This is a genomic window from Streptomyces sp. NPDC056628, assembly GCF_042792555.1.
In the GTDB taxonomy this organism is placed as follows: domain Bacteria; phylum Actinomycetota; class Actinomycetes; order Streptomycetales; family Streptomycetaceae; genus Streptomyces.
Genome location: NZ_JBHTWG010000028.1, coordinates 1 through 55,488, shown reverse-complemented (window position 1 = coordinate 55,488; position 55,488 = coordinate 1). Strand labels below are relative to the sequence as shown.

52 protein-coding genes and 7 pseudogenes (1 of these 59 only partly in view) are annotated in these 55,488 nt (G+C 70.3%); 24 read left to right on the top strand and 35 right to left on the bottom strand.

Annotated elements, in window-relative coordinates:
* On the top strand, positions 1-351 hold the 3' portion of the coding sequence (locus ACFRAC_RS27345; protein ID WP_382931630.1) for a PP2C family protein-serine/threonine phosphatase. The gene continues 891 nt to the left of window position 1, outside the view; the window shows 351 of its 1,242 coding nt (coding positions 892-1,242); its start codon lies beyond the left edge, outside the window; its stop codon occupies positions 349-351.
* 587 nt (positions 352-938) lie between these two features.
* Here the strand turns inward: ACFRAC_RS27345 and ACFRAC_RS27340 are convergent.
* Entirely contained in the window at positions 939-1,409 is a 471-nt protein-coding gene (locus ACFRAC_RS27340; protein ID WP_382931618.1) for a GreA/GreB family elongation factor, read from the bottom strand.
* Positions 1,410-1,522: 113 nt separating this feature from the next.
* Positions 1,523-3,163, bottom strand: coding sequence for a phosphoglucomutase (alpha-D-glucose-1,6-bisphosphate-dependent) (gene pgm, locus ACFRAC_RS27335; protein WP_382931607.1), 1,641 nt, complete (start codon positions 3,161-3,163; stop codon positions 1,523-1,525).
* A 113-nt stretch (positions 3,164-3,276) separates the two neighbouring features.
* Here pgm and ACFRAC_RS27330 point away from each other — a divergent pair, with 113 nt between their 5' ends.
* Positions 3,277-3,951, top strand: coding sequence for a class I SAM-dependent methyltransferase (locus tag ACFRAC_RS27330; protein WP_382931602.1), 675 nt, complete (start codon positions 3,277-3,279; stop codon positions 3,949-3,951).
* A gap of 114 nt (positions 3,952-4,065) precedes the next feature.
* Positions 4,066-6,213 (top strand): FG-GAP repeat domain-containing protein, encoded by a 2,148-nt coding sequence (locus tag ACFRAC_RS27325; protein ID WP_382931596.1) that lies wholly within the window; start codon positions 4,066-4,068, stop codon positions 6,211-6,213.
* Positions 6,214-6,273: 60 nt separating this feature from the next.
* Here ACFRAC_RS27325 and ACFRAC_RS27320 read toward each other — a convergent pair whose 3' ends face one another.
* On the bottom strand, positions 6,274-7,146 hold the full coding sequence (locus ACFRAC_RS27320; RefSeq protein WP_382931586.1) for a PhzF family phenazine biosynthesis protein: 873 nt from the start codon (positions 7,144-7,146) through the stop codon (positions 6,274-6,276).
* Positions 7,147-7,243: 97 nt separating this feature from the next.
* Between ACFRAC_RS27320 and ACFRAC_RS27315 the strand changes: the two genes are divergently transcribed.
* Positions 7,244-7,672 carry a VOC family protein gene (locus tag ACFRAC_RS27315; RefSeq protein ID WP_382931576.1) on the top strand — a complete coding sequence of 143 codons (429 nt, stop codon included), beginning with the start codon at positions 7,244-7,246 and terminating at the stop codon, positions 7,670-7,672.
* A gap of 15 nt (positions 7,673-7,687) precedes the next feature.
* On the opposite strand, the gene ACFRAC_RS27310 is transcribed toward ACFRAC_RS27315, so the two are convergent.
* Positions 7,688-8,899 carry a phosphatidylserine/phosphatidylglycerophosphate/cardiolipin synthase family protein gene (locus tag ACFRAC_RS27310; protein ID WP_382931571.1) on the bottom strand — a complete coding sequence of 404 codons (1,212 nt, stop codon included), beginning with the start codon at positions 8,897-8,899 and terminating at the stop codon, positions 7,688-7,690.
* Positions 8,900-9,020: 121 nt separating this feature from the next.
* A complete protein-coding gene (locus ACFRAC_RS27305; RefSeq protein ID WP_382931565.1) occupies positions 9,021-9,308 on the bottom strand; it encodes a DUF4190 domain-containing protein in 288 nt (95 codons plus the stop codon).
* A 244-nt stretch (positions 9,309-9,552) separates the two neighbouring features.
* Between ACFRAC_RS27305 and ACFRAC_RS27300 the strand changes: the two genes are divergently transcribed.
* Positions 9,553-10,281 (top strand): calcium-binding protein, encoded by a 729-nt coding sequence (locus ACFRAC_RS27300; RefSeq protein ID WP_382931559.1) that lies wholly within the window; start codon positions 9,553-9,555, stop codon positions 10,279-10,281.
* Positions 10,282-10,404: 123 nt separating this feature from the next.
* On the opposite strand, the pseudogene tnpA reads toward ACFRAC_RS27300, so the two are convergent.
* Positions 10,405-10,654 (bottom strand): annotated as a pseudogene (gene tnpA, locus ACFRAC_RS27295) (IS200/IS605 family transposase); the annotation flags it as partial.
* A gap of 33 nt (positions 10,655-10,687) precedes the next feature.
* On the opposite strand from tnpA, the gene ACFRAC_RS27290 reads away from it, so the two are divergent.
* Entirely contained in the window at positions 10,688-11,911 is a 1,224-nt protein-coding gene (locus ACFRAC_RS27290) for an RNA-guided endonuclease InsQ/TnpB family protein (RefSeq protein ID WP_382931922.1), read from the top strand.
* A gap of 61 nt (positions 11,912-11,972) precedes the next feature.
* A pseudogene (locus tag ACFRAC_RS27285) lies at positions 11,973-13,356 on the top strand (ABC transporter ATP-binding protein); the annotation flags it as partial.
* Positions 13,357-13,608: 252 nt separating this feature from the next.
* Here the strand turns inward: ACFRAC_RS27285 and ACFRAC_RS27280 are convergent.
* A complete protein-coding gene (locus ACFRAC_RS27280) occupies positions 13,609-13,980 on the bottom strand; it encodes a winged helix-turn-helix transcriptional regulator (RefSeq protein WP_382931552.1) in 372 nt (123 codons plus the stop codon).
* A 76-nt stretch (positions 13,981-14,056) separates the two neighbouring features.
* On the opposite strand from ACFRAC_RS27280, the gene ACFRAC_RS27275 reads away from it, so the two are divergent.
* Positions 14,057-14,467, top strand: a complete 411-nt coding sequence (locus ACFRAC_RS27275; protein ID WP_382931543.1) for a RidA family protein — start codon at positions 14,057-14,059, stop codon at positions 14,465-14,467.
* Positions 14,468-14,897: 430 nt separating this feature from the next.
* Here the strand turns inward: ACFRAC_RS27275 and ACFRAC_RS27270 are convergent, their stop codons facing one another.
* The 3 genes and pseudogenes from ACFRAC_RS27270 to ACFRAC_RS27260 form a co-directional block, all read right to left on the bottom strand.
* Positions 14,898-15,083: a hypothetical protein gene (locus tag ACFRAC_RS27270; protein WP_382931535.1), complete on the bottom strand. Its 186-nt coding sequence runs from the start codon at positions 15,081-15,083 to the stop codon at positions 14,898-14,900.
* A gap of 544 nt (positions 15,084-15,627) precedes the next feature.
* Positions 15,628-15,825, bottom strand: a complete 198-nt coding sequence (locus ACFRAC_RS27265; protein ID WP_382931527.1) for a hypothetical protein — start codon at positions 15,823-15,825, stop codon at positions 15,628-15,630.
* Between the two features lie 90 nt (positions 15,826-15,915).
* A pseudogene (locus tag ACFRAC_RS27260) lies at positions 15,916-16,067 on the bottom strand (PhzF family phenazine biosynthesis protein).
* Positions 16,068-16,435: 368 nt separating this feature from the next.
* Between ACFRAC_RS27260 and ACFRAC_RS27255 the strand changes: the two are divergent.
* Together ACFRAC_RS27255 and ACFRAC_RS27250 are read left to right on the top strand one after the other, a co-directional pair.
* Positions 16,436-17,659, top strand: a complete 1,224-nt coding sequence (locus ACFRAC_RS27255) for an MFS transporter (RefSeq protein ID WP_382931521.1) — start codon at positions 16,436-16,438, stop codon at positions 17,657-17,659.
* A 553-nt stretch (positions 17,660-18,212) separates the two neighbouring features.
* Positions 18,213-18,773, top strand: coding sequence for an NADPH-dependent FMN reductase (locus tag ACFRAC_RS27250; protein WP_382931514.1), 561 nt, complete (start codon positions 18,213-18,215; stop codon positions 18,771-18,773).
* A gap of 417 nt (positions 18,774-19,190) precedes the next feature.
* Here the strand turns inward: ACFRAC_RS27250 and secY are convergent, their stop codons facing one another.
* Complete coding sequence (secY, locus tag ACFRAC_RS27245) at positions 19,191-20,498, bottom strand: preprotein translocase subunit SecY (protein WP_382931506.1); 1,308 nt, start codon at positions 20,496-20,498, stop codon at positions 19,191-19,193.
* Positions 20,499-20,655: 157 nt separating this feature from the next.
* Positions 20,656-20,778: a hypothetical protein gene (locus ACFRAC_RS27240; RefSeq protein ID WP_382931499.1), complete on the bottom strand. Its 123-nt coding sequence runs from the start codon at positions 20,776-20,778 to the stop codon at positions 20,656-20,658.
* Between the two features lie 416 nt (positions 20,779-21,194).
* On the opposite strand from ACFRAC_RS27240, the gene ACFRAC_RS27235 reads away from it, so the two are divergent.
* From ACFRAC_RS27235 to ACFRAC_RS27220, 4 genes are all read left to right on the top strand, one after another.
* Positions 21,195-21,488 (top strand): TetR/AcrR family transcriptional regulator, encoded by a 294-nt coding sequence (locus ACFRAC_RS27235; protein WP_382931492.1) that lies wholly within the window; start codon positions 21,195-21,197, stop codon positions 21,486-21,488.
* Positions 21,460-21,732 carry a hypothetical protein gene (locus ACFRAC_RS27230; RefSeq protein ID WP_382931487.1) on the top strand — a complete coding sequence of 91 codons (273 nt, stop codon included), beginning with the start codon at positions 21,460-21,462 and terminating at the stop codon, positions 21,730-21,732. Before ACFRAC_RS27235 ends, ACFRAC_RS27230 begins: the two co-directional genes overlap by 29 nt.
* 893 nt (positions 21,733-22,625) lie before the next feature.
* Positions 22,626-23,204, top strand: a complete 579-nt coding sequence (locus ACFRAC_RS27225; RefSeq protein WP_382931480.1) for a TetR/AcrR family transcriptional regulator — start codon at positions 22,626-22,628, stop codon at positions 23,202-23,204.
* A 526-nt stretch (positions 23,205-23,730) separates the two neighbouring features.
* The gene (locus tag ACFRAC_RS27220) at positions 23,731-24,186 is read left to right on the top strand and encodes a MarR family winged helix-turn-helix transcriptional regulator (protein WP_382931474.1); all 456 of its coding nucleotides are present in this window, start codon (positions 23,731-23,733) and stop codon (positions 24,184-24,186) included.
* Between the two features lie 720 nt (positions 24,187-24,906).
* Here ACFRAC_RS27220 and ACFRAC_RS27215 read toward each other — a convergent pair.
* Positions 24,907-25,383 (bottom strand): MarR family winged helix-turn-helix transcriptional regulator, encoded by a 477-nt coding sequence (locus ACFRAC_RS27215; protein WP_382931467.1) that lies wholly within the window; start codon positions 25,381-25,383, stop codon positions 24,907-24,909.
* Between the two features lie 111 nt (positions 25,384-25,494).
* On the opposite strand from ACFRAC_RS27215, the gene ACFRAC_RS27210 reads away from it, so the two are divergent.
* Entirely contained in the window at positions 25,495-25,842 is a 348-nt protein-coding gene (locus ACFRAC_RS27210) for a MarR family winged helix-turn-helix transcriptional regulator (protein ID WP_382931462.1), read from the top strand.
* Positions 25,843-25,989: 147 nt separating this feature from the next.
* Here the strand turns inward: ACFRAC_RS27210 and ACFRAC_RS27205 are convergent, their stop codons facing one another.
* Together ACFRAC_RS27205 and ACFRAC_RS27200 are read right to left on the bottom strand one after the other, a co-directional pair.
* A complete protein-coding gene (locus ACFRAC_RS27205; protein WP_382931456.1) occupies positions 25,990-27,015 on the bottom strand; it encodes an alcohol dehydrogenase in 1,026 nt (341 codons plus the stop codon).
* 210 nt (positions 27,016-27,225) lie between these two features.
* Positions 27,226-27,828 (bottom strand): GPP34 family phosphoprotein, encoded by a 603-nt coding sequence (locus tag ACFRAC_RS27200; RefSeq protein ID WP_382931449.1) that lies wholly within the window; start codon positions 27,826-27,828, stop codon positions 27,226-27,228.
* A gap of 330 nt (positions 27,829-28,158) precedes the next feature.
* Between ACFRAC_RS27200 and ACFRAC_RS27195 the strand changes: the two are divergent.
* Positions 28,159-28,719, top strand: a pseudogene (locus ACFRAC_RS27195) (CGNR zinc finger domain-containing protein); the annotation flags it as partial.
* 169 nt (positions 28,720-28,888) lie between these two features.
* Here the strand turns inward: ACFRAC_RS27195 and ACFRAC_RS27190 are convergent.
* From ACFRAC_RS27190 to ACFRAC_RS27180, 3 genes are all read right to left on the bottom strand, one after another.
* A complete protein-coding gene (locus ACFRAC_RS27190) occupies positions 28,889-29,044 on the bottom strand; it encodes a hypothetical protein (protein ID WP_382931443.1) in 156 nt (51 codons plus the stop codon).
* A gap of 15 nt (positions 29,045-29,059) precedes the next feature.
* Positions 29,060-29,353 carry a muconolactone Delta-isomerase family protein gene (locus tag ACFRAC_RS27185; protein WP_382931438.1) on the bottom strand — a complete coding sequence of 98 codons (294 nt, stop codon included), beginning with the start codon at positions 29,351-29,353 and terminating at the stop codon, positions 29,060-29,062.
* 475 nt (positions 29,354-29,828) lie between these two features.
* Positions 29,829-30,344, bottom strand: a complete 516-nt coding sequence (locus tag ACFRAC_RS27180) for an NUDIX hydrolase (RefSeq protein WP_382931917.1) — start codon at positions 30,342-30,344, stop codon at positions 29,829-29,831.
* Between the two features lie 128 nt (positions 30,345-30,472).
* On the opposite strand from ACFRAC_RS27180, the gene ACFRAC_RS27175 reads away from it, so the two are divergent.
* Positions 30,473-33,166, top strand: coding sequence for a glycoside hydrolase family 97 catalytic domain-containing protein (locus ACFRAC_RS27175; RefSeq protein ID WP_382931429.1), 2,694 nt, complete (start codon positions 30,473-30,475; stop codon positions 33,164-33,166).
* A gap of 121 nt (positions 33,167-33,287) precedes the next feature.
* On the opposite strand, the gene mycP is transcribed toward ACFRAC_RS27175, so the two are convergent.
* A complete protein-coding gene (mycP, locus tag ACFRAC_RS27170; RefSeq protein ID WP_382931418.1) occupies positions 33,288-34,505 on the bottom strand; it encodes a type VII secretion-associated serine protease mycosin in 1,218 nt (405 codons plus the stop codon).
* Positions 34,506-34,751: 246 nt separating this feature from the next.
* A pseudogene (locus ACFRAC_RS27165) lies at positions 34,752-35,195 on the bottom strand (FadR/GntR family transcriptional regulator); the annotation flags it as partial.
* A 4-nt stretch (positions 35,196-35,199) separates the two neighbouring features.
* On the opposite strand from ACFRAC_RS27165, the pseudogene ACFRAC_RS27160 reads away from it, so the two are divergent.
* Both ACFRAC_RS27160 and ACFRAC_RS27155 read left to right on the top strand, forming a co-directional pair.
* Positions 35,200-36,069: pseudogene (locus tag ACFRAC_RS27160) on the top strand (substrate-binding domain-containing protein); the annotation flags it as partial.
* A 67-nt stretch (positions 36,070-36,136) separates the two neighbouring features.
* A complete protein-coding gene (locus ACFRAC_RS27155) occupies positions 36,137-36,685 on the top strand; it encodes a hypothetical protein (RefSeq protein WP_382931412.1) in 549 nt (182 codons plus the stop codon).
* 130 nt (positions 36,686-36,815) lie between these two features.
* Here the strand turns inward: ACFRAC_RS27155 and urtE are convergent, their stop codons facing one another.
* From urtE to urtA, 5 genes are all read right to left on the bottom strand, one after another.
* Entirely contained in the window at positions 36,816-37,517 is a 702-nt protein-coding gene (urtE, locus tag ACFRAC_RS27150) for an urea ABC transporter ATP-binding subunit UrtE (RefSeq protein ID WP_382931406.1), read from the bottom strand.
* Positions 37,514-38,305 (bottom strand): urea ABC transporter ATP-binding protein UrtD, encoded by a 792-nt coding sequence (urtD, locus tag ACFRAC_RS27145; RefSeq protein ID WP_382931399.1) that lies wholly within the window; start codon positions 38,303-38,305, stop codon positions 37,514-37,516. Before urtD ends, urtE begins: the two co-directional genes overlap by 4 nt.
* On the bottom strand, positions 38,302-39,426 hold the full coding sequence (urtC, locus tag ACFRAC_RS27140; protein ID WP_382931391.1) for an urea ABC transporter permease subunit UrtC: 1,125 nt from the start codon (positions 39,424-39,426) through the stop codon (positions 38,302-38,304). The genes urtD and urtC overlap by 4 nt, the downstream gene beginning before the upstream one ends.
* Positions 39,423-40,310 (bottom strand): urea ABC transporter permease subunit UrtB, encoded by an 888-nt coding sequence (urtB, locus tag ACFRAC_RS27135; RefSeq protein ID WP_382931380.1) that lies wholly within the window; start codon positions 40,308-40,310, stop codon positions 39,423-39,425. The genes urtC and urtB overlap by 4 nt, the downstream gene beginning before the upstream one ends.
* 94 nt (positions 40,311-40,404) lie before the next feature.
* On the bottom strand, positions 40,405-41,658 hold the full coding sequence (gene urtA, locus ACFRAC_RS27130) for an urea ABC transporter substrate-binding protein (protein ID WP_382931374.1): 1,254 nt from the start codon (positions 41,656-41,658) through the stop codon (positions 40,405-40,407).
* A 342-nt stretch (positions 41,659-42,000) separates the two neighbouring features.
* On the opposite strand from urtA, the gene ACFRAC_RS27125 reads away from it, so the two are divergent.
* Entirely contained in the window at positions 42,001-42,486 is a 486-nt protein-coding gene (locus ACFRAC_RS27125) for a MarR family winged helix-turn-helix transcriptional regulator (RefSeq protein ID WP_382931365.1), read from the top strand.
* Here the strand turns inward: ACFRAC_RS27125 and ACFRAC_RS27120 are convergent.
* The 5 genes from ACFRAC_RS27120 to ACFRAC_RS27100 all read right to left on the bottom strand — a co-directional run bounded on the left by ACFRAC_RS27120 (position 42,443) and on the right by ACFRAC_RS27100 (position 47,888).
* Positions 42,443-43,561, bottom strand: coding sequence for a substrate-binding domain-containing protein (locus ACFRAC_RS27120; protein ID WP_382931356.1), 1,119 nt, complete (start codon positions 43,559-43,561; stop codon positions 42,443-42,445). The genes ACFRAC_RS27125 and ACFRAC_RS27120 overlap by 44 nt on opposite strands.
* A 183-nt stretch (positions 43,562-43,744) precedes the next feature.
* Positions 43,745-44,509 (bottom strand): alpha/beta hydrolase, encoded by a 765-nt coding sequence (locus ACFRAC_RS27115; RefSeq protein ID WP_382931353.1) that lies wholly within the window; start codon positions 44,507-44,509, stop codon positions 43,745-43,747.
* Positions 44,510-44,734: 225 nt separating this feature from the next.
* On the bottom strand, positions 44,735-45,574 hold the full coding sequence (locus ACFRAC_RS27110) for a hypothetical protein (RefSeq protein WP_382931349.1): 840 nt from the start codon (positions 45,572-45,574) through the stop codon (positions 44,735-44,737).
* 326 nt (positions 45,575-45,900) lie between these two features.
* Complete coding sequence (locus ACFRAC_RS27105; RefSeq protein WP_382931343.1) at positions 45,901-47,007, bottom strand: PP2C family protein-serine/threonine phosphatase; 1,107 nt, start codon at positions 47,005-47,007, stop codon at positions 45,901-45,903.
* 554 nt (positions 47,008-47,561) lie between these two features.
* Positions 47,562-47,888: a hypothetical protein gene (locus ACFRAC_RS27100; protein ID WP_382931335.1), complete on the bottom strand. Its 327-nt coding sequence runs from the start codon at positions 47,886-47,888 to the stop codon at positions 47,562-47,564.
* Positions 47,889-48,350: 462 nt separating this feature from the next.
* On the opposite strand from ACFRAC_RS27100, the gene ACFRAC_RS27095 reads away from it, so the two are divergent.
* A complete protein-coding gene (locus ACFRAC_RS27095) occupies positions 48,351-48,584 on the top strand; it encodes a GntR family transcriptional regulator (protein WP_382931322.1) in 234 nt (77 codons plus the stop codon).
* A 75-nt stretch (positions 48,585-48,659) separates the two neighbouring features.
* Here ACFRAC_RS27095 and ACFRAC_RS27090 read toward each other — a convergent pair whose 3' ends face one another.
* Positions 48,660-48,962 carry a hypothetical protein gene (locus tag ACFRAC_RS27090; protein WP_382931910.1) on the bottom strand — a complete coding sequence of 101 codons (303 nt, stop codon included), beginning with the start codon at positions 48,960-48,962 and terminating at the stop codon, positions 48,660-48,662.
* Positions 48,963-49,467: 505 nt separating this feature from the next.
* The gene (locus ACFRAC_RS27085) at positions 49,468-49,932 is read right to left on the bottom strand and encodes a hypothetical protein (protein ID WP_382931306.1); all 465 of its coding nucleotides are present in this window, start codon (positions 49,930-49,932) and stop codon (positions 49,468-49,470) included.
* A gap of 536 nt (positions 49,933-50,468) precedes the next feature.
* On the opposite strand from ACFRAC_RS27085, the gene ACFRAC_RS27080 reads away from it, so the two are divergent.
* Positions 50,469-50,708 carry a hypothetical protein gene (locus ACFRAC_RS27080; protein WP_382931303.1) on the top strand — a complete coding sequence of 80 codons (240 nt, stop codon included), beginning with the start codon at positions 50,469-50,471 and terminating at the stop codon, positions 50,706-50,708.
* Positions 50,709-50,804: 96 nt separating this feature from the next.
* Here ACFRAC_RS27080 and ACFRAC_RS27075 read toward each other — a convergent pair whose 3' ends face one another.
* From ACFRAC_RS27075 to ACFRAC_RS27065, 3 genes are all read right to left on the bottom strand, one after another.
* Positions 50,805-51,263, bottom strand: a complete 459-nt coding sequence (locus ACFRAC_RS27075) for a pyridoxamine 5'-phosphate oxidase family protein (protein WP_382931298.1) — start codon at positions 51,261-51,263, stop codon at positions 50,805-50,807.
* A 79-nt stretch (positions 51,264-51,342) separates the two neighbouring features.
* Complete coding sequence (locus ACFRAC_RS27070) at positions 51,343-51,849, bottom strand: DUF3291 domain-containing protein (protein ID WP_382931294.1); 507 nt, start codon at positions 51,847-51,849, stop codon at positions 51,343-51,345.
* A gap of 101 nt (positions 51,850-51,950) precedes the next feature.
* Complete coding sequence (locus ACFRAC_RS27065; protein ID WP_382931288.1) at positions 51,951-52,517, bottom strand: dihydrofolate reductase family protein; 567 nt, start codon at positions 52,515-52,517, stop codon at positions 51,951-51,953.
* A 434-nt stretch (positions 52,518-52,951) separates the two neighbouring features.
* Between ACFRAC_RS27065 and ACFRAC_RS27060 the strand changes: the two are divergent.
* A pseudogene (locus ACFRAC_RS27060) lies at positions 52,952-53,871 on the top strand (NADP-dependent oxidoreductase).
* 241 nt (positions 53,872-54,112) lie between these two features.
* Entirely contained in the window at positions 54,113-55,348 is a 1,236-nt protein-coding gene (gene thrS / locus ACFRAC_RS27055) for a threonine--tRNA ligase (protein WP_382931282.1), read from the top strand.
* Positions 55,349-55,488: the final 140 nt, after the last annotated feature.

Genomic DNA, 55,488 nt, shown 5'->3' with positions numbered 1-55,488 from the left:
CTGATCATCTACAGCAACGCGGGGCATCCGCCGCCCGTCCTGCTCCACGCCGACGGCTCGTTCGAACTGCTGGACAAGGCGACCGACCCGCCCCTGGGCACCCGTGAGCACCATGTGCCCCGTCCCCAGGCCGGTGTTCCCTTCCAGCCGGGTGACACCCTCGTGCTCTACACCGACGGCCTCATCGAGCGGCGCGGGGAGGACATCGACGTCGGCCTGGCCCGGCTCACCAACGCCCTCGCCCAGGACGGCGCCCTCGTGCCCGAGGGGCTGGCCGACGCGCTGCTCGCCCGGCTCGACGTCGCGGGCGGCTCCTCCGACGACATCGCGCTGATCGTCGTCCGCCTCTGACGCCCCCGGCCGGCCCGGTGGGACTGGGGCGGCCCGCCGACGGGACGTGGCCGGAGCCAAGCCGTACAGCGGGCGACGGGGGCACGTTCGTGCCCGCCGGGGCTGCTGCCGGAACGGATCGATCCCACGACAGGAGAGTTCATGGGGAACTGTCCGCGCGGACGAGGCGGAGGAGGCGTGGCGGGTCGTCGAACCCGTGCTGTCCGCGGGTGCAAGGACCTGGTGCCGCTGGAGGAGTACCCGGCAGGCTCCGACGGGCCGCCCGCCCGGTGACACCGCGTGACGCCCGCCGCCCGTGCGTCGCGGTCATGGGACGTCCGGGACGGGCAGGTCCACGGTGGGCGCCGGTGACCCGCGGCTGCTCGCGGAGCGGATCATCGGACATCGCCGGCGGGCTCTTCAGGCCCGCCGGGCCGCTCGCCTCGCGACTGCGGACGCCGGAACGCCTGGAGCCCGACGAGGAGGGCGCACAGGTCGACGTGACGCACCCGCCCGAGCAGGTCGCCGCCACGGCGGCCCGGCTGCTCCGAGGGCAGGCCACGGCGGGTCAGCACACCTCAGGGGCGGGCCAGTTGGGGGCTGACCGGTCAGTCCGTCTGCCCCAGGGAGACCACGACCGCGCTCTGCGAGCCCCCCGGTGTGCGGTAGTGCACCGTGTCGCCGGGCTTGTGGCCCAGCAGGGCCCGGCCGAGTGGGCTGTCGACGGTGACCAGCGAACCGTCGGAGCCCACGGTCGTCTCCCCGACCTGGAACGTCTCCTGCGAGCCGTCGGCGAACCGCACGGTGACCGTGCTGCCCACACCCACGCGGTCGTCCTGCGGCGGGTCCGCCGTGCCGGTGGCGTCCAGCCGCGCCGTGAGGTCCGTGATCCTGGCGTCGATCCGGCGCAGGTCGTTGGCCCGCTGCAACTCGTCGGCCGCGTCGGCGAGGTCGCCGACCGAGGCGTCCGAGTCCCGCAGGGTCGAGGCGACGGTGTCGCGCTCCGTGCGCAGCCGCGACAGCTCCTGCTCCAGGGCCTGGCGAGCGGTGCTGCTGATCGGCGCGGGTTGGCTGGTCATGCCTGCTCCTGGGGACGGAGGCGATGTGTCCCCATTTTAGACACTTCGCCGGATCCTGACCCGTCCGAGCCCGCCCCCGCCGGAGCCCGCGCCGATGTGACAGCTTCCGCCCGTCAGGCGCCCAGCGCCGCGAGGACCACGGACTTGGCCTCCTCCTGGACACGCCGCAGGTGGTCCGGGCCCTGGAAGGACTCGGCATAGATCTTGTAGACGTCCTCGGTGCCCGACGGGCGGGCCGCGAACCAGGCGCTGTCGGTGGCGACCTTGATGCCGCCGAGGGGCGCCCCGTTGCCCGGGGCCTCGGTGAGCACCGCGGTGACCGGCTCGCCGGCGAGGGTGTCGGCGGTGACCTGCCGCGGCGACAACTTGGCGAGCAGCGCCTTCTCCTCGCGGGTGGCGGGCGCGTCGATCCGCGCGTAGGCGGGGGAGCCGAAGCGGTCGGTGAGCCCCGCGTAGTGCTCGGACGGCGTCCGGCCGGTGACGGCCGTGATCTCGGAGGCGAGCAGCGCCAGGATGATGCCGTCCTTGTCGGTGGTCCACACCGAGCCGTCCCGGCGCAGGAAGGACGCGCCCGCCGACTCCTCGCCGCCGAAGCCGAGCGAGCCGTCGGACAGGCCGTCGACGAACCACTTGAAACCGACCGGCACCTCGACGAGTTCGCGGCCGACGTCCGCCGCCACCCGGTCGATCATGCCGGACGACACGAGGGTCTTGCCGATCCCCGCGGCCGCCGGCCACTGCTCCCGGTGCGAGAAGAGATACGAAATCGCCACGGCCAGGTAGTGGTTGGGGTTCATCAGACCCCCGTCCGGGGTGACGATGCCGTGCCGGTCGGCGTCGGCGTCGTTGCCGGTGGCGATGTCGAACCGGTCGCGCCGCTCGATGAGCGAGGCCATCGCGTACGGCGAGGAGCAGTCCATGCGGATCTTGCCGTCCCAGTCCAGCGTCATGAAGCGCCAGGTGGGATCGGTGAGCGGGTTGACCACCGTGAGGTCGAGCCGGTGCTCCTCGGCGATACGGCCCCAGTAGGCGACGGACGCGCCGCCGAGCGGGTCGGCGCCGATGCGCACCCCGGCCGACCGGATCGCGTCCAGGTCCAGCACCTCGGGCAGGTCGGCGACGTACGCGCCGAGGAAGTCGTGGCGGCCGGTGCCGGGCGCGGTCAGGGCACGGCTGTAGGGGATGCGCCGTACGTCCTTCAGACCGCCCGCGATGATCTCGTTGGCGCGGTCCTGGATCCAGCGGGTCGCCTCGGAACCGGCCGGGCCGCCGCTGGGCGGGTTGTACTTGAAACCGCCGTCGGCGGGCGGGTTGTGCGAGGGCGTGACCACCACACCGTCGGCGAGCGCGGACGTACGGTTCCGGTTGTACGTGAGGATGGCGTGCGACACCGCCGGGGTCGGCGTGTACCCGTCGTTCTGGTCGATCAGGACGGTCACGTCGTTGGCGGCGAAGACCTCCAGCGCCGTGACCCGGGCCGGCTCGGACAGGGCGTGGGTGTCGGCGCCCAGGTACAGGGGGCCGTCGGTGCCCTGCGCGGTGCGGTATTCGCAGATGGCCTGGCTGGTCGCGGCGATGTGGTCGTCGTTGAAGGCCGCCGCGAGGGACGAGCCGCGGTGCCCGGAGGTGCCGAACGCCACCCGCTGCCCGGGCTCGGCCGGGTCGGGGCGCAGGGCGTAGTAGGCCGTCACCAGACGGGCCACATCGATCAGGTCCTCGGGTCCCGCGACCTGCCCCGCACGCGCGTCCTGCATATCCCGCTCCTTACGCACACGTCGTCCGATGGGTACGCCCCCATTGTCCCCCGCCCGTCGCGGTGGGACGCGCACCGGGCGCCCGTTGTGGCGTGTACCCGGCCGGTGCGACCATGCACTCCGGCGAGGAAGGGGACACCCGCGTGAGCCACGACGACCGACGGCCGCCCGCGGCGGTGCTGTTCGACGCGCTGGGCGCCGGCTACGAGAAGGCGTTCGCGCACGCCCCCGCGCACCTGGCCGCGCTGGAGTGGCTGACCGGGCGTCTGCCGCCGGACGGCGGGCGGGTCCTCGACGTGGGCAGCGGCACCGGACGGCCCACGGCGGCGGTGCTCGTGGCAGCGGGCCATTCGGTGCTCGGCGTCGACATCTCCCCGGTGATGGTGGATCTGGCCACCCGTCAGGTGCCCGGCGCCGAGTTCCGCTGCGCCGACATCCGCGACATCCCGCTGGACGACGGCTCCTTCGACGGGATGGGCGTGTTCTTCTCACTGCTCCAGATGCCCCGTGCCGACCAGGCGGCGCTGGTGCGGCGGCTGGCCTCGGCACTGAAGCCCGGCGGGCACCTGGTGCTGGCCACGGTGCCCGCCGACGTGGAGGACGTCGAGGTGGTCTTCATGGGCCGGGCGATCCGCGCGACCAGTTTCCCGGAGGAAGGGGTGCTCGCCTTGGTCCGGGACGCGGGGCTGACGTTGCTGTCCACGGAGAGCGCGCTCTTCACCCCCGACCACCCGGACGCCGGCCCGGAGCCGCACCTCTTCCTGCGCTGCCGCCGCGACACCGCCTAGGCCCAGGCGTCTCCGGGCGGGTGCGAGGTGATCTTGGCTGATATACGCTGCCCCCGTTCGAACAGTTCGGCGAATTCCTGCGTTGGGATTCGCCCTGCCCGGGGGGGCCTTCCCATGACGTCGCAGTCGCGCGTGGTGCTCGGCATCGCGCTCACACCTGTACTCACCCTGGCGGCCGTGACGCCGGCCACCGCTCAGCCCGCGGCAGCCGGCACCGGCTCCGCCACCACCGTCACCGTCGACCAACGCGCACCCGGCACCTGGGGCACCCGCACCCAGCTCGCCCCGAACCCCACGCCCGGCTCGGCCTCCGGCGGCCTCAACGCCCTGGTGTCGGCCGGGAACGGCACCCTGGTCGCCCTCACCGGTGACGGACTCTCCCGGTCCACCCGCGTCCGGCCCGCCGGAACCACCCGCTGGCTCGCACCACAGACATGGGGCGACGCCGGGGCCTACAACACCGAGCTGCTCGCCCTCGGCGACGGCTCGGTGCGCCTGGTCTGGCGGGCCGAGCGCGCCGACGACCACAACGACCACTGGCTCAGCATGGCCACCCTCGCCCCCGGCGCCACCGCGTTCTCCGCGCCCGAGTACATCGCCCCGGTCCCCGAGAAGGGCTACCACCACCTCGCCGCCGACCCCGACGGCCGCCTGATCGCCGTATGGACGGAATCCGGCGTGGTGAAGGCCGCCGAGAAGACGGGCCCGCAGGCCGCGTGGACCGCGCCGGCCGACCTCAACACGCAGCCGCCGTCCGGCAGCCGGGACATCGCCGCCATGGACCTGGCGGTCGACAAGAACGGCACCGCCCTGCTGGTCTGGCAGTGGCAGAAGGGAAAGGGCGTCGTCGCCCTGGAGAAGTCCCGTGGCGAGACCGCCTGGAAGACGGTCACCGGCTTCCCCGTCCCGGGCGTCGACCTGGCACGCCCGAAGGTGTTCGCCCGCCCCCAGGGCGGCTTCGACGTCTTCTACGACGACCAGGCGCACCTCGCGTACACGCGCCGCACCGCCGGTTCCACGACGTGGAGCGCCCCGCGCACCGCGGCCGCCACCGGCAGCACGTTCGGGATGACGGCCCCCGTCCACCTGCCGAACGGCGACCTCTTCGTCGCGGGTGCCCCCGGTTACGCCACCGGCCCCTGGTACGCGCTGCGTTCGGCGTCCACCGGCACCTGGCAGCCCTTCACCCAGGCGTTCTCCACGCACAAGAAGGTGCGCTCGGTCTCCGCCGCCGCCACCTCGGGCGGCACCGTCACGGTGACGTGGCGGGAGGGCTACTCCGGCGCGGAGTACACGATGGCCGCCGCCTTCAAGGGCGGCACCTGGTCCGCCGCGCACCGGCTCAGCGCCACCGGCGACGGGTTCGCGGGCGCGCCGTGGATCGCCGCCGACGCGCAGGGCCGCCCGGTCGCCGTATGGGACGAGTACAAGCCGTCCGCCACCGGCGCCACCGTCCTGGCCGGCGTCCAGCAGGCCACCACCACCGCCCGCGCGCTGCCCAAGTGGCGTGACTACACGGACGACGGCAAGGCCGACCTGTTCGGCCGCGGCAGCACCGGGGTCAGGGTGTACGCCGGTGGCGCCGCCGAACTCACCGCCGGCGAACGGGCGAGCGGCTGGCCGACCGGCACGCTCGTCCTGCCCTACGGCGACCTGGACGGCGACGGCTGCGACGACGTGTTCACCCGCAGCCCCGAGGGCGAGGCCCGGATCCGCGTCACGATCTGCGGCGGACAACCCGACCAGCAGACGTACGGCGTCAAGATCTCCTCGGACTGGAGCGGTTACGACACCGTCCTGTCACCCGGCGACCTGACCGGCGACGGGCGCCCCGACCTGCTCACCCGGTCCGCCGCCAGCGGGAAGCTCTACGTCTACGCGAACGACGGCGCGGGTGGATTCAAGGCCCGCGCTCTCGCCGGCTCCGGCTTCGGGACGTACACGAGGCTCATCGCCGCAGGGGACCTCGACCGCGACGGGCGCAGCGACCTGCTGGCGATCGACGCGTCCAACGAGCTCTGGCGCCTCAGGGGGACCGGCAGCGGCACCTTCACGCCGCGGGCGCTCGTCTTCAAGGACTGGGGCACGTCCTACAAGGACGTCGTCGGCGGCCTCGACCTGTCCGGCGACGGCCGGGCCGACCTGATCTCGCTCGACCAGCAGGGCCGCGCGTGGCTGAACAAGGGCGACGGAGGCGGTGGCTTCGCCGCCCGGACCCAGGTCGGCAAGAGCACGAACTGGTCGGGCGTGCGCATCTCCTGACGGGGCGTCGGCGGGCCGCATCGGCGGCAGGCGCCGCCCACCCGGCCCGCACCGCCCGGGTCAGCCGATCCGGGTCCCCGCGCCGCTCACCCGGACCCGCGGGTCACCCGCGCGCAGCGTCACCGTCAACTCGCCCGGACGGCCCATGTCCTGGCCCTGGAAGAGGGTCAGGACGGCGTCCTGCGGGACCAGGCCGAGCTCTCGGGCGTAGGCGCCGAACGCGGCCGCGGCGGCGCCGGTCGCCGCGTCCTCGACGACCCCGCCGACCGGGAAGGGGTCCCGCACGTGGAAGACGGCGGGGGACTCACGCCACACCAGCTGGACCGTGGTGAGGTCGAGTCGGTGCATCAGGGCTTCCAGACGCGGGAAGTCGTACGACAGATCGGCGAGGCGCGCGCGGGTCGCGGCCGCGAGGACGAGATGACGGGCGCCGGCGAAGGCGATCCGGGGCGGGAAGGCCGGGTCGAGATCGGCGGCCGGCCAGTCGAGCGCGGCCAGCGCCTCCTCGAGGTCCGCGGCCGCGACCTCCTCCAGGTGCGGCTCCACACTGGTGAGGGTGGCCCGGACCGTACCGCCGTCGTCCGCCACCTCCACCGGCACGACACCGGCGGGCGTGCTGAACACGAGCTCCCCGGGCCCGATCCGCTCGGACAGGGCGATCGCCGCCGCGACGGTCGCGTGTCCGCAGAACGGCACCTCCGCCTTGGGACTGAAGTAACGGATGGTGTACGCCCGCCCGTCGGGGCCCGCGCTGTCCGCGGGAGGCGCCGTGAGAAAGGCGGATTCCGAGTACCCGAGGTCCGCGGCGATCGCCAGCATGTCGCCGTCGTCGAGGCCGGTCGCGTCCAGGACCACACCGGCGCGGTTGCCCCCCTCGGGCGAGGTGGAGAAGGCGGTGTACCGGAGCACCTCGGGCTGCGCGTTCGTCGTCATGCTCGGGGAACCCGCCCGGGTCCAAGGTCATTCCCCGCCCGCACCGTTGAACGAAAAGGGGATGAGCTTCCGGACGCCCGTTGTTAGGGTGCCTCCCGTGTCGACGATCAAGAAGGTCCAGGTCACATTCGACTGCGCCGATCCGGAGCGCCTCGCCCGCTTCTGGTGCGAGGTGCTCGGGTACGAGGTGCCGTCGCCCCCGGACGGCTTCGCCACGTGGGACGCGTACCACGCCGCCCAGCCGGAGGAGGAGCGCGGCGCCTGGTTCGCCTGCCAGGACCCCTCCGGGGTGGGACCGCGGCTGTACTTCCAGCGCGTTCCCGAGGGCAAGGTCGTCAAGAACCGGGTCCACCTCGACGTGCGGGTCGGCACCGGCCTCCGGGGCGAGGAGCGCCTCGCCGCGCTCGAGGCCGAGTGCGCGCGCCTCCTCCCGCTGGGCGCGGTCCGCGAGCGTCTGCTGTACGACGAGGACGACGCGTGCATCGTGATGCAGGACATCGAGGGCAACGAGTTCTGCCTGGACTGAGCGCCCGGCCCGGCCTCAGAGGAAGCGCCGGATGGGGGTGACCGCGGCCTCCATCGCGCGCTGCAGCGCGGCGCGCCTCCGCCACCGGCGCAGGTCGATCTCCACGCTCCGTTCGAGGTCGGCCTCGAAGTCCCGGTCGAGGGAGGCGGTGAAGTCCTCGTCCAGCACGGCGAGCATGACCTCCTCGTCGTGGTCCATGGACCGCCGGTTGAAGTTGGTGGAGCCGATGAGAGCGGCCACCGAGTCCACGGTGATGATCTTGGCGTGCATCATCGTCGGCTGGTACTGCCGGATGTGCACGCCGGCCTCCAGCAGCCGCGTGTAGTGCTGCTGGCCCGCGAGCTGGCAGGCTCGCTGGTCGGTGTGCGGACCGGGCAGCAGGATCTCGACCCGCACCCCGCGCCGTGCGGTCCGGCACAGCAGGTCGACGAAGTAGGCGTCGGGCGCGAAGTAGGCGGTGGCCAGCCGGAAGCGTTCCTCCGCCGAGGTGAGCATGACCCGGATGAGGGTCTGCATGTCCTGCCAGCCGATGCTGGCGGACCCGCGCACCACCTGCACCACCGACGACCCCTCCTGCGGGTGCTCGGTGAAGCGGTCGCGCTCGTCGAAGAGCTCCTCGTGGCACTCCGCCCAGTTCTGCGCGAACGCGGCGGCTATCCCGTCCACGGCAGGGCCGCGGACCTGTACGTGCGTGTCCCGCCACTCCGACGGGTTGCGCGCGTCGCCGCACCACTCCTCGGCGATCCCCACACCCCCGGTGAACGCGGTGTGCTCGTCGACGATGAGGGCCTTGCGGTGACAGCGGTGGTTCTGCTTGAACGGGGACAGCCACACGGGCTTGCGGAACCACGCGATCTCCACGCCGGCCGAGCTCATCAGCTCGAGCAGCCGGCCCTCGATCTCCTTCGCGCCGAAGCCGTCGAGCAGCAGCCGCACCCGTACGCCCGCCCGGGCGCGGTCGGCGAGGGCGGCGGCGAAGTCACGGGCGATCTGACCGCGCCAGTAGACGAAGGTCATCATGTCGATGGTGTGCTCGGCCGCTTGGATCGCGCCGAGCATCGCGGGGAAGATCTCGTCGCCGTTGCGCAGCGGAACGAGCGTGTTTCCCTCCGTCGCCGCCACCCCGATGAGCCGCTCCAGACGGCGGCGCAACCGCTGTTTGCGGTCCTCCGCCGTCGCCGTTCTGTCCTGGGCAGGACTGCGCGTCGGTATGCCGTCGAGTATCACGTCGGGTCTCCCACAGGGCGAAAAAAGGAGTGCGTCAGGGGGCCGCGGAAGCGGCCCCCTGAGCGGATGCCCCGTCGGCGCGGGCTCACGCCCCGCGGATCTACGGGTGTCCCGGCGGCGGTCAGCCGCCCACGTACCAGCTGAAACCGCCGTTGCTCGCGGCGACCGTGATGAACAGGATCCACAGGACCACGTCGACCACGCCGAGGATGATGCCGGCCTTCGCCAGGCCCGCACCGTTGCGCGCTCCGGCCTGGCGCCGGGCGAGGGCACCGAAGACGATGGCCAGCGGGCCGAGGATGATGTTCAGGATGAACAGCCCCACGATGCCGCAGCACAGGCTCGCGATCGCCATGCCGCTGGTACGCGAACCCGAGGACGCGGTCGAGGAACCACCGTAACTCGCCATTGCTCACTCCCTGTTGCCTTCGGGCGGCCCGAACGGGCCGCGCTCTCCCCACTGTTGGCTGCTTTGCCCGAATGCCCCCTTCCGGCGGACTCATGTCTGCGGATCGGAGCGGCGGGAGCCGGGGGAGCGGAGGCGGGGGCCGAACCCGGGCGCATCGCACGGTCCCGGAGGGCAACGGTCGGGCCCCTTCGGCAGTCGTACGCAGTGCCGAACGCGTCAGTGGGAGCGCCCCCTTGGAGGAACGATGAGTCGTCGCGGTGTCGTCGTGGGAACCGCCGTGGTGCTGCTGGCGGGAGCCGGTGCCTCGGCCGAAGCCGTCCCCGCCGACCGGGCGGGCGGGCCGGTGGTCGGACGGGCCGTCGTCAACGAGGGACGCGACGTCGTCGTGGGCACCACGCACGACGCGACCTTCCCGGTCACGGTCACCGGCTCGGGCGACCCGGCCCTGACCTTCGTCGACGTCGATCTGAAGGGGCCGCACGGCGGCTTCTACACCACGGACGCCTTCTGCGAGAGCGCCACGGCCTGCACGACCCGCTTCACCGTCAACGCCCACCTCGCGCCGGGCGCCGACGACCCGGTGGACCTCACCAACGCACAGGCGGGCACCTCGTCCGTCGACGCGCTGGCCGACACCGAGGACGGCACGTCCGTGTTCGCCCGGGACACGGGGTCGTTCTCGCTCAAGCGGGCCGCGCGGCTCACGGCGAACGCCTCACCGGAGCCCGTGGCCAAGGGCGCCCGCCTCATCGTGACCGGCCGGCTCGTACGGGCCGACTGGGACACCTACCGGTACACCGGATACGCGGGCCGGACGGTCGAGCTGCAGTTCCGGCCCAAGGGCTCCAGCACGTACCGCACCGTGGCCACGGCTGTGACGAACGGCACCGGCGCCCTGCACATCGTGGTCAAGGCGGCCAAGGACGGCTACCAGAACTCATTCGCAGTGGATCGGCCTTCAGGCCGGTGGTGAAGCGAATCTACTGGTCGCGACGCGGAGCGTCGCGGATTCAGGTCCGGCGGAGCCGGACGGCGTGGTTCTTTGCCTGCGGCGAGGAGCGTCGCGAGGGCTTTTCCCGGTTCAGCCGGGTGGTGCTTACACCGGCCGGTTCTGCTGTTCGATGTACTGCCTGATCACGGAGAGCGGGGCGCCGCCGACGGTTCCGGCGAAGTAAGACCCGGACCAGAGTTTTGCTGGCCCGCCAGTAGTGGCGTACCAGGTCGGGGAACTCCTGGCGGAGCCTTCGGGAGGAGACACCTTTGAAGGAGTTGACCAGCTTGGTCACGGCGACCTTGGGTGGGAAGTTCACCAGCAGGCGGACGTGGTTGTCCTCACCGTTCGTATCTCACCCATGACCCACGTATGTAGGGTGACGGCCATGCAGCTCCGGTACAGCTTTCGCCTGTACCCGGACACCGGCCAGCAGCAGGCGTTGGCGAAGGCGTTCGGGTGCGCCCGCGTCGTGTTCAACGACGCGGTGCGTGCCCGTGAAGACGCCCGTAAGGCCGGGCAGCCTTTCCCGACGGCCGGTCAGCTGTCCACGCGCCTGATCACCGAGGCGAAACGGACTGCCGAGCGGTCCTGGCTGGGTGAGGTCTGTGCGGTAGTGCTCCAGCAGTCCCTGCGGGACGCCGAGAGCGCTTACCGCAACTTCTTCGCCTCCCTCAAAGGCACCCGCAAGGGTCCGAAGATCAGTCCGCCGCGTTTCAAGTCCCGCAAGGACGCCCGGCAGTCGGTCCGCTTCACCGCCAACGCCCGCTGGAGCATCACCGGCAGTGGCCGTCTGGACCTGCCGAAGATCGGCGCGGTGAAGGTGACATGGTCCCGCACCCTGCCCGCCACCCCCACCTCCGTCACCGTCGTCAAGGACGCGGCCGGCAGGTATTTCGCCTCCTTCGTCATCGACACCGATCCCACCGTCGATGCGACCCGGATGCCCGACACCGACCGCATCGTCGGCATCGATCTCGGCCTGACGCACTTCGCGGTCCTGTCCGACGGCACGAAGATCGACTCCCCGCGCTTCCTGCGACGCGCGCAGAAGAAGCTGAAGAAGGCCCACAAGGAGCTGTCCCGCAAACAGAAGGGATCCAAGAACCGGGCCAAGGCCCGGCTCAAGGTCGCCCGCGCCCACGCCACCGTTGCTGACGCACGCCGCGAGTTCCACCACCAGCTCTCCACACGGCTGATCTCCGAGAACCAAGGGATCGCCGTGGAGGACCTCTCGGTGGCGGGACTGGCCCGCACAAGGCTGGCCAAGTCTGTGCACGACGCCGGATGGTCATCCTTCATCAGCATGCTGGAGTACAAGGCCGTCCGGTACGGCCGCACCCTGGTCAAGATCGGCCGGTTCACACCGACCTCCCAGACCTGCCACGCCTGCGGCACCGTCGACGGACCCAAACCCCTCAACGTCCGGGAATGGACCTGTACCGCCTGCGGCACCGTCCACGACCGGGACACCAACGCCGCGATCAACATCAAACAGGCCGCCGGACTGGCGGTATCAGCCTGCGGAGCGCCGGTAGGACCAGGAGCAATCCCGGCACAGCGCGAAGAAACAGGAAGCCACGGAATCCCCACCGGAAACCATGCCGCGTAGCAGCACAGCAACCGGTCAGGAAGGCCAGAATCCTCGGGCTTCAACCCGAGGTGCAAGTCAAGTCCCCCAGCATCCCGCGGCGGCCCTCAACCCCGCCCGTACCGTCTCCGCCCTGCTGACCGACATCGCCCGCACGCGGGTACGCCGGCTTCCGATCCGGCGGCGCCGGGCGGCGGCCCGCGACCGCATCCTGGGCGCCCTGACCGAGGCCCAACTCCCAGAGGCCGAAACCCCGCTGCGACGCTATCCCCACCAGCTCTCCGGCGGCCAGCAGCAACGCGTCGTCCTCGCCCAAGCGTTGCTGCTCGGGGCGCAGGTCGTCGTGGCCGACGAGCCCACCACGGGCCAGGACGCCCTGACCAAGAGCCGTGTCGTCGAGCGGTTCCGGGCCGTCGCGGCCCACGGCATCGCGGTGCTGCTGCTCAGCCACGACCTGGACGTGGTGCACTCCCTCGCCGACGATGTGGTGGTGCTGCGGGCCGGCCGGGTCGTCGAATCCGGCCCGGCCGGGCAGGTCCGCACCTCCCCGCAGGACCCATGGACCCGTGAACTGCTGCACAGGCGCGCGGAGTCGACGGACGCCAGGAGCCAGGTCTCCGGGCTGGCGCCACCGGGGTCGCGCGCACCGCTGCCCGGCGTACCGACCGGCGGCAGCGAGCCGCCACCCGTTCTCCGGGTTCGCGGCCTCACGGCCTGGCACCGCGACGACGCACGCGGCGCCGCTGTGGTGTTGCGCCGCCCCGAACTCGCCCTGTACCCGGGCCGGTCGCTCGCCGTGGCGGGCCGGTCCGGCAGCGGCAACACCACCCTGGCCCGCTGCGTCGCCGGCCTCCACCGGGACCACGACGGCGAGATCCTCCTCGGTGACAATCGGCTGCCGCGGAGTCTGCGCGACCCCAGCCGCCCACAGTTGGCAGCGGTGCAGTACGTCTTCCAGGACCCGCGCGCCGCCTTCGACGAGCACCGCCCCGTCGTACAGCAGGTCGCCCGGACCACCGTACGCCTACGGGGCGCCGACGAGGACACGGCGATGCGGGAGGCTCCTGACCACCCTGGCCGGCCTCGGTGTCCCGGAGGAGCCGGCCCACCGGCGTCCGGGCAGGCTGTCCGGCGGCGAGCTCCAGCGTGCCGCCCTGGCCCGCGCCCTGCTCGCGCGTCCCCGCGTCCTGGTCTGCGACGAGATCACCTCGGGCCTGGACACGCTCACCCGTCGGGCCATCCTCGACGTCCTCACCGGACTGGTCGAAGACCGCGGCGACCTGCCCCTGGTCCTGATCACCCACGACCTGAGCACGGCAGCGCTGGCCCACCGCGTCGCCGTCCTGGACGGCGGGGAACTCGTCGAAGAGGGTCCGACGCGGAAGGTTCTGGCGACCCCCGCCCATCCGTTCACCATCGCCCTCACCGGGGCGGCCGCCCGGCCGACGGCAGGGACGACCCGCTGACCGCGGAGCGGAGGGATACACAAGACCCTCCCAGGTGCTTTCCATCAACCAGCGCCATGTCCGCGTCCCGCAGATCTATGGCTGGGGTTACCATCGGCTGGCCCGTCCGCCGACCCCGCCCACCATCCCCGGCAGCCCACCGAAGTGCGGATCGGCAGCGGCCACGACCAGCAGCTGTACATCTGCCCGGCGTCGCCGCGCCACCCCATCGGGAGCTGATGCAGCAGCCCACCTGACGGCAGGCCAGGTCTTTCAGAGGTGCGCTTCTTCTCGCCCGTCGAAAGCCGCGCGTGCGCGTTCGATGGCTGGCATGCTCTGCGCGGCCCATGCCAGCAGTACATCGACGGGGTGCCGAAGTGTCTTGCCGAGGGGCGTGATCCGGTACACGACCGCGACGGGGCGAGTGGAGACGACCTCGCGCTCGACCACGCCGTTGCGTTCCAGCCGCCGAAGTGTCGCAGTCAGGGATTTCTGCGTGACCTGGGGAATGGCCCGGCGCAATTCGTTGAAACGGCATGGGCATTCGCAGAGTTCGTTCAGGACGCCGAGCGACCACTTGTCGAGGACCTGGTCCAGCAGTTCGCGGTGCGGGGCGTCGATCCGGAGTTCCTCGTCGGTGTCCAAGGCGAAACCTGGTCTCGTTGAAGTGGCCTTCTTCCACTAGGTAGCTTACGGATACTTCCTAAGAGGAGAAGAGGCCATGACTGTCCAGTACGTCACGCCGCAGGGCATGCTGCAGCCCGTCCCGTACCACCACGTCGCCGTAGGCACAGGGACCAAGCACGTCCACGTCAGTGGCCAGATCGCGCGCCAGCCCGACGGGACTGCCGTCGCGCCCGGCGATCTGGCCGGGCAGGTCGCCCAGGCGTTGCGCAACACCTCCGTCGGGCTGTCGGGCGCGGGCGCGTCCTTCGCGGATGTGGTGCGCCTGACGTTCTACGTGACGCGGTGGAGCCCGGAGAAGATCGGTGACTTCATGGGCGGCGTGGAGGCCGTCGCCGACGAGATCGGGCTCCCGCTTCCGATGCCGCCGGCCTCGCTCATCGGTGTAGAGCATCTCTTCGAGCCGGATGTTCTCGTCGAAGTGGAAGCAACCGCGCTCCTGGACTGAGCTTCGAGGCGGTGCCGCTCGCCGTGCCCGGACGCGGCCGGTGGAACAGCGGAGTACTTTCCCCGGCCGTACTGTCCGCTGCCTGCGCCGTCGGGACCGCGCACGGTGTCGGGCTGGCCCGGGCGGCGCAGTTCCTGTCGAGCCGGCCGGTTCAGCCGTTGTCCGGGGTCGTCACGTCCAGGGCCCGGGGGACCCCAGGAGCGGTGGGTGAGCATGCCGCACGGCGGCGCCCACGGTGCGGGCCGCGGACGCACGACGGCCGAGCCCTTGGCGAGCCTGCCCCACAGAACGTCTCCTCGGGGCCCGGCTGCGGGTCGGGGGCCTCCTCGACGAGGACTCTCGAGGTGTCGCCGTACTCGCGGCCACGGGCTGCACACGTGTTGTCAGAGGCCGGTCCGGTGGGCGGCCCGAGAGAGGATGCCTGTGCAGCTCAGGTGTGAAGTCGGGGGATCTCGCCCGGGCGGACCTTCACCACCTTCACGTGCTTACAACCTGAGGCCTTGAGTGCACGCCGGCGCTGCATGGCGGCAGTCTTCTCGAACACTTTTGCCGATGCCTGCGACGCACCGTCGGGGTCGGTCCAGATCAGACCGTAGCTCTGCACCGCGCTAGTCATGAACCCATTCCCTCTCCGCCCGGCCTCCGGGCCACCGACGCCATACAGACCATGACTGTCCCGCCACGTCGGCAGCCTGGCACGAGGCAGGCGGGAACGTCGAGACCACGCCCGCCAGGACCTCCACCTTCGCTCGTGGACCGAGGACCGGCCACGGCCTGTCCCGCCACGGCCCGGCTGCGGGGGAAGCAGTTCCCGGACCCGGCGTCACCAGGCCGTCGGACGGCGTCACACGGGCAGTCCCAGGGCCCGCGGCGCGGCGCAAGCAGTTCGCGATCGCCGACCCCAGCCCCAGTCCCTCGTCCGCCCGGAGCGACACCACGATCGGGTCGCCCCCCCCTTCCAGTCGAGTTCCCGCAAGAAGCCGTACAGGCCGGGTGCGCAGGCGGCCGACGAATCGGGAAGGGGCACCCACCGCCTGCGCGCTGACCACCGGGCCGGCGAAGGAGGCAGGTACGCAGACACGGCGAACGTACGCAGCTCAAAGGCGTACTCGGATCCCTCGGGCAGGGCCTGCCGATCGCGCCGATCATGGCGTCCGGGATCAGGGGCAGGTCGGGTTCGAGGGGGCGAGGACCTCCTCGGCCGTGGCCAACCGGACTGCGGCCCAGCCGGGGCCGTTGTCGACCCACTGATCAGCCACGACCCGCTCACGCGAGATACCGAACACGGCCACCACGTGCTTGAGATGGCCGTCGTCGCGCTCGCCGGTGCGCACCTGGGGCGGGGCGGCGAAGGACAACCTGTCCTCCCTTCGGCGCATGGTGACGAGGCCGGCGGCGCACTCCTGAACAAGGTGCTCGGCGTGCTGCGGGGCGCCACCGCCTTCCAGTCAGGCACGCGCGGAGCCGAGGGCGGGGTGCCCGGCGGAGGGCCGCTCGCCCTCGGGTGTGAAGATCCGCAGCCGGTAGTCCGACGTCGGGACGGTGGGCGGCAGGACGAACGTGTCTCGGACAGATTCGTCCAGCGGGCCAGGTGCTGCATCTGCTCATCGCTCAGGTCTGTCCCGTCCAGGCTCACCGCGACCGGATTACCGGAGTAAGAGGCCGTGACCGAACGGTCGTTGGACGACCGGTGAGGTGCGTCGTCGGGTGAGGCCGCCGCCTCATTCCCGGCGGCCGCCGAATCCACTGCGAGATGTCTCACGGGGCCGCAGGCCTCCGTCAATAGACAGACCTGTCTAGTATGGGGTTTCTCATCCGCCGAATGGGAAGTACCGCATGCGCTCCGCATCCCGCACACCCCGGTCCGTCTCCCCGAGCACGACGAAGAAGCGGGCGCCCGCCCATGCGGGCTCGCGCCGGAGGCGGCTCGGACCTACCGCCTCCATCGGCGTGCTGGCCTCGATCCTGATGTCCCTACTGGCGGCGTCGAGCGCGCCGACCCCGCTGTACGCGATCTACCAGCAGCACTGGGGGTTCTCCCCCGTCACCGTCACCGTCGTCTTCGGCATCTACGCACTGGCCGTACTCCTCTCGCTCCTGGTCTTCGGGAAGATCTCCGACCATGTGGGCCGGCGGCCCGTGCTGCTGGTCGCCCTGCTCGGCCAGGCACTGGCGATGGTGGTGTTCGCCGAGGCCGGCGGGGTGAACTCGTTGCTCGCCGGGCGCGTCCTGCAAGGGATCAGCACCGGTGCCGCGGTCGGTGCTCTCGGTGCCGGCATGCTCGACATCGACGCGCGCCGGGGCGGCTTCCTGAACTCCCTCGCGCCCACCCTCGGCACCGCGGGCGGCGCCATGGTCTCCGGTGTGCTCGTGCAGTACCTCCCGGCCCCGACCCGCCTGGTCTACCTGGTACTGCTGGGCGTGTTCGCGCTGCAGGCACTGGCGGTGCTCGCGATGGGCGAGACCGTCTCCCGCGAACGCGGTGCGCTGGCCAGCATGGCTCCCGAGTTAAAGCTGCCCAGGACGGCCCGGCCGGCGGTGGCCATCGCCGCGCCGGTGATGTTCGCCGTCTGGACGCTGACCGGCCTGTACGCCGCGCTGGGTCCCGCCATCATCCGCACGCTGGTCCACTCCGACTCCGTGGTGTGGGGCGGCCTGCCCCTCTTCGCCCTCGCGACCTCCGCCGGGCTTGCCGTGCCGCTCCTGCGCGGGACGGCGACACGCAGGGTCATGTTCACCGGCATCTGGTCGCTGATCGTCGGCGTCCTGATCACGCTGGCGTCCGTGGCCTCGAACGGCGGACCCCTCGCCGTGACCACGTTCTTCGTGGGTGCGGCGATCTCGGGCTTCGGATTCGGCGCCGGCTTCCAGGGAGGCATCCGACTGGTCGTCCCGCTGGTCGAGCCGCACGAGCGGGCAGGCGTGCTGTCGCTGCTCTATGTCGTCTGCTACGTGGGCCTCGGCATACCGGCCGTGATCGGCGGGTTCCTGGTAGTGCACGGCGGCGGCCTGGTGCCGACCGCCCGCGAGTACGGTGGGGCGGTCGTCCTGCTGGCCCTGGTGGCTCTGGCCGGGCTGCTGCGCAGCGGTCACGGCGTCGAGCACACGGCAGTGGTGCGGTCCAGCGACTTCCCGGCCCGGTCGGAACTCGCCTCCGAGCCGGCGCCCGCGGCACAGACCGCACAACGGTGACTGCTCCGCAGGCACTCAGAACAGACAGATCTGTCTTGCCAGCTCGAGCGCAGTGAGCGGACGCGGGCCAGGGCGCGGGCGATCCGCTCGCGACGTGGCCGACAAGGGTTTCTCCGACGACCTGCTGAAGACCGTCACCGAGCAACTGCCGGGCCACACCTCTCGCGAGGTCCCCACCGACACCCTGACACACCCCTCAGCGCCGGCGAGGTGCGCTGCCAGGCGACAGGAAAGCCATCCACATTCACCTCAGTACGCCGACCGGACAAGCCCACAGGCCGCCATGTGACGCGCCCCTGCACAGGTTTCTCGACCGGACCCCTCGACGAGGTCGCGGCCGGGTCAGGGAAGGTACCGCGGCGCTCGACGAAGCCGTGACCTCAGAGTTGCCTGCCAGGCCCCGGAGGACAGGCGGACACGACGGCACGCCTTGACGGGTCTGACGGACGTGACATCCCATCTTTGCTTGACGAAGCAATTTCTTGCCCCTTTACTTGTCTCAGCAACTACATCTCGGATCTGTTCCCGGGATGGCCTTCCTGAAAGGTTCAGCATGCCCAAGATCGGAATCATCCTCGGCAGCACCCGCCCCGGCCGCAACGGCGAGGCCGTGGCGCGCTGGGTGCTCGACATCGCGTCGAAGCGCAGCGACGCGGAATTCGAGCTGGTCGACCTCCTCGACTACAAGCTTCCTCACCTGGACGAGCAGCTTCCGCCCTCGATGGGTCAGTACTCCCAGCCGCACACCCAGGAATGGGCCCGCAAGATCGCCGGCTTCGACGGCTTCATCTTCGTGACGCCGGAGTACAACCACTCGACGTCCGGCGTTCTGAAGAACGCGATCGACTACCTCTACGCCGAGTGGAACAACAAGGCGGCCGGGTTCGTCAGCTACGGCGCCATGGGTGGCGCCCGCGCGGTCGAGCACCTCCGTCTGATCGCCGGTGAGCTGCAGATGGCCGACGTCCGCGCCCAGGTCGGGCTGTCACTGTTCCACGACTTCGAGAACTTCAGCGTCCTCAAGCCCGGCGAGTTCCAGGTCGATGCTCTGAACGCGACCCTGGACCAGGTCGTCGCCTGGAGCCAGGCGCTCGCGCCGCTGCGCGCCGCGTAGCCGACCCCCGCGTTGGTCTGCGCGTGCGAACGCGCAGACCAACGGGTCTCGTTCCCTCTCACGTCGGGGGCCGGGAGGGCCGTCTCGCCGTACGCCCCCTGCCGTGTGGGGTGAGACGCCGTGAGACACGGTTGCACCACTGCCGGGGACCGCGCGGCCTATCGGTCGCGGTCACACCTCGCCCCCGCTGCCGCAGACCCGCTCCGGGCGACGCGACACCCGGCCCGACCGGCATGCCCCTCGGGCGGGTCGACCGACGGGTGGCGCAACCCCGCCGCCGTGGGCGGCATCGCTCGTTGACGCGGTACCCCCTCCCAGCCGGACCGGGACGGCCAGGATCCGTCCGAGAGATCGGACCGAACAGGGCGCGCCCCGCCGAGACACCCAGCCGCAAGGCGGCGCACACAAACAGCGCGTTCAGCGCAGGAAACCTTCGTAGCGGTGCTGCTCGACCTGACTGCTGATCTGCTTCACGGTCTCCAGCCCCACGCTCACGATGATCAGAATGCTGGTGCCGGTGAGCTGGTTGGAGCTGCCGAAATTGCCGAGAGCCACCGTCGGGACGAGCGCGACCAGCCCCAAGTAGATCGATCCGGGCCACGTGAGCCGGTTCAGGACGTACCTCAGGTACTCCGCGGTGGCCTGGCCGGCCCGGATTCCCGGTACGAACCCTCCGGCCTGCTTGATGTTGTCCGCGATCTCCTCCGGGTTGAACGTGATCGCCACGTAGAAGAAGGAGAAGAAGACGATCAGGAGGAAGTAGGCCACCACGTAGAAGGGATGGTTCCCCTTGGTGAAGTTGCTCATGACCCACGCCGACCAACCCGAGCCCGATCCGGCGAACTGTGCGATGAGGGCCGGAATATAGAGAAGCGACGATGCGAAGATGACCGGGACCACACCGGCCTGATTGACCTTCAGTGGAATATACGTGGCCGTACCCCCGTACGATTTGCGGCCGATCATCCGCTTCGCGTATTGAACGGGAATACGGCGCTGTGCCTGCTCCACGAAGACGACCAGGCCCACCATGGCGAACCCGACCAGCACAACAACTCCAAAAGCCAGCCATCCGTCGGCGATCGTGCTTTCCTGCTTCACCGCCCAAATGGCCCCCGGAAGTGTGGAGGCGATGGAGATGAAGATGAGCATGGACATTCCGTTGCCGACCCCGCGCTCGGTGATCAGCTCTCCGAACCACATGACACATGCCGTACCGGACGTGATCGTGATGACCATGACCACGGTCATGAAGACGGACTGGTCGGGCACGATGTTCGAGGCTTCCGGGCAACTGGGGAACAGCGCGCCGTTGCGCGCGGTCGCGACGAGTCCGGTCCCCTGCAGGACGGCGAGCCCCACCGTGAGATAACGACTGTACTGTGTGATCTTCGCCTGTCCGGACGGCCCTTCCTTCTTCAGCGCGTCCAGCCTCGGGATCACCACGGTGAGCAGCTGAAGAATGATGCTGGCCGTGATGTACGGAAGGATGCCCAGCGCAAATACCGTGATCTGCAGAAGCGCCCCGCCGCTGAAGAGGTCGACCAACCCGAGGATTCCCTCCCCTTTCGACACGGAATCCACGCATCTGTGAACCGTCCGGTAGTCCACGCCTGGAATCGGCACATGTGAACCGAGCCGATACAGCACGATGATGCCGAGGGTGAAGATCAATTTCTTGCGCAAGTCGGGGGTCTTGAACACATGGCTCAACGCGTTCAGCACGATGCTTCCTCCACAGCGGTGCCCGGTAGGGCGGATGCAAGGGCAGACGGCCGCGTGCGGCACGGGGCGATCACTGCGCACGGACACTCACCGGCGGTACGGCACGAGGGGCCGAGCACCGCCCCGCGGGCTCCGCAGCCCACGCCGCGCGATCCCGTCACGACGACCCGCCCGCCGAGGCGGCCGCCCGCGGCGCGGCAGTCCCGGCCTCGGAGGGCACCGGCCGCAGCCTGGCGTCCGCCGGATCGATCACGCCGCGCAACCGACCGTGGAAGTCCATAGGCCCGAACCGTACGGATCACGGACCAGCCAGTACGACTACACGCCGGTCAGGTCCCCCGGAACGAGCAAGGACCGTGGGCCTCGGCTCCCGGACGCGCTCGGCGTGTCCCCCCTGCATCGGACGCCGGGCTGCCCGACGGCCGCATGCGCATCGAAAGCCTGACATCCGCTTGCCCGGCCGAACCGGCTTCCCGGCGGTCGCCGGACGATCCGGGCAGGGGGATCCCCCTGCCCGGAGCAGTACTTCGTCGCGGGTGACCGCGCAGGGCGCTCCTTGCGCCGCAAGGAGCGCCAGCCGTACGGCGCACAAGGTACGGGTGGCGAGGTCGCGAAGGGGTGCGGGACCGGGCCTTGTCGAGGTCGTGAGGGCATCCTCGGACACTGCTCGGGCGGCGGGGATACTCGGCGCCGGGTGTGGCTGAGATCTGCAAGACGGCCGAGGTACCCAAGGGCAGCTTCTACTACTTCTTCGAGCCCAAGGAAGCCCTTGCGCTCGCCATCATCGATGAGCAGTGGGCCGCCGAGAAGCGGGACTGTGGGGAGGGCATTCTGCGCGGCGACGCTCAGCCCCTGGAGCCGGTCGAGGCGGCTCTTCGAGGCCACCCAGAACCGCCAGCGGGCCGGCCAGGACAGCTGCGGAGTGGTCTCCGGGTGCATGTCCGGCAATCCCTCTTTGGAGATGAGCAATCAGACGGGCGCCGTACGTGAGCGCCTCCAGCAGATCTTCGAGGCGCAGGTGAACATGGTCGAGGCGACCGCCACCGAGGCCCTGGGCCGGGGCGATATCTCGGTGGCCGACCCACGCGAAGCCGGTCGGTCCGCCGTCGCACAGCTCAAGGGCCAGGTGCTCTTCGCCAAGCTCGACAACAACACCTCGAAGTTGAGCACGCTGTGGTCCAACTGCCTCGCCCTGCTGCGCGCCCAGGACGCCCGGGTCGCCGAACCCGCCTGAGTCGGCACGTCTCTGCAGCGGGTCGGGTCACCGCTGAGACCGGGCGCCGCGGACAATCCGGAACCCTGCCGGCGGTACCGTGATCAGCTGTCCGCCCGCGGTCGCCCCGCCGATTCCGGGTCCGCGCAGGCCGGCTCACTTCTTCGGGCCAGCGAGAGCCGAGGAGCTGGGCAGAGGGGCCGGACCGTTCCGGGCAGGCGGACACGACGGAGACGTGGCCGGGGGTAGTTGCCGTCCGAGCGTTTCAAAGGTTCTCCCCGTCGGTTCGTCACCGAGATGTGCGCGCCGCACACGGCGGCCGGCACATCGCATGATCAAGAAGAACCTGAGAGCCAGGCGTCGCATTCCGCCCCGCGGCCCCGGCCACCATGGCTGGTCTCACCGGGCCGTCTCAGACTTGGCGTCCGCACACTCGGGCGGCTGCTCGCGGATGGAGGTGGACGCCAAGGATGCACACCTCGGCCGAGAAGGGGCAGCAGCTTCCGAGGAGATACCGGCGAGGGGAACGGCCACCTCGTACGCGCCGTCCCCACCATGTCGGAGCTCGCCCTTGGGTCGCGCCAGGACGGCGGCGCCAGATCGCGGGCACGGCGACCCTCGACCTGGCCGGACCCCACATCGCGGACATCCTCCTCTGGGCCGCCCGCTGAACCGGAACCGTCCAGCGGCAGGTGAGGGTGACGCCGTTGTGGCGGTGCACATCCAAGTCGAACAGGCGGCGCCCTGCTGTGCGTCGCCCTGCGGAAAGAAGTCGAACTCGCCGCCGGGGTCGGCGATGCGGCCTTCGAGCGAGACGCCGATGCAGTACATGAGCTTTCGCAAGGTACCCCCCGACACGCGTAGTACTCTGCTTGAAGTGGTTTCAACGTAGTGCTACATGCGGAGTGGTGTCGATGGCGAGACGGAACGACCAGCGGCGCGCGGCCCTCGTCGACGCGGCGATCGAGGTGCTGGCCCAGGAAGGCGCACGCGGCCTGACTTTCCGGGCCGTGGACACCGAGGCGGCCGTTCCCACTGGTACGGCGTCCAACTACTTCTCCAGTCGCGACGACCTGCTCACTCAGGCCGGCGCCCGGGTCTACGAGCGACTCCAGCCCGACGAGGCCACGATTGCCCGCCAGCGGGCGGCGGGCCGCGACCGGGACACCTATGTGAAGCTGATGCGCGAACTCGTCGGCCGCATCGCTTCCTTCCGTACGGGCTACCTCGCCCTGCTGGAACTCCGCCTGGAAGCCACTCGCCGCCCCGAACTGCGCAAGGTCCTCACGGAGCGAGTCCGGGCCGACGTGGATGCCAATGTCGCCTATCACGAGGCGTCTGGCCTCCCCGGCGACACCACGGCGGTCAAGCTGCTCATCCTGACGCTGAACTGGCTCATCGTTGAACAGCTCACCCTGCCGGACGTCTTCACGGCGGCAGAGCGTGAGCAACTCATAACGGCCGCCGTGGAGCGCATCATTGCGGCGGAGTAGCCGCCCGACCCAACATCACCAGTCCGCTGCGGTGGAAGTGGGCCGGAGCGTACAGCCGCTGCAGTCACCCGCTCCTGGCAAGTACGCCCACCGAACACTGACCGGCATCGGTCACAAACTGCCGCCGCAGGCCCCACTGCCTTCGCGCAGGCGGTCGTCGACGTAGACCACCTGCGCCTCCATCACGCTCGCCCGCACCTGGGACGAGGTGCGGCACTGGCGTCTGATCGAACACCGTCAACGGGACCACCAGCCCGTGGCCCTGGCCCGGCCGGGTAGCCGACCCCGTCCGCTGTACTCCGAAGGCAGGGCGGGCTTCACGGTGCGCGGCCGTAGCCCCGTACGCTCTTCGCGGCACGACGCGCACGTGTCGACTTCTTGCGGCGACGAATGCTCACCGCACGCGTCACGTGTTTGCCGGTCGATCGATTGATCGCCAGTGTCCTGTCCAACGTTATGTGCGAGCACGTCACACCAGCACAACTGGCCGTCGTTCGAGGACTGGTGTGCCACTTAGACTGTGCTCATGCCAGACGCTACGACGATCATTCCGCTCAATCCGGACGAGGAGAACTTCCTCCGGGCCCTCGGCAAAGTGATGGCCTTCTTGCCCCGGGTCGTCGATGCGGACATGCTCGAGGAACTTCCGATTTCCGGTACCGAATACACGGTCCTGGTCCACCTCTCCGAAGCTCCGGACAACCGGATGCGCATGAGCGAATTGGCCAACGCGTGTGGCCTTTCCCTGAGTGGGATGACCCGGGTGGTGAACCGTCTGGAGTCGCAAGCACTCGTCACCCGGCAGAAGTGTCCCGAGGACGGAAGGGCGTGGCTCGCCCTGCTCACCAATCCGGGATGGAAAATGCTGGAGCAGGCGTGGCCGACGAACCTCGCCAGCGTGCGCCGTCACATTTTCTCCCGGTTGGAAGGCTGCAACGTGGCGGCGGCCGCGGAGGCGCTGCAGCGCATAGCGGCACCCTGAGATCCGGCCCACCGGCCGCCCTCCGTTCCCGACTCGGCCGGAATGTCCCGTGCGGGATTCCGCGGGCCGCGTCACGACGCGTCGCGTGCCTCAGCTCCGACCGGCCGGCTCAATCAAAGGCCCATGTCCAGTGCGAGGCACGAGAAGTAGTTCCAGGATCTCTCGGGGTTGTAGGCATCGACCACCGTTCCGCCAGGCGTGGCCACCTTCGATACGGTCGTGTCCTCGGTGCGTATCCGCTCCGGCAGCCGGCCGAATCGCTCGAGCTGAGAGCCGTCGCGGCGTCCGTCGCACCCTCAGCGCTCATGGTGTCTCCCTCTTCCGCCATGCCCGTTCAGCTGTACAGAGACCGATGATCACAATGCCGCACCCGCCCCGTCACCTGTCAATCCGGTGACGTGATCGGCCTGACAGCGGGCGCCGTTCAGCCGACCAGAGGGGCCTTGGCCGCCAGTGAGGGATGGTGCTTCTGGTCGGAGCTGACGCACGCTGCCCACGCGCGCCTGGCACTCACGTCACAAGCACCGGAGAGGACCTGCGCGTCGCCGATCAACGGTGGATCGAGACGTTCGCCCCGGCGAGCCCGCCCACCTCGGTGCTCCCCGACGTCCGCGAGAGCGCGGGCGATCGGCTTCCTAACGGACTGCTCGCCTCGTGATCCCAGAGCGAGCAGTTGCCGTGTCGCCGCGGTGCTGTTCGGGCCCGGCCGGCGAGCCCCCCTCACGTGGCGATGTTCCGCAGGGCCACCGCGAGCTGCCCGAGGTCGAGGCCCGTCAGGTGGTCGAGGAAGTGACGGCGCACGGACGCCAGGTTCGACGGCCACGCGGCTTCGAGGCGGGCGAAGCCCTCGTCGGTGAGGATGGCGTTCGAACCCCGGGCATCGAGCGAGGACTTGACTCGCTGGACGAGTCCCTGGCTCTCCAGCCGGGTGACCAGTCGTGTCATGCCGCTGAGCGACATCTCGACGGCGGCAGCGAGGTCACCCATACGCATCTGCCGGTCGGGAGCCTCCGAGAGGTTCGCGAGAGCGAGGTACTCGATGAGGGACAAGCGCTGCTCGCGCATCATGTCCGCATCAATCGCGCGAGGCAGGGCGTAGATCACGCGACTCAGTGCCCTCACCACGGCCTCCTCGTCGGCGTCGAGAGGTCTCGGTTCTCTCTCCTCCGGGTCCGGCTGCTCTGCGATGCCTGGCATGACTCCACACTTCTGTTCGTCGAGAAAGCGACCAAGAGGTTGCATACCACAAGAATGAGCCCCGTCCCGCCGACCCGCGAACCACGCTCCAGAGCCGGAAGAACTTGAGCGATGCTTCCGAAGGCGCGCAGTCAGACACGACCGGCATTGATGCATCCGCCCGAGGCTCCCGGCCGGCGCCTGCGGATGGGCGACCTTTCCTCGGCCTATGAAATGTCACTCAGCGGAACGACCCGGGTCGTGCACCGGCTGGAGAAAGAGGACTACATCCAACGCGTGAGATGCGACCACGACGGGCGCAGCTACCACGCCGCCCTCACCGAGTCCGGTTTCGCCCGGCTGGAGAAGGCTTGGCCGACCAATCTGGCGGCTGTGCGCCGCCGCTTACTCGACCTCGACCAACTGACCGAAATCAACCTCAAGACCCTCACCACCGCGCTACGAAAGGCCGGCACCTGATCGAGCGCCCCGCATCCCCGGTCGAGGACGCGGCTCGGCCGCGGCCACGCCTGCGGGAGTACGCGGCGAGTGACAGCCCTGCACTACTCGCGGTGCCCAACGTGCCGTCCCGGACCGGTGCCGGCCCGGACGCCCTCGCGGGGGCGGTCAGACGTTGGTGAGGACCATGCGGAAGCGGGCCGCTCCGGAGAGCATCCTCTGGTAGGCGGAGTCCACCTCACTCAGGGGCACGGTCTCCACCATGGGGCGGATGCCGTGCAGGGCGCTGAAGTCCATGGTGTCCTGCACATCCTGCGCGGTGCCGGACGGATGGCCGCGCACCACCCTGCCCGGCAGAATGAGCTGGAGGGGTGTGATGGCCAGAGGTTCGGGTGAGACCCCGATGACCACGAGTTCGCCCCGCGACGTCAGCCCGTCGACGGTGGCCGTGATGGCTGCGGAGTTCCCGGCCGTGGCCAGCACCACCTTGACGCCTCCCAGGGCTTGCAGCGCTTCCGCGACCGGAGTCGCCCCCGTGCTGTCGATGTAGTGATGCGCCCCGAGGCGCGTGGCCAGCTCTGCCTTCTCCGAGCCGCGGGCGACGGCCACGGTCTCGAAACCCATGGCCACGGCGAACTGCACGGCGAGATGCCCCAGACCGCCCAGGCCCACCACGGCCACCCTGTCATCCGGTTGAGCGGAGCTGCGACGCAACCCGTTGTACGTCGTGACGCCGGCGCAGGCCATGGGACCCGCGTCCGCCGCCGGCAGGGCATCCGGAATCCGCGCCAGGGCGTCGACCGGCGCGATCATGTTCTCGCTGTAACCCCCGTCGTACGCATAGCCCGGGATCTTGAGGTTCTCGCACACGATGAAGTCACCCCGTCGGCAGGCAGCGCAGTGCCAGCAGCTGCCGCCGAACCAACCGACCGTCACCCGGTCCCCCGCCTTCCAGCCGAAGGTCTCGGCGCCCTCGCCCAGTTCCTCGATGCGTCCGGCGACCTCGTGTCCGGGGACCAGCGGGAAACGCGTGTTGGGCATGCTGCCGGTCACGAAGGCGTCATCGCTGTGGCAGATGCCGCATGCCTCGACGGCCAGGCGCACGTGTCTGGGTCCCGGCCGGGGCACTTCGCGCTCGACGACCTCGAAAGGCCCGCTCGGACTCGTCACCTGAGCGACACGATAGGTATGCATAGGTGTCTCCGTCGTCAGAAAGGCCGCCCTCGAACGCCACCATCAGGGACTGGGTTCCGGGTGGCTGAGTCCGTGGCGAGCGCCTCGTCGGGCGGCAGTCGCGGTCACCGGTGTCCGGCGCCGGTGACTGTCTTCCATCCCACCATCACCCGGGCGACCCGGCAAAAGATGCCGCCGGCGGCGCGGAGCGCAGCCGCCCGGACGGCGCGGTCAGAAGCCCCGCGCGATGTTGTCGAAGCCTCTTCCTTCGACCGATCTGCGCTGCCGTTCCGCGGCCAGCTGCGTGATCGCCTGCTGGACCGCGGCCACCACGGCCGCTTCGTCCTGGTCCAGGTCACCGAGCGTCTCGTCCGTGACCTCCGCGATCCCCGCGGCGGCCGCGAGAGCGACGAGGACGGGCTCTCCGCCCTTCATGCGGTCGATCGCGCGGTCCACCGCGGAGAGGTCGACGGGCAGGGTACCGACTCTGCGGAAGGGATGCCGGTAGGGGCGTGACGGTGTGCCGTGCCCGGTCGGCACAAGGGCGGCTCGGTAACGTGCGGCCAGGTCACGGCCCCGGCGCCAGAGCCATTCCTCCACGGTCTCGTAGGGGGAATCCCGGACGATCGCCGAAGCGGCTTCGAGCAGTACGGCGTCCTCGGTTCGCGGCGAGGCGGCGGGCAGGAGCCGGTCGGCGTGGAGGAGCACGGCCTGGAGGCCGACAAGGTCGACCAGTTCCGCACCCGCCAGGGCAAGGGAGAGGTCGCCAGGCTCCAGACGGAGATCGGTGCCCTGGACGGCGGCCAAGGCGGACAGGTCCTGGGCTGTGGTCATGTACGGCTCCAGATCGGTCGGAGAGGCGATCGTCACCGACGACGCCGACCAGCTGAGACGACACATACGACTTGAGAGGGAAATACTTCCGAAAAGGGGCTGAAGCGCCCTCCACCACGATAGACGCAGCAACAGGCTCGCCGCCGGATCGACGGCACGATCGACGGCGCCAGGCCTGGACGGCACTCGCGGTCGGCGCCTGCCGGGGAAGGGGCGACAGCGGGAGCCCGTGACGGGCGGTGCGCACCACCGACTTGTCACACACCGGCCCCCTCCCGGATCAGCCGCGCCTTGGTGCCCGCGAGAGTCACCTGACAAAGTGGTGATGCGCATCTCGACCACGTCTTCGTCTGCGGTAGTCCACCGCTCGACTTCGCCGCGACGCTGCGCGCGCGGCGTTCGGTGCGGTTCGAGATGTTCGCCTCACCGGACCGGCTCGACGCCTGGTACGTGGAATCCGGGCTGATCGACCGGATCGAGCCCTGCGGTCAGGACGACGTCGAACAGGCCATAGCGGTGCGAGTGGCGATCTACGCGCTGGTCACCGCACAGCGCCAGGGCCAGAAGTACGACACCGGAGCACTGCGTGTGCTCAACGACGCCGCGCGCAGGCCTCCGGCGGTCCCTCAGCTGACGGCGGCCGGGCGCCACACAGAGGCGGCTCCGGAACAGGCCCTGTCCTCCGTCGCCAGGCTCGCGGTCGAACTGCTCGCGGGTACCGATGCGCCGTTGCTCAAGGAGTGCGGCAACCCCGAGTGCACCCGCGTCTACGTCGACCGCTCGCGCGGCACGCGTCGGCAGTGGTGCGGTATGGCATCCTGCGGCAACAAGATCAAGGCGGCGGCCTATCGCGCTCGCAAGAGGAGTGCGCGCGCCGCCGTCAGTCGCTAGCCGCCCGTCACCGTCGTGGAGCCGAGCGGTCCACGCGTCCTCGGGGACCGCGCCCACCCAGCAGGTGACCGGCACGGGTGCGGGGCGGCCCGTCCTCCGGAGGCGCTCAGACCCGTCCGCCGGCTGGCCGGGCAGACGGGAGGCAAGACACCTCCCTCGGCAGTGACCGTCAGGCGAGCTTGGACACCTGGTAGCGGCTGATGAGCCACGCGCCACCGCCGCGCTTGAGGACGACGCCGAGACTCACGGAGATCGTCGGGCGGTCGACGAAGGAGAAGTCGACGCCGAGGTAGCCGGGCACGACGGCGTCGGCCAGCTCGCGCACCTCCGTGCCGGAGGCTCAGGCGGCCCGGCCCGGATCGTTCGGGTGGGACTCCAAAGGCGTGATCACCGCGGTCATCCAGCGCCACAGGGGAAGGCTGCCGAGCACCTTCGCCCGCAGCTCCGCCTCGTCGTCGGCACGCCAGACACCGATGCTGCGTAGCTCTCCGACCGGGCGCCACAGCCTGTACAGGTGCCCCTGCGCCGCCAGTTCCTTGGCCCGTACGGCTTCGGCGGCGCGACGCTCGTCGACGACCGCCCGGTCGGTTCCCTCGGGGACGGTGGTGGTCAGTTCGACCAGGAACTCCTTCATGATCTTTCCCTTCTCAGCGGGTGCCGGGGGCGCAGACCGACGCCGTCAGCGGAACGACCTCGTTTGTCGCCTGCGCCGGTAGCACTCGACATCCACATGATTCGTCGGTCGTCGCCGGACGGCGAGTCCGAGTGCGTAGGTGCCGGGACGTCGAGAGCGTGGCCAACCGGGCCCACGTCCCACTCCGTGGGTCCGCCGTCGACTGGCCGAAGAACAGGAAGATCCCGGCCCTCTCCGCCGTACCGGCCCAGTCCGGGTCGCGGGTTCAGGTCAAGGAGGGGAGTTCGGTCCTGTCGTCGCCCGGTCACCGGTTCACCACCCGCACCGTCAAGGTGGCCTCGGCCGGCGGCGCGGTCACCCGGACCTACCAGGTCGGGTTCCGGCTCACGGATCGCGACGACCGGCATGCCGCGGCCGGCGGCAACGGTGGTGACCGCGAGGCGACCAGAGGAGCGCGCCGGCGCATCGAAGGTCTTCATCGAGAGCAGTACCGATCGAAGACTTCCCGGCTGTCAGAGGTGAAGGTCCACTGCCGCAGTGTCCGCCGCACCTCGGACTCGGTCAGCCAGCCGTGCCAGGCCACTTCACCCGGATCGGAGACGATGGACTCCGCAAGCACGGCATCGCACACGCCGAGCCAGTGGGGACTGAACCCTGCCCGGTTGAGGAACGTGAACCGAAGGCGCACGGACGCCCGCACGCCCAGCTCCTCCGTCAGCTCGCGGGCGGCGGCCTGCGCATATGACTCGCCGACTGCGGCAGCGCCTCCGACACCGAGTTCGTAGTGTCCCGGGAAGCGGGACAGGTGCTCGGCTCGCCGATGGACAAGGAAGCGACCCTGCCCATCGCGGCACACCACCACACCGACCCGGTGCAGCCAGCCGTTCCGGACCGTTTCGGACCGGCTGACGACTCCCAGCACCCGGTCGTGAGCGTCGACACGTTCCACGAGTTCATCCACGACACACACGGTGTCAGGACCCACTGACATCGCCTGACATGCGGCAGGACACACGTGCTGTCTGCAGCAAGTCCCCCATGGGCAAAGGCGGTTGTGCGCACTCGGATGGGGAATGGATGTCCACGGTTCCACAAGGAAGACAACGATGTCGAACCCGGATGGAGAACCTCGTGCGCCCATCGCCCAGCACGTCACCAAGCGGATCGCACCGAAGACTCTTCTCGGCCTCTCTCACATTCCTGCTGAGCGCCTTGCTCGCGCTGGGCACCCTCGCCACGCCGACGCACGCCGGAGACCGCGGCGGCGAAAGCTGGACCGTACGTCAGCCCGGCCATCGACCGACCGGACTCAGCGCCGTCGTCAGCCTGGACGCCGCCGACGGGACCCTCACCCTGGCCGCCCGCCGCGGATCCAGCACCGTGCTCGAACCTGCCCCGCTGGGTATCGTCACCAAGGACGCCGATCTCACTTCCGGCCTCCGGTTCACCTCCCGCGCCACACGTCAGGTGACCGAGCACTACACCATGACGACCGGCAAGCAGCTGCGTCGCACCGCGCGGATGACCGAGTCCCGGTTCTCGTTCACCGGCAAGGGCGGCGCCGAACTCGACCTGCTCGTCCGGGTGGCGGACGACGGTATCGCCTACCGTTACGTCCTGCCGGACGACGGCGAGATCACCGTGGTGCGCGAGGCGTCCGCCTTCCGGCTCCCTGACACCGCACAGGCTTGGCTCGCCCCGTACACCCCTTACTACGAGGGCGAGTACAAGCAGACCACTGCAGCTGATGCCGGCGACGGCGCATACGCCCACCCCTCCCTCTTCCGAATCGGCGACACGTACGCCCTGATCACCGAGTCCGATATCGACGGGCGCTACGCCGCCGGCCACCTGGTCCATCAGAAGGGCAACGGTCGCTACGACGTCCAGCTGGCCGACGGCGCCGCCGTCACCTCCACGGGCCCGCTCGCGACGCCGTGGCGGACGGTCGTCCTGGGCGACCTCGCCACCATCACCGAATCCACCCTGGTCGACGATCTCGCAGCGCCGTCCCGTATCAGGGACACCTCCTGGATCCGTCCCGGCAAGGTCGCGTGGTCCTGGCTGGACGGCTTCGCCCCCGCTCAGCGCAGCCTCACCACCCAGCAGCGCTTCGTCGACTACAGCGCTGCGCACGGCTGGCAGTACGCCCTCGTCGACGACGGCTGGAAGACGACGAACTGGATGCCCGAGCTGACCGAGTACGCCCGTCAGCGGGGCGTGGGCGTACTGCTGTGGGTGCACTGGACCGACTTGGACACGGCGGCGGAAAGAGCCGAGTTCCTGCCCCGCGTGAAGAAGTGGGGCGTGGCCGGGCTGAAGATCGACTTCATGGATTCGGACTCGCAGGAGCGCTTCCGCTGGTACGACGACATCCTGCGGGACACCGCCCGTGAGAAGCTGCTCGTCAACTTCCACGGGGCGTCGGTGCCCAAGGGCATCCAGCGGACCTGGCCGCATGTGCTGACGGTGGAGGCGGTACGCGGCGCCGAGTACGGCACCGTCCCCGCGGCCGCGGTGACCGCCTTGCCCTTCACCCGCAACGCCGTCGGCTCCATGGACTACACGCCGATGGCCTTCCAGTTCGGCACACGCACCATCTCGGACGCCGCCGAGCTCGGTCTGTCCGTGGTGTTCGAGTCCGGCCTGCAGCACTTCGCCGGGTCGATCCGCGCCTACCAGGACCGTCCGGAACTCGAGCGGTACCTGGAACAGGTCCCCACCGTGTGGGACGAGTCGCGACTGCTGGAGGGCCACCCCGGAGAGAACGCGACGTTTGCCCGTCGTCACGGGGACCGCTGGTTCCTAGGCGGCGTCAGCGCGGGGCCGAGCGGGACCGAGGATGTCTCCTTGGACTTCCTCGGTGGCGGACGCTGGCTGGTGGAGGTGATACGGGACGGTGACGACGGCCTGGTCCGCGAGCGCCGGACCGTCACGCGCCGCGACACCCTCCACATACCCATCGCTGAACACGGCGGCTTCGCGGCGCTCGTGTGCGAGGCCACCGTGGGACGCAAGACATGTGACCGACCGGTGACGCGCCTCCCGCTGACCTCGCTGACGGTGGACCCGCCCCGAGCCGAGGTGGACTCGGGCTCGTCCATCGACGTCACCGGCCGATTCGCGGTCGAGCAGTCCGGGCCCGCCTCGGACGTCACGCTGTCCCTGCGCGCGCCCGAGGACTGGCAGGTGAAGGGCGGCACCCTTCGAGCGGACGAACTCCCCACCGGGGACGACCTGCTAGGCAAGTGGACCGTGAGCGTGCCGCAGGCCGCGCGGGAAGGGGGTCATGACGTGGTGATCTCCGCCGAGTACCGCGCGCCGGGCGGGCGGGTGCTGCGGGTCAACCGCACGGTGCGGGTGTTCGTCTCGCCGCCCGGCGTCGACTACGTCAGCAACCTTGCGCTTGCCTCTGAACGCAACGGCTGGGGACCGGTCGAGCGGGACCTGGCGAACGGTGAACGGGACGCCTCGGACGGGGCACCCCTGAGTATCAGGGGGACGACGTACGACAAGGGCCTCGGGATGCACGCGGACGCTGAGGTCGTCGTCGAACTGCATGGGGCGTACCGCGAGTTCAGCGCGTTCGTGGGCGTGGACGACGAGGTCGGGGGCAGAGGCAGCGTGTCCTTCGAGGTGCTCGCCGACGGTGTCCCCGTGGCCACCACCGAGGTCCTCTCCGGCACCGACGCGGCCCGCGCTCTGGACGTAGACGTCAGTGGCGTCCAGAAGCTGACCCTGCGTGTCAAGGACGGCGGCGACGGAGTCGACTACGACCACGCCGACTGGGCCGACGCACGCCTCACGGCGTAGGCGGCCCGGCGCGCGCACGACGTAAGTAGTGGCCCGTCCTCCGGTGGCGGGGACGGGCCATGGGCCACGCCCCGAGCACCTGCCTGCCCCAACTCCTCAGCCGCCCATTCAGCGCCCGGGGCTACTGGTCCTGATACGGCGGCTGTTGGATGTACGGATTGGGTTGCGGTGGGACCTGGCGCGCAGGCGGGGCATAGCCGGGATGCGGGGCACCGTGAGGGTAGGCGTGGTGTCCCGCCGGAGGCTGGGGCAGGTAGGGGCTCGTCCTGTGCGGGGGCAGACCTCCACGGGGGCCGTCTCCGGGGCTGCGGCGGCTGTGAGCGACCAGCCAGGCAACGAGTCCCGCGATCAGCAGGATTCCGGCGCCCGCCGCGACGACGATGAGGTTGCGGGAGGAGGTCTGCGCCGCGATGCCTGTTCCCTTGGCCGGGTGATGGGACGGTGGGGTGGGTGGGGTCAGGTGGCCGAGGGGGTTGTCCTCGGGGCCGGCGGGGATGTCCATCGTGAGGGCTGAGTAGGGGCGGACGATCCCGTAGCCGTATTCCTCGTCGGGCGCCTTCAGCCCTTTGTGGTGCGCGAACGTGGCCGACTTGATGAGCCGGTTGATCACCTGACCGGCGCTGAGCTCGGGATACTTGGCGCGGACCAGCGCCGCAGTGGCCGAGACGTAGGCCGTGGAGTCCGACGTGCCGCTTGACCGCCCGTACCACTCCCCCTCGCCGGCGTCCGCGGCGACGATCTCGGCACCCGGCGCCACCAGGTCCAAGCCCTTGCCGGTGTTCGAGTCCTCCCAGAGGTTGCCCCTCTTGTCGTGCGCGCCGACGGAGATCACGCCGGGAAGGGCAGCCGGGTCGGATACCGCGATGGATCCCTCGTTGCCGGCGCCTGCGACGAGCACGACATCGTGGGCCTGCGCGTAGGCGATGGCTTCGCGGCCGTCGAGGCTCGTCTTGCCGGCATCGTTGGCGAACGACATGTTGACGACCTGCGCGCCCTCGTCCACGGCGTAGCGCAGCGCGGCGGCCCATGTCACGTCGCGCATGGGGTCCTTCCTGGTGCGGAGGGCCCGCAGCGGCAGGATTTTCGCCTTCGGTGCGAGACCCATCACGCCGGACGCGCTGCCGGGACCGTGGCCGTGTCCCGCGATGATGCTGGCCATCGCCGTTCCATGACCTGCGAGGTCTTCGTGGGGGTTGTCCGCGCCGGTGAAGTCCTTGCCTTCCAGGATCTGGCCCGAGAGGTCGGGGTGCGTGGCGTCGACCCCGGAGTCGATCACCGCGACGGTGACGCCCTCACCCTGGGACACGGCCCATACGTCCTCGACCGCGTAGGTCTCCAAGACCCACTGCTGGTCCCTCACATAGTCGGCCGAGGCGGTCGGAGCCGAGGCCAGGAGCACTCCCCCCGCCAGCGCCATGACACCGGTCGCGGACCACAAGCGCCTACTCAACTCTGTGCACTCCGTTTCCCCCGGGCCGGTGACCCCGGCCGTCACCTCGACGGAGCCCACGCTAGAGGACCACGCATCGGTGGCGAACTCCGCCCGTGCGTGAACAAGACACCGGGAACCGCGAACACAGCGGCCTCAGACGGTGTCGCCCGGCGTCCCCGGCGAGCGGGCGATCTCCTGTTCGGCGGCTTCGATCAGAGCCAGTACGGCGGTCGCGGCGGCCACGGGGTCGTGCGCCTCGATGGCGTGCAGGATGGCGCGATGACCCGGCAGCGACGCTTCCACCACCCCCGGGGTCTGGGTGCTGATGCCGAAGCTGTGTTCCAGGGCGATCCCGACGGCGCGGCCCAGGGAGCCGAGGAGGCCGTTGCCACCGGCGTCCAGGAGGGCTCGGTGGAAGGCGATGTCAGCCCCGACGTAGCCGGTGCGGCCAAGGGACGCCGCCGCGGTCTCCATGGCGGTCAGGGCGGCGTACAGGGCGCGGACGTGGTCGGGATCGGCCCGTTCGGCGGCGAGTCGGGCCGCGGCCGACTCGACGATGCGGCGCAGTTCGCTCGTGTCGCGCAGCAGGGCCGCCGCGTGACACACCGAGGCCGCCGAGAGCCCGACCATCGAGGTGCAGTTCCAGGGTGGTCGCAAGTCCTACGTGGCGGAGATCCTGGAAGGCATCATCGACGCGACCGCCGCTTCGGGAGCCTCGGTGGTGGTCAGCAAGGCGTCCAGCGCCCCGCACTGGGCCCGGGACCTGGTCTCGGCCGGGCGCCGGGCCGTCATCGCGGTCACGAGCGTGTACACCACGGCCCACCTCAATGAACTGGTCTGCTCAGGGCTGCCGTTGGTCGTGCTGGACCCGCCGCACCTGCCCGACGGCCGGGTCACCAGCGTCGGGGCGACCAACTTCGCCGGCGGCCTGGCCGCGACCCGCCACCTGCTGTCCCTGGGCCACCGCCGCATCGCCTACCTCGGCGGACCGGCCATGGCCGTCTGCAACCAGGCGCGCATGCACGGCTACCGCGCCGCCATGGAGGCCGAGGGAGCACGGGTGCCGGACGCCTACGTCCGTCCCGGCGAGTTCACGTACGAGACCGGCTTGCTCGGCGCGGCGGCACTGCTGGACCTGGACCTGGACCTGGACGAGCCTCCCACGGCGGTCTTCGCGGGCAATGACGAGATCGCCCTCGGCGCCGTCGAGACCGCGCGCAACCGGGGGCTGCGTGTACCCGAGGACCTGAGCGTGATCGGCTTCGACGACACGAGCCTCGCCCAGATGGCGTCACCGCCCCTGACCACCGTGCGCCAGCCGCTCCGGGAGATGGGCGCCGCCGCCCTGCGCACCGCCCTGCGACTGGCCAACGGCGAGAAGGCCGAGTCCCACCACATCGAACTCGCCACCGTGCTCGTCGTACGGGCGTCCACGGCACCGCCGGGCGAGGAGACATCGGCGGGCAGGTGAGCGTCACCGGTCCCCGGCGAGACGCGGAGCACGACTCCGAAAACACGGCTGGCTAAGGTCTGCGTCCATGACCGACAACTCCAGTGCGGGCAAGCGCCGCTTCCTCGTCCTGCACGACTACGGCATGGGCGGTTCATGGTGGTGGGTCCGAACGCGTTCCGAGCGGGAGCTCCTTGAGACGTTCGCCTGGGTTGAAGTCGTCACCGACCCGGACACCGTGGCCCGGTTCCAGGACGGGGACCTGGACGAAGTCGACATCGACGGTCGTCGAATGCCTCCCGGGCTGGATGGTCTGCGCGCCGAGCGTGACGCCCAGCGGGGGTGCGAAGGCTTCGGTGCGCTTGCGGACAGGGAGGTCGTGTTCCTGCGTCGTCGCTGGGACGAGGAGGGCGAAGACCCAGTCGTCTATCTGATGGAAGTGGGGGCCGACGGGCGCCGGATCCGCCAAGTCGAGCTTGCCGAGGACGGAACAGCCGTACGCAGCGGCCCGGACGACTGGCCGTTCAACCCACCGGTCGTGGACCTCTTCGACCCTGGGCTCTCGCGACAGGAGATCAGCCGGAGCGAGTTCGAGGAGCATTGGTCGACGGCTCGCCGGACAGATCTCGAGTCGTGAGGCGTTGCGACCACCACGCCATCACCAATGGGCACGGCAACGACAACTGGACCCGCATCATCGACAGCGTCCGGCGTCCGCACTGACCAGCGGGAGGGGCAGGCGCGCGGCGACTCGTCCACCCCTTCCCTCACACGCTCAGCGCCTCCCGCACGGTCTGCTCGGACCCCGCTCCCCCCTCCCCCGCTGAGGTGACCCTGCCCGCCTCCAACACGTAGTAGCGCTGGGCGGCACGCATGGCGAAGCCGACGTGCTGTTCGACCAGGAGGACGGACATGCCGCCCCGCCGGGTCAGGGCGAGGATCGTCTCCTCGATCTCGGCGACGACGGACGGCTGGATGCCCTCCGTCGGTTCGTCCAGGAGCAGGAGCCGAGGTCGGGTGATCAGCGCCCGGGCAAGGGCGAGTTGCTGACGCTGGCCGCCGGAGAGCAGGCCGGCGCGGCGGGCGGACAGGTCCCGCAGGACCGGGAACAGGTCCAGTGCCTCGGCGACGGCCTCCTTCCCGTCGGGGCGTCCGTCGGCTACGAGTTGGAGGTTCTCCGCGGTGGTGAGGTGCGGGAAGGACTGCTGGCCCTGCGGGACGTACGCCACTCCGCGCGCGACCCGTCGGTGGGGGGCCAGGCGGGTGATGTCCTCGCCGTCCAGCAGGACCGTGCCGCCGGTCGGCACGATCAGACCCATCACCGCTCTCAGGAGCGTGCTCTTTCCGGCGCCGTTGTGGCCGAGGACCGCCGCGACGCCGTCCTTCGGCACCTCGACGGTCACGCCGTGCAGGACGGTGGTGCGGTCGTAACCGGCCTGGATCGAGTTGATCTGCAGCAATGGGCTCATGCCTCCTCGGCTACGGGGACGGCAGCGGCCCGGGGCACGGGCTCCGGTGACGGTTCGGTGGCGCGGCCGAGGTAGACCTCCTGGACCTTGGCGTCGGCCTGGACCTCCGTGACGGAGCCCTCGCTGAGCACCTTGCCGGCGTGCAGGACGCTGACACTGCGGGCGAAGGAGCGCATGAAGTCCATGTCGTGCTCGATGACGACGACCGTACGGTTCTCGCCGATCCGTTGCAGCAGTTGGCCGGTGGCGTCGCGTTCGTCGTGGCTCATGCCGGCGACCGGCTCGTCCAGCAGCAGGAGTTTCACGTCCTTCACGAGCAGCATCCCGATCTCCAGCCACTGCTTCTGGCCGTGTGCCAGCACACCCGCCGGGCGGTCGCGCAGGTCGGTGAGGCCGGTGGTCTCCAGGGCCCGCGTCACCTCGTCGGGCACGCCCTTGCGGCGCCGCAGCATGGTCAGCGGCCCGCGTCCGGCTCCGGCGGCGATGTCGAGGTTCTGCAGCACGGTCAGCTCCTCGAAGACCGTGGCGGTCTGGAAGGTGCGCCCGATGCCGAGGCGGGCGATGCGGTGCACGGGTTTGCCCAGCAGTTCCTCGCCGCCGAAGCGGACCGAGCCGGTGGCCTTCACCAGGCCGGTGACCGCGTCGACCAGGGTGGTCTTCCCGGCGCCGTTGGGGCCGATGAGGAACCGCAGGTCGCCGGGGCGGATGTCCAGGTCCACGCCGTCGACGGCCGTGAAGCCGTCGAACGTGACCCGCAGGTCGCGGACGGTCAGTCCCTCGCCGCTCATGCTGTCCCTCCGGTCGTCGGGGCGGGAGTGCGGCGCCTGCGCCGCAGGACGGCCGCCAGCGAGGCGAGTCCACCGGGCAGGAAGCCGACCGCCAGCACGAACAGCAGGCCCTGGAGGTAGGTCCACGCGGCGGGGTAGGCGTCCGACAGCGTGCTCTGCGTCCAGGCGACGGCGATGGCGCCCAGCACCGCGCCCACCAGACTGGCCCGGCCGCCGACCGCCGCGCCGATGACGAAGCCGATGGACGGCGCGATGCCGATCAGCGCCGGGGAGATGATCCCGACGGCGGGGACGAAGAGGGCGCCGGCGAGGCCCGCCATACCGGCCGCGACGACGTACGCCACCAGCTTGACGTTGGCCGGGTTGTAGCCGAGAAAACGCACCCGCTCCTCGGAGTCGCGTACCGCGACGAGGAGTTCGCCGTAGCGACTGACGAACAGCTGGCGGGCGGCGGCCATCATCAGCAGCAGCGCGGCCGCGATGACGAGGTACACCATGCGCTGGTTGACCGGGTCGTCGAGGTCGTAGCCGAAGAAGCCCTGAAGGTCGGTGAGGCCGTTGGTGCCGCCCGTCGTGGCCTGCTGGCCGACGAGCCAGATGGCGAACGCGGCGGCCAGCGCCTGGCTGAGGATCGCGAAGTACGCGCCCTTCACCCGGCGGCGGAACACGAAGAAGCCGAGCAATGCCGCCACCGCCATCGGCAACAGGACGGTCAGGGCGAGGGCGAGGACGGGGTCGGCGAACGGCTGCCACCACCAGGGAAGCGCGTCACCGGTGCCGTACAGCTGCATGAAGTCGGGCAGGGTCTGGCCGGTGGCGGCGGCGTCGGCGAGCTTGAGGTGCATCGCCATGGCGTAGCCGCCGAGCCCGAAGAAGACGCCCTGGCCGAGGACCAGCAGCCCGCCGCGCCCCCAGGCGAGGCTCACGCCGACGGCGACGATGGCGTAGCACAGGTACTTGGCCAGGAGGTTGAGGCGGAAGTCGGAGAGGGCGAGCGGGGCGACGCCGAGCAGCAGGATGGCCCCGAGGAGCAACGCGCCGGGCACGCGGAGGCGTTCCAGGGGTGCTGCCTGCGGCCGGTGGGCCTGCGTGTCGGTGGTGGAGGGTGCGGTTGTGGTCATGCCAGGCTCCGGGTGCGCAGTGTGTACAGGCCCTGGGGTCGCCATTGGAGGAAGACGACGATCGCCACCAGGACCACGACCTTGGCCACGCTGACGGTCGTGGAGTACTCCAGCACCGACTGGAGCACGCCGAGCGCGAAGGCGGTGACGACGCTGCCCTTGAGTTGGGCGATACCGCCGACGACCACGACCAGGAAGGCGTCGACGATGTAGTTGGTGCCCGTCGTCGGGCCGATCGGGCCGACCAGGGTGAGCGCGACCCCCGCCACGCCCGCGAGGCCCGACCCGATGAAGAACGTGGTGCGGTCGACGCGTCCGGTGGCGATGCCGGACACCTCGGCGAGGTCGCGGTTCTGGACGACGGCCCGGATGCGGCGTCCGAGCGGGGTGAGCCGCAGGATCAGGGTGAGGGCGAGGACGCACAGGAGGGCGAGGCCGAGGATGAACAGGCGGTTGTTGGCGAGGGTGATGCCGCCGCCCACGCTGATGTGACCGGTCAGCAGGTCGGGCGCGGCGGTCTGCACGTTGGGGGCACCGAAGACGTCCCGGGCGAGTTGCTGGAGCATCAGGGACACGCCCCACGTGACCAGCAGGGTGTCCAGCGGGCGGGTGTAGAGGCGCCGGATGAGCAGCCACTCCAGGAGGGCTCCCATCGCTCCGGCGACGAGGAAGGCCAGCGGCAGCGCGACGAGCAGGGAGACGCCGGCGCTGCTGACGGACTGCTGGAGCACGTACGTGGTGTAGGCGCCGGCCATGATGAACTCGCCGTGTGCCATGTTGATGACACCCATCTGGCCGAAGGTCAGGGTGAGTCCGAGGGCGATGAGCAGCAGGACGGCACCGATGCTGATGCCGGTGAAGGACTGGTTGAGGACGACCGTCATGAGGCGGCTCCGGATCGGGGACGGAGAGTGCGGGCGCGGGGCGGGCCCGGCCTGGGAGGAAGGACCGGGCCCCGCCACGAGGGGCCGAGGGGGCTCAGGAGAGACCGGAGGCCCAGTCGTAGCCCTTGAGGTACGGGTCCGGCTTGATCGGCTTGCCCGAGTTCCACACCTCCGTGATCTGGCCGTTCGCGCCCACCTTGCCGATGCGGGCCGTCTTGTGGACGTGCTGGGTGGCTCCGTCGACGGTGACCGTGCCCTCGGGGGCCTCGAAGGTGATGCCGTCCGCGGCGGCCTTCACCTCGGCCACGTCGAAGGAGCCGGCCTTCTCGACCATGGCCTTCCACAGGTACACGGAGGTGTAGGCGGCCTCCATGGGGTCGGAGGTCGGCTTGTTCTTGCCGTAGGCGGCCTGGTACGCCTTCACGAACTTCGCGTTCGCCGCCCCAGGAGTGGTCTGGTAGTAGTTCCAGGCCGTCAACTGGCCCTCCAGGTACTGGGTGCCGATGCTCTTCACCTCCTCCTCGGCGATGGACACCGACAGCACCGGCAGGCTCTTCGCGGTGAGCCCCGCCGACTTGTACTCCTTGAAGAAGGCCACGTTGCTGTCGCCGTTGAGCGTGTTGAACACGGCGTCCGCGCCGGCGTCCTTGACCTTGTTGACGATGGTGCTGAACTCGGTGGAGCCGAGCGGCGCGTAGTCCTCGCCGACCACCTCCATGCCGTGGGCCTTGGCGTACGCCCTGATCTCCTTGTTGGCGGTGCGCGGAAAGACGTAGTCGCTGCCGACCAGGTAGAGCTTCGTCAGGCCCTGCTTCTTGAGGTAGTCCAGCCCGGGAACGATCTGCTGGTTGGTGGTGGCGCCGACGTAGAAGATGTACGGGGACTGCTCCAGGCCCTCGTACTGCACGGGGTAGAACAGCAGCGACTTGTTGCGCTCGAAGACCGGCTTGACGGCCTTGCGGCTGGCCGAGGTCCAGCAGCCGAAGGTGGCGACGACCTTGGAGTCCGTGATCAGGGTCTGCGCCTTCTCGGCGAAGGTGGGCCAGTCGGAGGCGCCGTCCTGGCTCACCGGGTCGAGTTTCTTGCCGAGGACGCCACCGGCGGCGTTGATTTCCTTGACGGCGAGCAGCAGGGCATTGTGGACGGTCACCTCGCTGATCGCCATGGTGCCCGAAAGCGAGTTCAGCAGACCCACCTTGACGGTGTCACCCGAGGTGTCGGCCTTTGCGCCGGCGGCGGACGAGGTGTCGCTCCCGGTCTTGGCGCCGCAGGCGCCGAGAGCGGCGGACGTGCCCAGGACGGTGAAACCGGTCAGGAGACCGCGCCTGCTGATGCTGGAGCCTGGCATGCAGAACCTCCGTGCCCAGAGGGGCTGTTGAGGAACGGATGGAGGACGGGGCGAAACGCTCTTCAGAGCGGCGGGCGGCGTTGGCGCGCGGGCCAACCAGCCGTTGCGGGGTGACCTCCGGGCTGGTCGCTGAAGTGCGTCCACAGCCTGCGGCGAAACTGTTTCCACGGTGTTTCCGCGTAATTGAGGACCAGTATCCAACAGCCTTAACGGCCGCATTTATTGCTTCCCCGGGAAAGGATCAGATTGCGGCAATCCCCTGTAATCGTTGAGACGTTGAGAGGTACGCTCGTCCCGTCCCCACGGCGGGGGCGTACCCCCGGACGCATGCTGAGGAGTGCGATGGCGAGGCGGACCCGGCGGCCCCAGGAACTGCTTCACCTGCTGACGCGGGCCGAGCGCCTTGCGGTGGGGCGGGTCCGGTCCGTGCTCGACGAGTTCGACTGCTCCGTCGAGGCGTGGCGGGTGCTCGACGTGCTCTCCGACGGCGAGGGGCACAGCATGACGGCCCTCGCCGACCACGCCTTCCTGCCGGCGCCGACCCTGACCAAGCTGATGGACCAACTCGTCGACCAGAACCTGGTGTTCCGCCGGATCGACCCCGCCGACCGGCGTCGGGTACTGGCCCAGCTCACTCCGCGCGGGAGGCAGCGCCGGCAGCAGATCTCGCGTGCGATCCGGGCCGACTGGGACGCAGCGGACCCCCTGGGCGGGGAGGGCGAGGAGGAGGAACTGAAGATCCTGCTCGATCGGCTCGCCGACGCACTGGAGGGAAGAGGCCCGCTCACAACAGCTCGTGCGGAGGGCGGAGCTGGGCGAGAACGGTGAAGTCGAGGCCGTCCGCCTGCGCCAGGTAGATGCGCTGGCGCACATGCCGTCCGTCCAGGCTGAGCAGGCCGCGCGGACCTTCGTAGGCCACGTTCTCGGCGGCCGCGCCGATGGCGGACACGTCCAGGGTGCGGGCCCGTTCGATGAGCGCCGCGAGCAGCAGTACGCCCTCGTAGCAGGACTCGCCGAGGCTGCCGGGCACCGGTGCCTCCACTCCGAAACGCCCGGCGTAGCGGCCGTGGAAGTCCAGCGTGTTGCGGTCGGCCAGTGAGGCGAAATAGCCGGCCGTGCTGTAGAGGTCGACGGCCGCCTCGGGTCCGCTTGCCAGCAGCATGTTCTCGTCCATGAGCGTGCTCAGTCGCAGGCAGCGCTGGTCGAGTCCGGCGGCGGCGAAGGCCCGGTTGAAGCGGACCGCGTCGCTGCCCACCAGAAGCATCAGCACCCCGTCGGCGTCCGCTCGCTCGACGCGCCGCAGAAGGCCGGTGAAGTCCTCGGTGCCCAGCGGCAGATATGCCTCGCCGCAGATCCGCCCCTGGCTCGCGCGGGCATAGTGACGGGCGGCGCGGGCTGTGCGCCGGGGCCAGACGTAGTCGTTGCCGACGACGAACCAGCGGCGCACACCCCGCTCCTCGGCGAGCAGCCGTATCGCGGGCAGGAGTTGCCACGCGGGCGTCTCACTGGTCAGGAAGACGCCGTCGGTACGCTCGCCGCCCTCGTAGAGGGCGGTGTAGACGTACGGCACCCGGTGCGCGATGCGTGGAGCGACAGCTTGCCGTACCGAGGAGATGTGCCAGCCGGTGACCCCCTGCACCGCGCCCGTCGCCACCAGGGCCTCCACCTCGTCCGCGACCCGCCGGGGATGCGCACCGCCGTCGATCTCCAGCAGCCGCAGCTCCTTGCCGAGCACACCCCCCGCCCGGTTGACCTCCTCGGTGGCCAGCCGCGCGCATGCCTCGCAGGTGGGCCCGAAGATGCCGGCGGGCCCCTGCATCGGATAGACGAGCGCCACGTTCAGGGTCGACCCGTCGGCCGTGAACCACTCGGGGGCGTGAGGACGGAGCGGCGGCCGGTGCATGGGCCCCATGATGGCCGCCCGGCCTCCGGGGCCCAAGCGGCCGTTCGCTCCATGAGACCGGCGCATGGGTGCACCCCGCGGCCTGTTCTCTTCTCCCCTCCGCCCCCGAGCGGGTTCCTCGTGTCGTCGGCAGCATGGCGGCTGCTGCCCCCTACGGGCCGCCGGGGAGTCGGCGGCCCGGAGTCACCTCAGGTGCCGGGTGAAGAACCGGGCCGCCGCGTCTCCCGCGAACTCGGGGACGCCGGTGTGTCCACCCATGGTGGCGTGCAGCGTCTTCTCCTTGGAGGCGAAGGTGTCGAACAGGTCCAAAGACGCCTGCCGGTCGTTTCCTTCGTCGTCCCACTGCAGCAGGACGTGCAGCGGAACGGTGACCCGGCGCGCCTCCTCGAAGACGGCGCGTGGCACGAAGCTGCCGGCGAAGAGAACGGCGGCCGAGATACGGGGGTCGACCGCCGCGAGGCGAACGCCGATGGAGATGATCCCTCCCGAGTACCCGACGGGGCCCTCGATCTCGGGCAGTGCCAAGAGGGCGTCCAGTGCGGACTGCCACTCCGGGACCGATGTGTCGACGAGCGGGAGGATCAGGGCGTCGATGATCTCGTCGCTGACCGGCTCGCCGGCCACCTTGACCCGACGCAGCTCGGAGCGGGCGCCCTCGACGGTGCCCCAACGGGGCCTGTCACCGCTGCCGGGAAGCTCGATGGTGGCCGCGGCGAAGCCGTCGGCTGCGGCGTGCCGGGCTCGCACCACCAGCCGCGGGTACATCGTGTCCAGTCCGAGCGGGGGGTGGCCGAGCAGGATCAGCGGCACCGGCGCGGATGCGGATGCGGATGCGGACGCAGAGGCGGATGCGGGGGTCCAGAGGATTCCGGGAATCTCGCCCAAGGTGAACGAGCGTTCGACGACGCCGTCGTCGAGGTGCCGTTCGGAAAGGAAGCGAAGGGTCATGGCCGTGCCTTTCGGGAGTGCGCTCGAACGGCGCTCCCGGACGACCTATCGCCCGACCGTGACCCCCGAGGAGAGCACCCACGTCGATACGTTCACGGGTACCACCTCCTCGCTCTCTCGCACGGCCTCGGCGAACCTAGCAGCACCGGTGATGGCGCGCCAAAAGGTTTTCGTGGCGCCGCATGACACCCCGCCACAGCGGGATCACGCGGCCGCCAGGTCGCTTCAGTGGTCGGTGTCGTTGTCTCCCTCGGGGGCGAGCAGGGCACGGGCCGCCGACACGAAATCACCGCGCGCCGCCTCGAACCGGGTCAGGGCGTCGGCGTGCTCGCTCCCCATCCGCAGGGCCGCCTCCCACGACGGGTCGCTCAGCAGGGCGCGCGTCTGGGCTGCCGTGAACAGGCCGCACCCGTCCAGGGCCTCGGTCGCACGCTGGTGCGCGGCATCGTAGGCGTCCCGGCGGATCTGACCCTGCTCGAGGCGATACGCCGCCTCACGCAGCTGGGTGAGCGCTTGATGTGCGGTGCGGGCCAGGGCGGACGGCGAACCGCCGTCGGAGCCGGCCGCCGTCGCGCCACCGGCCGTGCTGCTCAGCAGTCGCATGGCGGTCGCCCGCGGCGCCAGCCGCAGGGCGTGTTCAGCAGCCGTCAGACAGCGTTGCTGCGCAGTCCGCGCCAGTACGGTGAGCGACGCTGGGCCCTCCAGTTCCACGACCGCGAAGGCCGCCGTCACCGCACGCGACGCCGTCGGTAGACCGCCTGACGCCTCCTCGTGACCGGCGTCGAGGAGTTCCGGCCGCGCCGTCAACTCCTGTACCTCGTCGAGCGCCGTGACGAACCCGGCGTAGGCGTCGCGCCTGATCTCCCGGCGCCACTGTTCGTGGGCGGCGCGCTGTGCCGCGTACGCCTGGTCCAGCGCCGCCCGGTAGGTCGTGTCCGCCTGCGCCAGGACCGCGTCGGCCTGCGCGATCGCGCCGCGCAACTGGATCCGGGCGGCCGCCAAGGCGCCCAGGGCACCGGCGGCCACGCCCAGCAGCGTGCACACGGCACCGACCACCGTCTCCATGCCGTCACCGCCCACGCGCGAACGCAATTCGCGCGGGCGCCAGTTCGTGCTGTGCGGACGATTCTCGGAGCGTGGTGCGTCGACTGGGCATGGGTCCGATCCTGCCATCCACCCCTGGACGGGCGGGCGTTGACCGCCCATAGGGACAGCGGAAACGCGTACGCAGGCTCGGGGTCGGCGCCGGTACGTCACGAACCAGTCGAGCATCGGCTCGGGCTCCGCTGGACGTGGAGGTAGCCGTCCCGGCGCGCCGTCGTGCCGTGGAGCGGGATCTTCGTCTCCCCCGGCTCCATGAAAACCCGGCCCGGCACGTCTGACAGAACCGGTCAGCCCTGGCCGAGGGGGTCGTCGGACAGGCGGTACGCGGCCAGGGCGGCGATGTCGTCGTCGAGGTGGCCGTCGGAGAAGGTGACCAGGTCCTGGTGGAGACGGCTCAGCAGGTCAAGAGGAGACAGGGCGACCCACGGCCGGATGCGCTCGTGCAGCGGATAGAAGGAACCGTGGGTGTCGCGGGTCTCGGTCACGCCGTCGGTGTAGAGCAGCAGCAGGTCGCCGGGGCGGAACGGCATCACGTCCAGGCAATAGTCGACGCCCAGCAGAACGCCCAGGTTCAGGGGCAGCCCCGGATCGGACGGATGCAGTTCGGTGACGCCGTCGGGGTGCAGCCGAAGAGGGGGCGGGTGGCCGCAGTTGACGAGGCGGACCACAGGCTCGTCATCGGGTACCTCCGCGAACACCGCCGTGACGAAGCGCTCCGCCATGTCACTGCCCGGCAACTGCGCCGCCCTGCGGCTGATGCTCCGCTCGACGCGGCGCGCCACACCGACCAGGTCGGGCTCTTCGTAGGCGGCCTCACGGAAGGCGCTCAGCATCGTCGCGGCCGTCTCCACCGCCCGCAGCCCCTTGCCCCGTGCGTCGCCGATGAGGAAACGGACTCCGTGCGCGGTGGCGACCGCCTCGTACAGGTCACCGCCGATCCGTGCCTCTGCCGCGGCGGAGAGGTAGAGCGCCTCTATCGAGACCCGGCCCAGCCGGCGGGGCACGGGGCGCAACAGCACACGCTGCGCCGTCTCGGCCACCGAGCGCAGGGTCGCGAGCGTGCGCTCACGGCGCATGCGGTGGGAGGCCAGAATGGCGCCGAGTACGCCAAGGAGAGCGGTGCAGACGTAGGCGCCGACATAGTTGCGGTTCCAGAGATAGCCCACCATGCGTCCGGCGCAGCACGGCGTACCGGCCAGCACGCCCTCCAGTACGACGGCGAAGACCGTGACGGCCAGGACGGCGGCAGGGCCGTGCGCGTAGGCGGCGACCACCGGAAGCGCGATGAGCAGGAAGCTCACCGGCCACTGCACCGGCGTGATCGGCTCGAGCGCCAGCACACCGGCCACGTACAACGCCGGTAGCCAGCGCATCCAGGCGGACGGCGTGGGCACCCGTGGGCTCGCACCGTCCTGCGGCGCTGCACGGCGGCTGGTGCCGTCGACGCCGCTCCGTCGGGCCGGCCATCTCACCACCGGCTCCGGCCCAGGTCCTGACCCTGGTCACGGATCGACCGTCGCGTGCCGTGCATACGAACCCCTGTCACAGACTGATCACCACCACCAGGGTTTGCATCCTAATAGGCTGACATTCCGGATTTGTTATGACGGGCAGACCGATACCCCCGGGAAACACGCTCCTGCGCCCGTGACGCGCCGGAGGCACTGCGGCCCCCACACCACACCCGGCCCGTACCGCATGGTGAGTGGTCAGGACGTCGTCGCGACCCGGTCGGACTCGCCGCGCAGCACGCAGAACTCGTTGCCCTCGGGGTCTCCGAACACTCCTTAGATCACCTTCTGAGGAGTGGCCCCAGTGGCAACGAAAGCCCAGGTCAGGGAGGTTCCGCATATCTGCTAAGAGCAACGCACGCCAACGAAGAAGCCCCCAGCGTGCTCGGGATGACTCCTGAGCGCCTGGGGGCTTCTCTGTCGTTGGCGGAGCCGCCTTACGGCTTCATGGCTCGCATGCCCGCTCCGATGTCTCTGCCCGCTTTGGCGTACCGGGCAACCGTGCCGCCATCGCCCACAGCACGCACGGCAATGGGCAGCACTTCGCCCAGCGCTTCCACTACTCGCGCCAACACGAAGTTGGCTTCATCTGCGCTGAGTTGGGCACCTCCGATCATGGTTCCGGCAAGCGTGTGCCACACGGCGGCAGTCTCCAGAGCCGTCACGTCCGCCATGGCGTCAAGGAAACCGCCCGGCTCCGTGCGCGCGTATGCCGTCTTACCGGTTACAGCGTCGTACCCCAGTGGGCGAAATCCTTCGTTCATGCGGCACGCCCCTGGGGACCGTACGGGTAGTCAATGCCGAACGTTGCGAGTGCTGCCGCTGTGCGCCGTTCGACCTGCCGTTCCCTTTCGCGCTGCCGTTCGTGAGCGATGACGAACGGGCGCACGAGGGGAAGCCGGTCAGCGTCGATCACTTCGGGCTCACCGCGAAGCGGACGGGACGCCCTGTGCGTCGGCAATGGGCGGGGAACACGGCGGACGGCGGGGGCAGGCGTAGCGCGACGCTTCCCCTGGGCGGGCAGGAGCCACGCAATGAGCGCAGCGATAAGGTTCCGCATTAGGTCGACTCCTAGTCAGTCGGCTCAGCCCCAGGTGTCGACCCTTGCCCGGTCGCCCTGGGGCGCTTTCGTTTCCGGCGGGATTGCCGGGCCACCCAGGTTACGCGAGCTTGCTATAGCTCGCTATCCCTAGCCGTACTTTGCCGCGGCGCGGAACATTGATCTTGTGGAGCTAGACCCGACCCGCGCAAAGTGGGTACAGATCAGCGCTGAGATTGAGCGGCGTATTGACGCTGACGTGTACCCGGCGGGCTCGAAGCTGCCCGGCATCCTGGCGTTGTGCGCTGAGTTCGGCGTGGCCCAGGTGACCGCGCGGAAGGCGCTTTCCGACCTACGTGAGCGCGGGCTCATCCGCACTGAGAACGGCATCGGGTCGTTCGTCGCGGACGGCGCCAGCTAGCCGTTGCCGCACGCGAGTTGACGGGTTGGGCGAAGCCGCCACGCACCCGCCGAGCTGGGGGTATCCTCAGAACTGCTAGTTGTGAGTGTTCGGGTCCGCGAGAACGGCCCAGTCCGAGCCGTCGGAGTTGCGGAGACCAGCGACAAGGGTGGCACCGAGGCCCAGCAGCCGGTCCACCTCCTGCTCACGCGAGGTGACCGACCCCCGGCCGGCCGCCGCGGCCAGGAGGCGGTAGAGGACCGGGACCGGGATCGCCGGGTTGGTGGCCGCCTCGTAGGCGGTGTCGCGGTCGTGCAGCAGCCGGGACAGGACGCGGGCCGGAAGCCGCGGGCTGCGGATCGCGGCCGCGCGGACGTAGTCCTTCGGGTCGCTCAGCAGCCTTACGGCGTCGGCCGGTGCCAGTCTGGGGTCCACGGCGGCTCGGAGCCTTACCTCGGCTTCGGGATCGCGGGAGAGTCGTACGACGTCGGCGGCGGTGGACCGCGGATCGTCCAAGGCCAGCCGGCGCATCCGCCCGTCGGGATCGTCGGCGTGACGCAGCAGGCCGGTGCGGGGAAAGTTCAAGTAGTCGTGGGGGCGGCCAGGGTGGCTGAAACTGCCGTCCCACCAGCGCCAGACCTCCAGCAGCATCTCGGCTGGCGCGTCGTCGCAGGATTCGGCGAGGAACAACTGGACCAGGCGGTCCTCGTCCCGGCCAGACGCTCCACCACATCCGGCGGAAGGTGCTGGGCACGCGCCACGCTGCGGCGGACGAGCGGATGGGACGAGGCGGCCAGGCGACGCATCGCGTCGGCATCCCCGTGCAGACTCTCCACCCAGAGCAGAACGGACGACATCGACGTCAGGTCGAAGTCATGGTGCCCCGCCGCCCTCTGCTCCTCGGTCAGGTCGGGGCGCACTGCCCCCACCAGCGGAGGTCATCGCAGGCGTCACCCGCCAGGACGGCGACACCCCACGGGCTGAGCCTTGGGTTCGCGGCCAGCGCCCGACGAACTCCCGTGTCCCTGTCCCGGACCAGATCCGCCTCCAGTCCGGGCGCCAGGCGGCACTGTCCGAGCGCGCGCCGGGCTTCGGGCAGCGAGGTCAAGACCTCGCGCGGCATTGGCACGGTGATGTGGTGGGCCAGCACCGCGGTCGCGCGGACCGTGCCGTCGGGATCGGTCAGCAGCCGCTCCCGGACAGGAGCGGCAAGATCGTCCCACCGGCCACAGGCAGCCGCGCGTACGCCGGGGTCGGCGTCGGCCGCGAGGGCCGGCAGGCGGTGCGCGGGGACACCCGGGAGTTCGGCGGCCTCGGCGCGGCAGGGACCGGTGAGGAGGACGTCGTACAGGTCCTCAGGGAGACGCACACCTCGGGCGCAGGCGCGGGTGGCCCAGAGCACGCACCGGCTCGGCGACGGTTCGGCGCGGAGCCGGCGTACCCACTGCTCCGACGTCAGCTTCGGCCGGAACGTGTCGGCGGTGCCACCGCGTACCTCCGGATCGGGGTTGGGCCAGCGCGGCGTCCAGGACGGCGGGCCGGTCGCAGCTGTGCAGGAAGCCCGGCGCCAGATCCAGCAGCTCGATCAGCAACGCGTCCGGCGCGGCAGGGTTGAGCCCGACCCCTTCGGCCCAGTGGGCGGGCCGTGCCGGTTTTCCGGGTACCGCCGCCCACACCTCGTCGCGTTCGGCCTCGGTCTCGCTCCCCGGCGGCCTCGGCGGTCTCCTCCAACCGCTCGGGCAGCCGGTCGAGCGCTGTGATCCGGGGCCCGTCCGCTCCGGGTACTTCCGCGAGCAGCACCTGCCCGTTCAGGGACAGGGCCACGAAGCCGGGGCCGCCCGAAAGTCCCGGGACGTCACCGGCCGAGCGGACCCGGGTCCACCTGGCGTCCTTGCCGCCGATCCGATGTCCACGGACGGCCACCAGGAACTCGCCGTCACCATCGGCGGGGCGGTCCCACCATGTGTCGTCGGGCGCCTCCCGGGCCGCGTCGTCCGGCGCCGCGATGCCCCGGGCGACGCGCCAGCCGGGCTCGGGCGGGAACAGGCTGCCGGGGCGCACTTCCGCGAGCACGATGAGCCCAGCGCGGACCAGCAACTCGTTGAGGCTCTCTCGCGGCGGCACGCGATCATGATCCTCTCCTGATCCAGGTCGGACAAGCGCCTCTCCATCTGTTTGCGAACCGCCGCCGCCGTCACCGCCCCCGTCGCCAACTGGCTTCGCACATGACCGCTCGGACAGCTAGTCGTCGATATCGAGCGCAGTGCCGTACAGGCGGTCCACCTTCAACCGGATGACCATGCGGCGCTCTGCGACCAACTGCTCCAGGAACGCGGCTTCGTCCTCCGGCTTCGCCGCAGGCGGGATCATCGCCAGGAGTTCCCGCCCGACGGCGTCACCGGCCGCGGCCGTGCTCTCGGAGACCTCGGCCTCGCCCTCGGCGACGGCGAACGACCACACGTCGCCGCCCTGCACATGAAGCGCCGCACGCGGGTTGCGCCGTAGGTGCGCGACCTTGACCCGGTCCGCCGTCGTCGAGAACCGCACCGTCCGGGCTTCGGCATCCCAGCTGTACAGCATGGTGGTCAGGTGGGGGTGGCCACTGCGCTTGACGGTGGCGAGCGTGCCGAACTGCTGCTTGCCGAGCAGGCGGGAGAGGGCTTCGTCGGACAGGGGGCGAGGTGCTGGCCTTTGAGTCATGACGTGGTCAACGTCCTTGCTCGGGCGGCAATTTCACGGACGTGACTTCAGGGCCGTTTTCCAGCCGGACAACCGAACACTAGAGCGCCGAGCAGCCGAGCCCTTCCGGTACTTCGCCAAGAAGGGGGGCGGCGCCGCCGGGCGGGAACGACGTGCGCAGAGTGAAGGCGTACGGGGTCGGACCGTGGGTGCGCAGGTGCAGCAGACGCGACTCCGCTTCGGCAACGGTCGGACGGTGGCCCTCCGGCACCCACCACAGCGTGGTCATCGCCTCCTGGACGCGCTCGAACCACTCGCGCCGACGGCTGAGCATCTCCCGGTGGCGGCCCTGGTACATGAACGCGGTCAGCGTGTCGGTGTCCCGCCACACCGACATGTTGATGATCAGCCATGGGTCGCCGAAGACGGGGATGGCCGTCGCGTCGCCCTCCTCACTCTGCAGCCGCCACACGAATCCGTCGGCGGCGTCGGCGTCGGCGTTGACCGGGTCCAGGTTGTCGACGAAGCCCTTCAACAAGGGAGTGTCCAAGGGGGCTTTGAGTCGGGCGATGTTCACCTGGGCGAGTTCGTACGCGGTGTCGGTCATGTACCGGACGTTAGGCCGGGGTCGATGCGCCGAGGTACCCCCGTCTCATCAACCGGGCACGCGTGAGCGCGTGTTCAGGGCATCTTCTCGTGCTTTGCCGCTCAACGCCTCGTCTCGTACCGGGTCATGACCACGCCGCCGGGAAACGTCCGCGTGTCCAGCGTGTTCAGGTTCACCCAGCTGTCGAGCGCGGTGAAGAACGGTGTACCGCCGCCCACCATGACCGGATGGGTCGCGACCACGTACTCGTCGACCAGTCCGGCGCGCACGGCCGCCGCGGCGAGTGTCGCGCCGCCGATGTGCATCGGGCCGCCCTCCCCGGCCTTGAGCCGCGTGATCTCGGCGACCGCGTCGCCGGTGACCAGGCGGGCGTTCCAGTCGACCTTGTCGATCGTCGAGGAGAACACCACCTTCGGCGTGTCCCGCCAGGCCCGCGCGAACTCCATCTCCGCCGGGGAGGCGCCGGGCTGCTGGTCGCCGGTGGGCCAGTACGAACTCATCGTCTCCCACAGCTTGCGTCCGTACAGTGCCAGATCACAGGCCTGCTCGAGGTCGAGCCACCACTGGAACAGCTCCTCGCTCGGCGGACCGCTCCAGCCGATGTCGTCACCTGCCGCGGCGATGTAGCCGTCCAGGGACACGTTCATGCCGTAGATGAGTTTCCGCATGGCGCAGCTTTCCCTCCGTCGATGTCTGTCATGGAGACCCGCGCGGCGCGGGAAACTCATCGGTGCGCGATCCGTCCTCGCCGGTCGTCCTCGTCCTCGTGTTCGTGTTCGTGTTCGATACTCAGCGTGATGTACGTCGGTGACGCGGGCAAGCCACCCCCATCGCGTCCTCGCCCTCGCCCTCGGCGACCCGCAAATGGACCAGTGAGAGCGAGCATCAATGGCCCACATTTTTGGGCCGCCCCGGCCCTAGGGTCGCGGACGTGACCGCACCGGGCGCCTGTCAGTCGTGCCGTATGCCCCGCCGTGTGCGATAACGGGGAGGACGGGTGCCGGGAGCGGTCGCGGCGGGCGACCCGCTTCCCGCGGGAACGCTCGCGTCATCAGGCGCGATGTCCGCTCCCTGATGTCCCTCCTGACTCCGAGGACCCCTCATGCAAGCCATCACCGTCCAGGAACGTGACGCCGGTGTCGGTGGCCTGACCCTCTCCGAGGTGGCCCCTCCGCACGCCGCCGAGAACGACGTGATCGTCGAGGTCCACGCCGCCGGGTTCACTCCCGGTGAGCTGACTGGCCCAGCACGTGGACGGATCGGGCAGGTCACGACCGCGCCCCGAGCGTGCCCGGGCACGAACTTTCCGGCGTGGTCACCGCGCTCGGCTACGGCACCACCGGCCTGACCATCGGCCAACGCGTCTTCGGTCTGACCGACTGGGCTCGCAACGGCTCACTGGCCCAGTACACGGCTGTCGAGGCGCGCAATCTCGCCCCGCTCCCGGCCGACGTCGACCACATCACGGCCGCCGCCCTGCCGATCTCCGGGCTCACCGCCTGGCAGGCGCTGTTCGACCATGGGCACCTGACCACCGGGCAGACGGTGCTCATCCATGGTGCGGCGGGCGGCGTCGGTTCCCTCGCCGTCCAGATGGCGCGCGAGGCCGGCGCGCGGGTGATCGGCACCGGGCGGGCGGACGACCGTCAGACCGCCCGCGACCTGGGTGCGGACGGGTTCGTCGACCTCGATGCCGAGAAGCTGGAGGAGGTCGGCGAGGTGGACGTCGTGCTCGACGTGATCGGCGGCGAGATCCTCGAACGCTCGGCCGCCCTCGTCCGCCCGGGTGGCACCCTGGTCACCATCGCCGAACCGGTCACCGTCCACCCCCGCGGTGGACTCGGCGTCTTCTTCGTCGTCGAGCCGGACCGGACCCGCCTCGCCGACCTCGCGCAGCGGGTGCGGGACGGCCGGCTCAAGCCGATCGTCGGCGCCGTCCGCCCGCTCGCCGAGGCGGGTTCCGCGTTCGTTCCCGGCAAGCGCGTTCACGGCAAGACGATCATCCGCGTCGCCGAGAGCTGAGCCGACAGGCCCCAGGACGAGGACCAGACCCGGAACCGGACTCGGCCCCGCGGGGAAAATCACCGTGTGAGCGTCACGGCGCCCTGCTAGCGTCTGCGGCATGAAGCGCGCTGCCATGACGACGACGCCGGAGAGTGTCCCGGCGCGCTGACAGACGACCTGATCCGAAGCCCCGGGGCGAGTGCCCCGGGGCTTCGGCGTAGGTCCGGTCACTCGCTCCGCACTCAGCAGGGAGAGCAAGATGACCACCTCGCAGGACCATCGCAGGCTCGGCCGTGAACTCGGCCTGTTCGACACCGATCCGCTGATCGGTGCGGGGCTGCCGTACTGGCTTCCCGACGGCGCGGCCGTGCGGCACACCCTGGAGGAGTACATCCGTGGTGCCGAGCGGCGGGCCGGCTACCAGCACGTGTACTCACCCGTCCTCGGCAAGCGGGAGCTGTACGAGATCTCGGGGCACTGGGCGCACTACAGCGACGACATGTTCCCGCCGATGGACCTCGGCGGTGAGCAGGTCGTCCTGCGGCCGAGTCTGTGCCCTCACCACGCGGTGATCTACCGCTCCCGTTCCCACAGCTACCGTGAACTCCCGTTGCGCATCGCCGAGTTGGGCGGCATGTACCGTTCGGAGCTCTCCGGTGTACTCGGCGGGCTGACCCGAGTGCGGGCCATCCAGCTCAATGACGCGCACATCTTCTGCACCCTCGACCAAGTCGCCGAGGAGGCGCGGGCCGCACTGGAGATGATCCGCCGGGCCTACGACGCACTCGGCATCGCCCCGGCACGCCACCGGCTCTCCCTCCCGGGCCCCGGCGGCAAGTACGTGGCCGCGCCGGAGAAATGGCGGCGGGCCACCGCCCTGCTGACCGACGCCCTCGACCGCTGCGGGCTGCCCTACGAGGCGGCCGAGGGCGAGGCCGCGTTCTACGGCCCCAAGATCGACGTCCAGGTCACCGACAGCGCCGGCCGGGAGTCCACCCTCTCCACCGTCCAGGTCGACTTCCACCAGCCCGAGCGGTTCGACCTGCACTACATCGGCGCGGACGGTGCCCGACACCGCCCGGTCATGGTCCACCGCAGCATCATCGGCAGCGTGGAACGTGCGGTCGCCCATCTCATCGAACAGCACCAGGGCGCCTTTCCCGCCTGGCTCGCCCCGACCCAGGTGATCATCCTCCCGATCTCGGACGACGAACTCCCCAACGCCGTCACCCTGGCCCGGCGCTGCGCCGGTCTGGGGCTGCGGGCCCAGATCGCGGGACCGGACCGCGGCACTCTGGGCGCCCGCGTCCGGGAGGCCCGCCTGGTCCCCTACCAGGCCGTCATCGGTGCCAAGGAGGCCGCCGACGACAGCGTGGCACTGCGCTTGCGCGACGGACGCCGACTCGACCCGCAACCGGTCGCCGACGTCCTCGCCCGAATCGGCGCTCTCGTCGGGGATCACCGCACCGACCTGTGGCCGGACGTCGTCTCCTAGCCGGAGGTCGGTGACGATCTTGCCCTGTACGTGGCGTGCGGCTAATACTCCAGCAGGATTTCGCTGCCTGACCAGGTCTTTCCGCCGGGTGGCGGGAGTGTAGCGGGACTTCGATCGTGCGGGGGCGGTCTCATGGAGAC

Coding starts and splice junctions, on each gene's coding strand:
- ACFRAC_RS27340 (WP_382931618.1), bottom strand. CDS start 1,409: ATGACCAGCCAACCCGCGCCGATCAGCAGCACCGCTCGCCAGGCCCTG.
- pgm (WP_382931607.1), bottom strand. CDS start 3,163: ATGCAGGACGCGCGTGCGGGGCAGGTCGCGGGACCCGAGGACCTGATC.
- ACFRAC_RS27330 (WP_382931602.1), top strand. CDS start 3,277: ATGCACTCCGGCGAGGAAGGGGACACCCGCGTGAGCCACGACGACCGA.
- ACFRAC_RS27325 (WP_382931596.1), top strand. CDS start 4,066: ATGACGTCGCAGTCGCGCGTGGTGCTCGGCATCGCGCTCACACCTGTA.
- ACFRAC_RS27320 (WP_382931586.1), bottom strand. CDS start 7,146: ATGACGACGAACGCGCAGCCCGAGGTGCTCCGGTACACCGCCTTCTCC.
- ACFRAC_RS27305 (WP_382931565.1), bottom strand. CDS start 9,308: ATGGCGAGTTACGGTGGTTCCTCGACCGCGTCCTCGGGTTCGCGTACC.
- ACFRAC_RS27300 (WP_382931559.1), top strand. CDS start 9,553: ATGAGTCGTCGCGGTGTCGTCGTGGGAACCGCCGTGGTGCTGCTGGCG.
- ACFRAC_RS27290 (WP_382931922.1), top strand. CDS start 10,688: ATGCAGCTCCGGTACAGCTTTCGCCTGTACCCGGACACCGGCCAGCAG.
- ACFRAC_RS27275 (WP_382931543.1), top strand. CDS start 14,057: ATGACTGTCCAGTACGTCACGCCGCAGGGCATGCTGCAGCCCGTCCCG.
- ACFRAC_RS27270 (WP_382931535.1), bottom strand. CDS start 15,083: ATGACTAGCGCGGTGCAGAGCTACGGTCTGATCTGGACCGACCCCGAC.
- ACFRAC_RS27255 (WP_382931521.1), top strand. CDS start 16,436: ATGTCCCTACTGGCGGCGTCGAGCGCGCCGACCCCGCTGTACGCGATC.
- ACFRAC_RS27250 (WP_382931514.1), top strand. CDS start 18,213: ATGCCCAAGATCGGAATCATCCTCGGCAGCACCCGCCCCGGCCGCAAC.
- ACFRAC_RS27240 (WP_382931499.1), bottom strand. CDS start 20,778: ATGGACTTCCACGGTCGGTTGCGCGGCGTGATCGATCCGGCGGACGCC.
- ACFRAC_RS27230 (WP_382931487.1), top strand. CDS start 21,460: ATGAGCAATCAGACGGGCGCCGTACGTGAGCGCCTCCAGCAGATCTTC.
- ACFRAC_RS27225 (WP_382931480.1), top strand. CDS start 22,626: ATGGCGAGACGGAACGACCAGCGGCGCGCGGCCCTCGTCGACGCGGCG.
- ACFRAC_RS27220 (WP_382931474.1), top strand. CDS start 23,731: ATGCCAGACGCTACGACGATCATTCCGCTCAATCCGGACGAGGAGAAC.
- ACFRAC_RS27215 (WP_382931467.1), bottom strand. CDS start 25,383: ATGCCAGGCATCGCAGAGCAGCCGGACCCGGAGGAGAGAGAACCGAGA.
- ACFRAC_RS27210 (WP_382931462.1), top strand. CDS start 25,495: ATGCTTCCGAAGGCGCGCAGTCAGACACGACCGGCATTGATGCATCCG.
- ACFRAC_RS27205 (WP_382931456.1), bottom strand. CDS start 27,015: ATGCATACCTATCGTGTCGCTCAGGTGACGAGTCCGAGCGGGCCTTTC.
- ACFRAC_RS27200 (WP_382931449.1), bottom strand. CDS start 27,828: ATGACCACAGCCCAGGACCTGTCCGCCTTGGCCGCCGTCCAGGGCACC.
- ACFRAC_RS27185 (WP_382931438.1), bottom strand. CDS start 29,353: ATGAAGGAGTTCCTGGTCGAACTGACCACCACCGTCCCCGAGGGAACC.
- ACFRAC_RS27180 (WP_382931917.1), bottom strand. CDS start 30,344: ATGTCAGTGGGTCCTGACACCGTGTGTGTCGTGGATGAACTCGTGGAA.
- ACFRAC_RS27175 (WP_382931429.1), top strand. CDS start 30,473: ATGGAGAACCTCGTGCGCCCATCGCCCAGCACGTCACCAAGCGGATCG.
- ACFRAC_RS27155 (WP_382931412.1), top strand. CDS start 36,137: ATGACCGACAACTCCAGTGCGGGCAAGCGCCGCTTCCTCGTCCTGCAC.
- urtE (WP_382931406.1), bottom strand. CDS start 37,517: ATGAGCCCATTGCTGCAGATCAACTCGATCCAGGCCGGTTACGACCGC.
- urtD (WP_382931399.1), bottom strand. CDS start 38,305: ATGAGCGGCGAGGGACTGACCGTCCGCGACCTGCGGGTCACGTTCGAC.
- urtC (WP_382931391.1), bottom strand. CDS start 39,426: ATGACCACAACCGCACCCTCCACCACCGACACGCAGGCCCACCGGCCG.
- urtB (WP_382931380.1), bottom strand. CDS start 40,310: ATGACGGTCGTCCTCAACCAGTCCTTCACCGGCATCAGCATCGGTGCC.
- urtA (WP_382931374.1), bottom strand. CDS start 41,658: ATGCCAGGCTCCAGCATCAGCAGGCGCGGTCTCCTGACCGGTTTCACC.
- ACFRAC_RS27125 (WP_382931365.1), top strand. CDS start 42,001: ATGGCGAGGCGGACCCGGCGGCCCCAGGAACTGCTTCACCTGCTGACG.
- ACFRAC_RS27120 (WP_382931356.1), bottom strand. CDS start 43,561: ATGCACCGGCCGCCGCTCCGTCCTCACGCCCCCGAGTGGTTCACGGCC.
- ACFRAC_RS27115 (WP_382931353.1), bottom strand. CDS start 44,509: ATGACCCTTCGCTTCCTTTCCGAACGGCACCTCGACGACGGCGTCGTC.
- ACFRAC_RS27110 (WP_382931349.1), bottom strand. CDS start 45,574: ATGGAGACGGTGGTCGGTGCCGTGTGCACGCTGCTGGGCGTGGCCGCC.
- ACFRAC_RS27100 (WP_382931335.1), bottom strand. CDS start 47,888: ATGAACGAAGGATTTCGCCCACTGGGGTACGACGCTGTAACCGGTAAG.
- ACFRAC_RS27080 (WP_382931303.1), top strand. CDS start 50,469: ATGTCCACGGACGGCCACCAGGAACTCGCCGTCACCATCGGCGGGGCG.
- ACFRAC_RS27075 (WP_382931298.1), bottom strand. CDS start 51,263: ATGACTCAAAGGCCAGCACCTCGCCCCCTGTCCGACGAAGCCCTCTCC.
- ACFRAC_RS27070 (WP_382931294.1), bottom strand. CDS start 51,849: ATGACCGACACCGCGTACGAACTCGCCCAGGTGAACATCGCCCGACTC.
- ACFRAC_RS27065 (WP_382931288.1), bottom strand. CDS start 52,517: ATGCGGAAACTCATCTACGGCATGAACGTGTCCCTGGACGGCTACATC.
- thrS (WP_382931282.1), top strand. CDS start 54,113: ATGACCACCTCGCAGGACCATCGCAGGCTCGGCCGTGAACTCGGCCTG.